Origin of the sequence: Goodfellowiella coeruleoviolacea, assembly GCF_024171785.1 — a bacterium.
Lineage (GTDB): Bacteria > Actinomycetota > Actinomycetes > Mycobacteriales > Pseudonocardiaceae > Goodfellowiella > Goodfellowiella coeruleoviolacea.
The window spans coordinates 55,999-105,578 of record NZ_JAMTCK010000021.1 but is presented as its reverse complement, the minus strand read 5'-3'; the positions used below and the strand labels follow the sequence as shown (position 1 = coordinate 105,578).

Annotated in this window: 52 protein-coding genes (1 of these 52 running past the window's edge); 33 read left to right on the top strand and 19 right to left on the bottom strand. The window is 72.0% G+C overall.

The window, feature by feature from the left end:
* Nucleotides 1–416 precede the first annotated feature (416 nt).
* Nucleotides 417–1,265: an NAD(P)H-binding protein gene (locus LX83_RS34420; protein ID WP_253779394.1), complete on the top strand. Its 849-nt coding sequence runs from the start codon at nucleotides 417–419 to the stop codon at nucleotides 1,263–1,265.
* A gap of 102 nt (nucleotides 1,266–1,367) precedes the next feature.
* Here LX83_RS34420 and pdxR read toward each other — a convergent pair whose 3' ends face one another.
* Nucleotides 1,368–2,861, bottom strand: a complete 1,494-nt coding sequence (gene pdxR, locus LX83_RS34415) for a MocR-like pyridoxine biosynthesis transcription factor PdxR (RefSeq protein WP_253779392.1) — start codon at nucleotides 2,859–2,861, stop codon at nucleotides 1,368–1,370.
* Between the two features lie 60 nt (nucleotides 2,862–2,921).
* On the opposite strand from pdxR, the gene LX83_RS34410 reads away from it, so the two are divergent.
* Nucleotides 2,922–3,533, top strand: coding sequence for a LysE family translocator (locus LX83_RS34410; protein ID WP_253779389.1), 612 nt, complete (start codon nucleotides 2,922–2,924; stop codon nucleotides 3,531–3,533).
* A 94-nt stretch (nucleotides 3,534–3,627) separates the two neighbouring features.
* Nucleotides 3,628–4,353 (top strand): tetratricopeptide repeat protein, encoded by a 726-nt coding sequence (locus LX83_RS34405; protein WP_253779387.1) that lies wholly within the window; start codon nucleotides 3,628–3,630, stop codon nucleotides 4,351–4,353.
* A 68-nt stretch (nucleotides 4,354–4,421) separates the two neighbouring features.
* Here LX83_RS34405 and LX83_RS34400 read toward each other — a convergent pair whose 3' ends face one another.
* Nucleotides 4,422–5,597: an FAD-binding oxidoreductase gene (locus LX83_RS34400; protein ID WP_253779385.1), complete on the bottom strand. Its 1,176-nt coding sequence runs from the start codon at nucleotides 5,595–5,597 to the stop codon at nucleotides 4,422–4,424.
* A 736-nt stretch (nucleotides 5,598–6,333) separates the two neighbouring features.
* On the opposite strand from LX83_RS34400, the gene LX83_RS34395 reads away from it, so the two are divergent.
* From LX83_RS34395 to LX83_RS34355, 9 genes are all read left to right on the top strand, one after another.
* Nucleotides 6,334–7,680 (top strand): pyridoxamine 5'-phosphate oxidase family protein, encoded by a 1,347-nt coding sequence (locus LX83_RS34395; RefSeq protein ID WP_253779383.1) that lies wholly within the window; start codon nucleotides 6,334–6,336, stop codon nucleotides 7,678–7,680.
* An 87-nt stretch (nucleotides 7,681–7,767) separates the two neighbouring features.
* Nucleotides 7,768–8,382 (top strand): MarR family winged helix-turn-helix transcriptional regulator, encoded by a 615-nt coding sequence (locus LX83_RS34390; protein ID WP_253779381.1) that lies wholly within the window; start codon nucleotides 7,768–7,770, stop codon nucleotides 8,380–8,382.
* Nucleotides 8,383–8,462: 80 nt separating this feature from the next.
* Nucleotides 8,463–8,963 (top strand): MarR family winged helix-turn-helix transcriptional regulator, encoded by a 501-nt coding sequence (locus tag LX83_RS34385; RefSeq protein WP_253779379.1) that lies wholly within the window; start codon nucleotides 8,463–8,465, stop codon nucleotides 8,961–8,963.
* Nucleotides 8,964–9,169: 206 nt separating this feature from the next.
* Entirely contained in the window at nucleotides 9,170–11,893 is a 2,724-nt protein-coding gene (locus tag LX83_RS34380) for an MGH1-like glycoside hydrolase domain-containing protein (protein WP_253779377.1), read from the top strand.
* Nucleotides 11,894–12,136: 243 nt separating this feature from the next.
* On the top strand, nucleotides 12,137–12,970 hold the full coding sequence (locus LX83_RS34375; protein ID WP_253779375.1) for a transporter substrate-binding domain-containing protein: 834 nt from the start codon (nucleotides 12,137–12,139) through the stop codon (nucleotides 12,968–12,970).
* A gap of 74 nt (nucleotides 12,971–13,044) precedes the next feature.
* Complete coding sequence (locus LX83_RS34370; RefSeq protein WP_253779372.1) at nucleotides 13,045–13,869, top strand: amino acid ABC transporter permease; 825 nt, start codon at nucleotides 13,045–13,047, stop codon at nucleotides 13,867–13,869.
* Nucleotides 13,866–14,657, top strand: coding sequence for an amino acid ABC transporter ATP-binding protein (locus LX83_RS34365; RefSeq protein ID WP_308204111.1), 792 nt, complete (start codon nucleotides 13,866–13,868; stop codon nucleotides 14,655–14,657). The genes LX83_RS34370 and LX83_RS34365 overlap by 4 nt, the downstream gene beginning before the upstream one ends.
* 654 nt (nucleotides 14,658–15,311) lie before the next feature.
* Complete coding sequence (locus tag LX83_RS34360) at nucleotides 15,312–15,782, top strand: carboxymuconolactone decarboxylase family protein (protein ID WP_253779371.1); 471 nt, start codon at nucleotides 15,312–15,314, stop codon at nucleotides 15,780–15,782.
* Between the two features lie 60 nt (nucleotides 15,783–15,842).
* A complete protein-coding gene (locus tag LX83_RS34355) occupies nucleotides 15,843–16,790 on the top strand; it encodes an RNA polymerase sigma-70 factor (RefSeq protein ID WP_253779369.1) in 948 nt (315 codons plus the stop codon).
* Nucleotides 16,791–16,838: 48 nt separating this feature from the next.
* Here the strand turns inward: LX83_RS34355 and LX83_RS34350 are convergent, their stop codons facing one another.
* Nucleotides 16,839–17,429 (bottom strand): TetR family transcriptional regulator, encoded by a 591-nt coding sequence (locus LX83_RS34350; protein ID WP_253779367.1) that lies wholly within the window; start codon nucleotides 17,427–17,429, stop codon nucleotides 16,839–16,841.
* Between the two features lie 288 nt (nucleotides 17,430–17,717).
* Between LX83_RS34350 and LX83_RS34345 the strand changes: the two genes are divergently transcribed.
* Genes LX83_RS34345 through LX83_RS34335 form a run of 3 tightly spaced genes read left to right on the top strand, consistent with a single transcriptional unit; the run spans nucleotide 17,718 to nucleotide 21,116 of the window.
* Nucleotides 17,718–18,638 (top strand): aldo/keto reductase, encoded by a 921-nt coding sequence (locus tag LX83_RS34345; RefSeq protein ID WP_407649732.1) that lies wholly within the window; start codon nucleotides 17,718–17,720, stop codon nucleotides 18,636–18,638.
* Between the two features lie 29 nt (nucleotides 18,639–18,667).
* On the top strand, nucleotides 18,668–19,687 hold the full coding sequence (locus LX83_RS34340; RefSeq protein WP_253779419.1) for an NADPH:quinone reductase: 1,020 nt from the start codon (nucleotides 18,668–18,670) through the stop codon (nucleotides 19,685–19,687).
* Nucleotides 19,688–19,739: 52 nt separating this feature from the next.
* Nucleotides 19,740–21,116 (top strand): serine hydrolase domain-containing protein, encoded by a 1,377-nt coding sequence (locus tag LX83_RS34335; RefSeq protein ID WP_253779363.1) that lies wholly within the window; start codon nucleotides 19,740–19,742, stop codon nucleotides 21,114–21,116.
* A 40-nt stretch (nucleotides 21,117–21,156) separates the two neighbouring features.
* On the opposite strand, the gene LX83_RS34330 is transcribed toward LX83_RS34335, so the two are convergent.
* A complete protein-coding gene (locus LX83_RS34330) occupies nucleotides 21,157–21,531 on the bottom strand; it encodes a hypothetical protein (RefSeq protein ID WP_253779361.1) in 375 nt (124 codons plus the stop codon).
* Complete coding sequence (locus LX83_RS34325; protein WP_253779359.1) at nucleotides 21,528–22,262, bottom strand: EndoU domain-containing protein; 735 nt, start codon at nucleotides 22,260–22,262, stop codon at nucleotides 21,528–21,530. The genes LX83_RS34330 and LX83_RS34325 overlap by 4 nt, the downstream gene beginning before the upstream one ends.
* A gap of 342 nt (nucleotides 22,263–22,604) precedes the next feature.
* Here LX83_RS34325 and LX83_RS34320 point away from each other — a divergent pair, with 342 nt between their 5' ends.
* Nucleotides 22,605–23,180 (top strand): Uma2 family endonuclease, encoded by a 576-nt coding sequence (locus LX83_RS34320; RefSeq protein WP_253779357.1) that lies wholly within the window; start codon nucleotides 22,605–22,607, stop codon nucleotides 23,178–23,180.
* A gap of 199 nt (nucleotides 23,181–23,379) precedes the next feature.
* Nucleotides 23,380–23,787: a RidA family protein gene (locus LX83_RS34315; protein WP_253779355.1), complete on the top strand. Its 408-nt coding sequence runs from the start codon at nucleotides 23,380–23,382 to the stop codon at nucleotides 23,785–23,787.
* A 49-nt stretch (nucleotides 23,788–23,836) separates the two neighbouring features.
* Here the strand turns inward: LX83_RS34315 and LX83_RS34310 are convergent, their stop codons facing one another.
* Nucleotides 23,837–25,171: an alpha/beta hydrolase gene (locus LX83_RS34310; RefSeq protein WP_253779352.1), complete on the bottom strand. Its 1,335-nt coding sequence runs from the start codon at nucleotides 25,169–25,171 to the stop codon at nucleotides 23,837–23,839.
* An 81-nt stretch (nucleotides 25,172–25,252) separates the two neighbouring features.
* Between LX83_RS34310 and LX83_RS34305 the strand changes: the two genes are divergently transcribed.
* Both LX83_RS34305 and LX83_RS34300 read left to right on the top strand, forming a co-directional pair.
* On the top strand, nucleotides 25,253–25,852 hold the full coding sequence (locus LX83_RS34305; protein WP_253779349.1) for a TetR-like C-terminal domain-containing protein: 600 nt from the start codon (nucleotides 25,253–25,255) through the stop codon (nucleotides 25,850–25,852).
* 132 nt (nucleotides 25,853–25,984) lie between these two features.
* On the top strand, nucleotides 25,985–26,572 hold the full coding sequence (locus LX83_RS34300) for a GrpB family protein (RefSeq protein WP_253779346.1): 588 nt from the start codon (nucleotides 25,985–25,987) through the stop codon (nucleotides 26,570–26,572).
* A gap of 400 nt (nucleotides 26,573–26,972) precedes the next feature.
* On the opposite strand, the gene LX83_RS34295 is transcribed toward LX83_RS34300, so the two are convergent.
* Complete coding sequence (locus tag LX83_RS34295; RefSeq protein ID WP_253779344.1) at nucleotides 26,973–28,340, bottom strand: MFS transporter; 1,368 nt, start codon at nucleotides 28,338–28,340, stop codon at nucleotides 26,973–26,975.
* Between the two features lie 55 nt (nucleotides 28,341–28,395).
* Between LX83_RS34295 and LX83_RS34290 the strand changes: the two genes are divergently transcribed.
* Nucleotides 28,396–29,085, top strand: coding sequence for an SDR family oxidoreductase (locus LX83_RS34290; RefSeq protein ID WP_253779340.1), 690 nt, complete (start codon nucleotides 28,396–28,398; stop codon nucleotides 29,083–29,085).
* Between the two features lie 7 nt (nucleotides 29,086–29,092).
* Here LX83_RS34290 and LX83_RS34285 read toward each other — a convergent pair whose 3' ends face one another.
* Complete coding sequence (locus LX83_RS34285; protein WP_253779337.1) at nucleotides 29,093–30,232, bottom strand: FAD-dependent monooxygenase; 1,140 nt, start codon at nucleotides 30,230–30,232, stop codon at nucleotides 29,093–29,095.
* Nucleotides 30,233–30,464: 232 nt separating this feature from the next.
* On the opposite strand from LX83_RS34285, the gene LX83_RS34280 reads away from it, so the two are divergent.
* The 3 genes from LX83_RS34280 to LX83_RS34270 all read left to right on the top strand — a co-directional run bounded on the left by LX83_RS34280 (nucleotide 30,465) and on the right by LX83_RS34270 (nucleotide 31,914).
* The gene (locus LX83_RS34280) at nucleotides 30,465–31,190 is read left to right on the top strand and encodes a TetR/AcrR family transcriptional regulator (RefSeq protein WP_253779335.1); all 726 of its coding nucleotides are present in this window, start codon (nucleotides 30,465–30,467) and stop codon (nucleotides 31,188–31,190) included.
* Between the two features lie 64 nt (nucleotides 31,191–31,254).
* Nucleotides 31,255–31,530, top strand: coding sequence for an AAA family ATPase (locus LX83_RS34275; RefSeq protein ID WP_253779334.1), 276 nt, complete (start codon nucleotides 31,255–31,257; stop codon nucleotides 31,528–31,530).
* Nucleotides 31,531–31,554: 24 nt separating this feature from the next.
* Nucleotides 31,555–31,914 carry an ATP-binding protein gene (locus tag LX83_RS34270; protein WP_253779332.1) on the top strand — a complete coding sequence of 120 codons (360 nt, stop codon included), beginning with the start codon at nucleotides 31,555–31,557 and terminating at the stop codon, nucleotides 31,912–31,914.
* A gap of 15 nt (nucleotides 31,915–31,929) precedes the next feature.
* Here LX83_RS34270 and LX83_RS34265 read toward each other — a convergent pair whose 3' ends face one another.
* Entirely contained in the window at nucleotides 31,930–32,487 is a 558-nt protein-coding gene (locus tag LX83_RS34265; protein WP_253779329.1) for a PadR family transcriptional regulator, read from the bottom strand.
* 84 nt (nucleotides 32,488–32,571) lie between these two features.
* On the opposite strand from LX83_RS34265, the gene LX83_RS34260 reads away from it, so the two are divergent.
* A complete protein-coding gene (locus tag LX83_RS34260; RefSeq protein WP_253779326.1) occupies nucleotides 32,572–33,390 on the top strand; it encodes an alpha/beta fold hydrolase in 819 nt (272 codons plus the stop codon).
* 248 nt (nucleotides 33,391–33,638) lie between these two features.
* On the opposite strand, the gene LX83_RS34255 is transcribed toward LX83_RS34260, so the two are convergent.
* Complete coding sequence (locus LX83_RS34255; protein WP_253779323.1) at nucleotides 33,639–34,517, bottom strand: TIGR03621 family F420-dependent LLM class oxidoreductase; 879 nt, start codon at nucleotides 34,515–34,517, stop codon at nucleotides 33,639–33,641.
* A 105-nt stretch (nucleotides 34,518–34,622) separates the two neighbouring features.
* Here LX83_RS34255 and LX83_RS34250 point away from each other — a divergent pair, with 105 nt between their 5' ends.
* The gene (locus tag LX83_RS34250) at nucleotides 34,623–35,207 is read left to right on the top strand and encodes a GNAT family N-acetyltransferase (RefSeq protein WP_253779320.1); all 585 of its coding nucleotides are present in this window, start codon (nucleotides 34,623–34,625) and stop codon (nucleotides 35,205–35,207) included.
* Between the two features lie 102 nt (nucleotides 35,208–35,309).
* Here the strand turns inward: LX83_RS34250 and LX83_RS34245 are convergent, their stop codons facing one another.
* The 3 genes from LX83_RS34245 to LX83_RS34235 form a co-directional block, all read right to left on the bottom strand.
* Complete coding sequence (locus tag LX83_RS34245; protein WP_253779318.1) at nucleotides 35,310–36,518, bottom strand: serine hydrolase domain-containing protein; 1,209 nt, start codon at nucleotides 36,516–36,518, stop codon at nucleotides 35,310–35,312.
* A 254-nt stretch (nucleotides 36,519–36,772) separates the two neighbouring features.
* On the bottom strand, nucleotides 36,773–37,444 hold the full coding sequence (locus tag LX83_RS34240) for a response regulator transcription factor (RefSeq protein WP_308204109.1): 672 nt from the start codon (nucleotides 37,442–37,444) through the stop codon (nucleotides 36,773–36,775).
* A 4-nt stretch (nucleotides 37,445–37,448) separates the two neighbouring features.
* A complete protein-coding gene (locus tag LX83_RS34235; protein WP_253779316.1) occupies nucleotides 37,449–38,660 on the bottom strand; it encodes a sensor histidine kinase in 1,212 nt (403 codons plus the stop codon).
* Between the two features lie 287 nt (nucleotides 38,661–38,947).
* On the opposite strand from LX83_RS34235, the gene LX83_RS34230 reads away from it, so the two are divergent.
* Entirely contained in the window at nucleotides 38,948–39,922 is a 975-nt protein-coding gene (locus LX83_RS34230) for an undecaprenyl-diphosphatase (RefSeq protein WP_253779314.1), read from the top strand.
* A gap of 67 nt (nucleotides 39,923–39,989) precedes the next feature.
* Here the strand turns inward: LX83_RS34230 and LX83_RS34225 are convergent, their stop codons facing one another.
* Nucleotides 39,990–40,241: a hypothetical protein gene (locus LX83_RS34225; protein WP_253779312.1), complete on the bottom strand. Its 252-nt coding sequence runs from the start codon at nucleotides 40,239–40,241 to the stop codon at nucleotides 39,990–39,992.
* A 276-nt stretch (nucleotides 40,242–40,517) separates the two neighbouring features.
* On the opposite strand from LX83_RS34225, the gene LX83_RS34220 reads away from it, so the two are divergent.
* The 3 genes from LX83_RS34220 to LX83_RS34210 all read left to right on the top strand — a co-directional run bounded on the left by LX83_RS34220 (nucleotide 40,518) and on the right by LX83_RS34210 (nucleotide 43,138).
* Nucleotides 40,518–40,892, top strand: coding sequence for a YciI family protein (locus tag LX83_RS34220; RefSeq protein WP_253779310.1), 375 nt, complete (start codon nucleotides 40,518–40,520; stop codon nucleotides 40,890–40,892).
* Nucleotides 40,893–40,902: 10 nt separating this feature from the next.
* On the top strand, nucleotides 40,903–42,201 hold the full coding sequence (locus tag LX83_RS34215; RefSeq protein ID WP_253779308.1) for an RNA polymerase sigma factor: 1,299 nt from the start codon (nucleotides 40,903–40,905) through the stop codon (nucleotides 42,199–42,201).
* 85 nt (nucleotides 42,202–42,286) lie between these two features.
* Nucleotides 42,287–43,138: a DUF1206 domain-containing protein gene (locus tag LX83_RS34210; RefSeq protein ID WP_253779306.1), complete on the top strand. Its 852-nt coding sequence runs from the start codon at nucleotides 42,287–42,289 to the stop codon at nucleotides 43,136–43,138.
* Here the strand turns inward: LX83_RS34210 and LX83_RS34205 are convergent.
* The 3 genes from LX83_RS34205 to LX83_RS34195 form a co-directional block, all read right to left on the bottom strand.
* Nucleotides 43,135–43,713, bottom strand: a complete 579-nt coding sequence (locus LX83_RS34205) for a TIGR03086 family metal-binding protein (RefSeq protein ID WP_253779304.1) — start codon at nucleotides 43,711–43,713, stop codon at nucleotides 43,135–43,137. The two genes, LX83_RS34210 and LX83_RS34205, sit on opposite strands and share 4 nt — an antisense overlap.
* On the bottom strand, nucleotides 43,713–44,309 hold the full coding sequence (locus LX83_RS34200; RefSeq protein ID WP_253779301.1) for a TetR/AcrR family transcriptional regulator: 597 nt from the start codon (nucleotides 44,307–44,309) through the stop codon (nucleotides 43,713–43,715). The genes LX83_RS34205 and LX83_RS34200 overlap by 1 nt, the downstream gene beginning before the upstream one ends.
* A gap of 104 nt (nucleotides 44,310–44,413) precedes the next feature.
* A complete protein-coding gene (locus LX83_RS34195; protein ID WP_253779300.1) occupies nucleotides 44,414–44,983 on the bottom strand; it encodes a CGNR zinc finger domain-containing protein in 570 nt (189 codons plus the stop codon).
* Between the two features lie 92 nt (nucleotides 44,984–45,075).
* On the opposite strand from LX83_RS34195, the gene LX83_RS34190 reads away from it, so the two are divergent.
* Entirely contained in the window at nucleotides 45,076–45,504 is a 429-nt protein-coding gene (locus LX83_RS34190; RefSeq protein WP_253779297.1) for a carboxymuconolactone decarboxylase family protein, read from the top strand.
* A complete protein-coding gene (locus LX83_RS34185; protein WP_253779295.1) occupies nucleotides 45,501–46,454 on the top strand; it encodes a phosphotriesterase family protein in 954 nt (317 codons plus the stop codon). The genes LX83_RS34190 and LX83_RS34185 overlap by 4 nt, the downstream gene beginning before the upstream one ends.
* A gap of 115 nt (nucleotides 46,455–46,569) precedes the next feature.
* On the opposite strand, the gene LX83_RS34180 is transcribed toward LX83_RS34185, so the two are convergent.
* Nucleotides 46,570–47,208, bottom strand: coding sequence for a DUF2306 domain-containing protein (locus LX83_RS34180; RefSeq protein WP_253779292.1), 639 nt, complete (start codon nucleotides 47,206–47,208; stop codon nucleotides 46,570–46,572).
* A 236-nt stretch (nucleotides 47,209–47,444) separates the two neighbouring features.
* On the opposite strand from LX83_RS34180, the gene LX83_RS34175 reads away from it, so the two are divergent.
* On the top strand, nucleotides 47,445–48,233 hold the full coding sequence (locus LX83_RS34175; protein WP_253779290.1) for a TetR/AcrR family transcriptional regulator: 789 nt from the start codon (nucleotides 47,445–47,447) through the stop codon (nucleotides 48,231–48,233).
* Nucleotides 48,234–48,318: 85 nt separating this feature from the next.
* Here the strand turns inward: LX83_RS34175 and LX83_RS34170 are convergent, their stop codons facing one another.
* Nucleotides 48,319–48,984, bottom strand: a complete 666-nt coding sequence (locus LX83_RS34170; RefSeq protein ID WP_253779287.1) for a DUF4097 family beta strand repeat-containing protein — start codon at nucleotides 48,982–48,984, stop codon at nucleotides 48,319–48,321.
* A gap of 224 nt (nucleotides 48,985–49,208) precedes the next feature.
* Here LX83_RS34170 and LX83_RS38825 point away from each other — a divergent pair, with 224 nt between their 5' ends.
* Nucleotides 49,209–49,580 carry the 5' end (the start) of a GbsR/MarR family transcriptional regulator gene (locus tag LX83_RS38825; protein WP_407649729.1) on the top strand. Its footprint extends 402 nt past the window's final position, so the window shows 372 of its 774 coding nt (coding positions 1–372); its start codon is at nucleotides 49,209–49,211; the stop codon falls past the right edge of the window.

The window sequence follows — 49,580 nt, the reverse complement described above, 5'->3', positions numbered from 1 at the left end:
ATCTCCTTGACCGTGACATTGCGGGCTGCCCGCCACTCGCTGGTCCTCGCCCGCACGGCAGGTGGGGGCGAGGGCTTGGCCGGTGCCGTACCCGCGGGGATCCGCCACGCGATGCTGAACCCGCGCGAACTCGGCCCGAAGCATCGCCGATCACGGATTCTGCCCCGGCGCGTCAAACGGCCAGTCTCGCCCTTTGCCTACAACAAGACCAGACACGACGAATCCTTGTCCCGGGTGAGGATCAGCTACAGCATCACCCCGCCAACACCCGACTTGACACCTGGCTCAACGACCTAACTTCACGGCATTGGTTTGCAAACCCCGCGAGTTGCAGTTTCAGGCAGGGCCGAACGGGTGACGAGTCGACCGTCACATGTAGTTGACCTCTAGTTAAGTGGAGGTTCTAGCCTCGCCGCGTGAACAGAGTTCTCGTCACGGGTGCGACCGGGAACGTCGGTCGCCAGGTTGTTGTCCAACTGCTCGACGCTGGCGTTGCCGTGCGCGCGCTCGTCAGGCAGTCCACCTCGGCGCGTCGGCTGCCGGCCGCGGTCGAGACCGCCTCGGGTGATCTCGCCGACCCGGCGAGCCTCAGCTCGGCCCTGACCGGGGTCGACGCGGTGTTCCTGATCTGGCCGTTCCTGACCACCGAGCACGCGCCCGCCGTGCTGGCGGCGATCGGCCGGCACGCCCGTCGGGTCGTCTACGTGTCATCGTCCGGAGTGGACGATGACGCCGCTCGGCAGACCGACCCGATCAACCAGTTGCACGCGGACATGGAGGCGCTGATCGAGCGGTCCGGTCTGGAGTGGACGGTCCTGCGGGCGAACACGATCGCCTCGAACACCCTGGGGTGGGCCGAGCAGATCCGCGCCACCGGTGTGGTGCGCGGTCCGGAGATCGCCGCCACCGCCGTGGTGCACGAGGGCGACATCGCGGCCGTGGCGGTGCGCGCGCTGACCGAGGACGGGCACGTGGCCGCCAAGCACGTGCTGACCGGCCCCGAGGTGCTCAGCCGCGCCGACCAGGTGGCCGCGATCGGCGCGGCGATCGGCCGCCCGCTGCGGTTCGAGCCGGTGCCGGTGGAGGCCGCGCGTGAGCGGATGCTCGCCGACGGCCGGCCGCCCGCGCTGGTGGAGGCGCTGTTGGCCAGTGCGGCGAACCGGTCCCGCTCGGACCTGGTCACCGCCACGGTCGCGGAGATCACCGGGACGCCGGCGCGGACGTTCCGCGACTGGGCGGTCGAGCACGCCGCTGACTTCCGCTAGCCGCGCGCGTTCACCCGTTCGGCCCTGCCTGAAACGGCAACTCGCGGGGTTTGCAAGCACGACTCGCGCACGCGGAACGGGCAACTCGCGGGGTTTGCACAGTCAACTCGCGGGGGTGGTGTGCAGGGCGGTGGCCAGGGTGGCGATGCCCTCGTCGAGGGTGCCTGGCGGGTTCGCGGCGTAGCCGAGGACCAGGCCGGGGCGGTACGGGCGCTGGCAGTGCCAGGACAGCGGCTGGGTCTTCACGCCAAGCTCCAGTGCGGTGGCGGCCAGCTGCACGTCGTCGACGTCGGTGGTGAAGGTGATCACCAGGTGCAGGCCGGCGGCGGCGCCGTGCACGGCCGCCTCGGGCAGCCGCGCGCTGATCGCGCTGATCATGGCGTCGCGGCGGCGGATGTGGCGGCGGCGGAGGAAACGCAGCTGCCGCTCCAGTTCGCCGGACTCCATCAGCTCGGCCAGCACCAGCTGGGGCAGGGCGGCGTTGCCCAGGTCGGCGTTGCGCTTGGCCGCCACCACCGCCTCCCGGTACCGGTCCGGCACCAGCAGCCAGCCCACCCGCAGGGCCGGCGCGAGCAGCTTGGACACGCTGCCGGCGTAGCAGACCTGCTCGGGCAGCACGGACCGCAGCGCCGGCACCGGGGGCCGGTCGTAGCGGTGTTCGGCGTCGTAGTCGTCCTCGATGAGCAGGCCGCCCTGGCCGGCCCACCGCATCAGCTGGCGGCGCCGCTCGCCGTCGAGCACCACCCCGGTCGGGAACTGGTGCGCCGGGGTGAGCATGGCCGCGGCCACGCCGCTGGCGCGCAGCTCGGCCACGCGCAGGCCGGCCGCGTCGACCGCGACCGGCGGGGTGGCCAGGCCCCAGTTCCGCAGGTGCTGCCTGGCGCCGAGGGAACCGGGGTCCTCCACGGCCACCGCGGCCACGCCGTCCGCGATGAGCACCTGGGCGAGCAGGCCGAGCGCCTGGGCCACCCCGGCGACGATCACCACCTCGCCCGGGTCGACCCGGATGCCCCGGGTGCGGGCCAGCCAGGTGGCCACGGCCCGGCGCAGCGCGGGTGTGCCGCGCGGGTCGCCGTAGCCGAAGTCGGTGGGGGCGAGGCGGTTGAGCACCGCGCGTTCCGCGCGCAGCCAGGCGGTGCGGGGGAACGCGGCCAGGTCGGGCACGCCGGGGGACAGGTCGATGCGCGCGGGCGCGGCGCGCAGCGCGTCGAAGACGTCCACGCCCGGGGTGGCGGTGAACAGCGGCGGGGCCGGTGCCGGGGCGGCCGGCGCGGGCTGGCTCGGGCCGGGGGTGGCCACGGGCACGGCGACCACCACGGTTCCGGCCCGGCCGCGGCCGACCACGTGACCGTCCTCGACCAGCCGCTGGTACGCCTCGGTGACCACGCCCCGGGACACCCGCAGTTCCCCGGCCAACACCCGGCTGGGCGGCAGCCGGCTGCCCACCGGCAGGCGGCCGTCGGCCATGGCCAGTCGGAGCTGGGTGGCCAGCCAGTCGGCGCGGGCACCGGTCGGAGCCTTGCTGATGTCCAGCTGCAGGAAGTCCGAGCCGGCCGTTGTGGACCGGTCGATTGGACTCGTTTTGGCCCTGCTCATCGGGCCATTGTGGCAGCAGAGTGGCAGCCGAAACCGGTTGATCCACTCTGGGGAGTCGTTGTGAGCCTCGCGTTCCTGGTGGCCACGCTCGTCGCGGTCGTCACGCCCGGCAGCGGCGTGGTCTACACCCTGTCCGCCGCCCTGACCCAGGGGCGGCGCGCCAGCGTGCTGGCCGCGTTCGGCTGCACGCTCGGCATCGTCCCGCACGTGGTGGCGACGATCAGCGGACTGGCCGCGCTGGTGCACGCGAGCGCGCTGGCGTTCCAGGTGCTCAAGTACCTGGGCGTCGCCTACCTGCTCTACCTGGCCTGGGCCACGCTGCGGGACCGGGGCGCGCTCGTCGTGGACGACACGCGGACCGCGCCCCGCTCGGCGGCGCGAGTGATCACGTCGGCGGTGCTGATCAACTTCCTCAACCCGAAGCTGACCATCTTCTTCGTCGCGTTCCTGCCGCAGTTCGTCACCGCGGGCGAGCCCGACCACCTGCTGCGGATGGTGGCGTTGAGCGGAGTCTTCATGCTGGTCACCTTCGTCGTCTTCGTCGCGTATGGACTGTGCGCCGCGGCCGTGCGCCAGCACGTGCTCGGCCGACCCCGGGTGATGGACTGGACGAGGCGCGTTTTCGCGGTCTCGTTCGCCGCGCTGGGCGTTGGACTCGCGGTTACCGACTAGTCAACCGAGTTGGCTGTCTCATTGAGACAGGACCTGAGCCGAAACGTGATCTCTGAGCCAGGTTCTTGTCAGACCCCCGCGCTACGGTCTGTGCATGGTGAACGTTCCGGTGGAGGACCGGGACGCACCAGCCGACTCCACGGCGGCCAGGCCGATGCCTGCGCCGGATCAGAAGCACCAGGGGGCGAACACCATGACGCTGACCACCAACGACTTGCTGCGCGACTACGTCAGGGACGCGCAGGAGCGGGAGACCGCGGAGATCGAGGACGTGTTCGTCGAGATCCGCGACAACTACGAAGCGTTGCTGCGCGACGATCCGGACGACGTGGCCTCGGCCGTGGGGTTGGCCGTGCTGACGGGGGCGAAGCTGCAGGCGTACGTGTTGGTGGACCTGGGGCTGGAATGGCACAGCGAGTGGGAGCCGGCACCCGCACTGTCCACTGAGGACACCGTGGGCCAGGCGCTGGCCGAGGACGCGGTCAGCGCCGCGCGCCGGGCGCTGTGCCTCGACCCCGAGGACAACCTGGCCATCCTGCTGCTCGGGCTCGCCCTGGAGCACCGCGGCGACCTGGACGCCGCCGTGGTGGCCTACGCCCGTGCCGCCGAACTGGACCCGGAGGACACCGACGCCACAACCCGGCTGGCCGCGCTGCGCGGATCGGCTCCGGCCGTGGCCGAGTTCGACGCGGCCAAGTCCGGTGTGGCCAAGTCCGGTGTGGCCGAGTCCGGTGTGGCCGAGTCCGGCGTGACCGAGTCCGGGGAGTCCGGCCAGGAGGAGGTCAGCCAGGACGCGGCCGCCGTGCTCTGCTCCGCCTGACGCCCTGCCGCCTGCCGCCTGATGCCCTCTGCTGCCGGGCGCCCGCGCCCGGCAGCGCCCGGTTCGGCTCAGTCGATGGTGAACGGGTCGTACTTGATGTGGTCCAGTGGGGTGCCGGCCACCAGCATCCGGGACACGGTCGCCCGGATCATCGCGGGTGAGCCGCACACCAGCACATCCCGGTCGGCCCAGGCGCCGTACCTGGTCACCGCCTCGGCCAGGGTGCCGTGCTCGACGCCCCTGGCCGTGGGGTCGTCCTGCAGCACCGGCACCACGGTCAGCCACGGGTTGCTGGTGGCGAGCTGCTGCAGGTTGGGCACGTCGTAGAGGTCGTCCCGGGTCCGCCCGCCGACGAACAGGTGCACCTGGGGGTTCTCGCCCCACTGGGCCATCTCGTCGACCATGGCGCGCATCGGCGCGACGCCGGTGCCGCCGGCGATCATCAGCACGTCGCGGCCGGACCGGCGGTCGACGCTGAGCCGGCCCATGGGCGGGCCGAGCCGCCAGGTGTCGCCGAGCTTGGTGTGGTTGACGATCGAGCGGCTGACCCAGCCGCCCTCCACGGACCGGATGTGGAACTCCAGCACGCCGTCCTCGCGGGGCGCGTTGGCCGGCGTGAAGTAGCGCCACAGCCGGGGGCGCTGGGGCACCTCGACGCTGACGTACTGGCCGGGCCGGTAGGGCACCGGGTGGTCGGGCTGGACCCGCACCACGGCCAGGTCCCAGCTCAGCCGGATGTGCTCGACGACGTTGGCGTGCCAGTAGGCCGGGCCCTCGTCGGCGGCTGCCGCGTCCTGCATGGACCTGGCCATGATCGTGTACGCCTCGGCCCAGGCCATTTCCACGTGCTGGTTCCAGGCCGAGCCGGCGTAGCGCTTGATGGCGGACAGCAGGGCGGTGCCCACGGCCTCGTAGTGGCTGGCGACCACACCGAACTTGCGGTGGTCGCGGCCGAGCTGGCGCAGGAACGGGATCAGGTCGTCGGGCCGGTCGACCATCTGGACCACGTGAACCAGGGCGCGCATCAGCCGGCTGCGCTGCACCTCCATGTTCACCGGGAACATCTCCCGGGTGGCCGGCGCCAGGCTGAACAGCATCCCGTAGAAGAAGCGGGCGACCTCGTCGGTTTGCGGCTCAACGGCCGCGTAACTCTCCCGGATCATCCGCACCATGGCGGTGACGGCGGGTGGTGGCTCCCGGCGCGATGGGCTGGGAATGGGGCTGAGCACGGCGTTGGCTGTCATGTCCGGGCGTAGTCTCCACGTGTTCCGAGGTGCCAACAAGGTGCGGCGACCCTGTCAAGCATCCAACCCTGAACGGGGTGGACACTAACCCGGCGCCTGCCATGTTGACCCCTTGATGCCACCTATGTGTGCAGTCTGATTACGTTGTGTCGATCTTGGTTCCGGCGAATGGGGGAACATCCTTTCCAAGATGTACCTTGTTGGCCGCTTGCATGACACGGTGAACCATGTGACCCCCGAAGTGCTACCCCCGACCGGCACCGCGCGTCCCGACTTGCTCCTCCTTGAGTTGTCCGACCCTCCGGAGCGGGTCCGGTCCACCGCGCCGACCGCCGGGTGGCGCCCACCGGCACCGGCCGCCCGGGCGATCACCGAACCGCGCCCTGATCAGTTTGGCCCCAGTTCCCGTCGAGTGGGTCCACCTTCGAGTGAACCGGGATGGACAACACAACCGGGCCGACCGCCGTTCGGCCAGGTCATCACCGCAACCGGGAAGCAAACCGGCAAACCAGCGGGTACGCCACCCGGAACACCGATCGGGTCAACGGCGGAAGGACTGGGCGGTCAACCGGGCAGAACGGGGGCGGGCACGCTCCCCGGCACCCCCGCCGGCCAGCCGGGAAGCGGGTCGGACGAGGGGGCCGAGCCGCACAACCTGCCTGGCTCGCGCGGCGAGCACCTGCTCCAGTGCGCGTACGGCAGCCGGGACCGGGCGCTGCGCTTCTACAACGACCAGGTGCTCGACCACCTGAACCCGGAGATGATCTCCTTCGTCGGGCGGATGGAGATGGCGTTCGTGGCCACGGCCGACGCGGTAGGCGAGTGCGACTCGTCGCTGCGCGCCGGCCCGCCCGGATTCATCCAGGTGCTCAACGACCGCCAGCTCGCCTACCCGGAGTACCGGGGCAACGGCGTCATGGCCAGCCTGGGCAACATCAGTGAGAATCCTCACATCGGCATCCTGATGGTCGACTTCGTCACCGACCTGATCGGGCTGCACGTCAACGGCAAGGCCCGGATCGTGACGGACGCCGACCTGCGCGCCGAACACCCCGCCCTGCCCGCGGACTTCGAGCGGGGGCGCACCCCGGAGCGCTGGGTCGTGGTGGACGTGGTGGAGGCCTACATCCACTGCCGCAAGCACATCCCGCGGATGGTGCCGGTGGCCCGGACCAGGTCGTGGGGCACTGACGACGCCAAGCGCAAGGGCGGCGACTACTTCGGCGCCAAGGGCATGCCCCGACCGTGGCACCAACCGGCGGCGGCGCCGACACCGGTGTCGGGCGCGGGCGCAACGCCGCGTTCGGCACCGACGTCCGCGCCGGGATCGGCGAGCACGGGCAACCCCGCGCCGGCCAGGCAGGTGCCCGCCCCGATGCCGGCGGCCACCCCGGTGCCCGTGTCGGGCGAGGTGTCCGCCTCCGGTGCGGTGCCGGGCCAGGTGATCGCGGCGGGCCAGGCGTCAGGCCAGCCCGTCGCGCACGGCCAGCCCGTGCCGCCCGCCCAGCACGTCCCGCAGGGACAGCCGGTTCCGCAGGGGCAGGTGGTCGCGCGGCGTGACCCGGTTGCGCAGGGGCAGGCGATCGCGCGGCGCGGGCCGGTTGCACAGGAGCAGCAGGTCGTGCAGGGCCAGCAGGTTGTCCAGGGGCAGTTGTTCCGGCCAGCGCCCGCGTCGGGAGTGCTGCCAGCACCAGCACCCGCACCGGTTCGGACCGGGGTCGCCGGCCAGCCCGCGGCCCGGGTGCCGGCGTCGGCGGTGCGGTCGGGGGCGTTCACCCCGCCGCAGCCGTCCGCGCGCCAGCCCCAGCCGTTCCCGTCGGGGGCGGCGGCAGCGCCGGTGAAGACGGTCTCGGTGGTGACCGAGGTGCGTCGGGTCGTGGTCACCGAGCGGAACGAGCTGGGCACGGTGGAGTCCCGCACCGAGGCGGTCACCGAGTCCCGGGTCACCACCACCGGCGAGTCCGGGGAGATGGCCGCTGCCGCGCTGGACGCGCACGCCGTGGTGGTGGATGCCGGGGTCCAGCCCGCGCCGTTGCCGGCCGGCGTCCCCGAGACCGTGAAACTGCGCACGTCCACCGACTGAGCCCGACTGGGTCCGACTGGTTCCAGCCCGCGCCCCGGCCGGCGATTGGCTACCGTTCGGCCACCGGGCGAACGGGGGAGGAACGTCGTGGACTTGACCGATCACGGGTCTCGGGCGGGTGCCCGGGAAGCGGGCGAGCGGCCCGGTGGGGTTGGCGCGGACGTGGAACCGGCGGCTTCGGCCAGCTCGGCCAGTTCGATCCGGTCGGCCAGCCCGACCGGGGCCGCCGACCCCACCGAGCCCGCCGACGACCCCACCGACCTGGCCGGCCAGGAGCACCGGGTCGCCGCCCAGGCGGTGGAGCGCGAGCTGTCCGTGCTGTTCGGCCGGGCCCGCAGCCTGTCACTGGCGCTGGCCGCCCAGGTGCACCCCGGGCTGGACGCCGCCTCCTACGCGCTGCTGGTGCACCTGAACGACACCGGCGCGGCCAGGGCGGTGGACGTGGTCGACCGGACCGGGCTGGACAAGTCCACGGTGAGCCGCCAGCTGGCCCGGCTGGTGGAGCTGGGGCTGGTGGAGCGGGTGGCGGATCCGTCGGACGGGCGGGCCAGGATCGTCCAGCTGACCGAGGACGGCCGGCGCCGGCTGGCCGAGGCGCGCACGGATCGCCGGCGCCGGCTGCGGTCCCGGCTGACCAGTTGGTCGGCCGAGGACATGCGCACGCTGTCCCGGCTGCTCGGGCGGCTCAACGACGACCTGTAGCGGCTGTAAGTTGTATTACGCAACTACTTATCATTGGGGGTAGGGCTACGCCGCGGTAGCCAGGACCGGAGGGGGGAGCCGTGAACCCCAGCACCGACAGTTGCGTTGACCTGATCCGTCTCCTGCGCGATCTGTTCCAGCTCAAGCACGCGATCACCATGCGGGTGCTGCCCGAGACCAGTGGCCTGCACCCGGCCGCGATCAGCCTGCTGTCCGAGCTGGCCAGCTGCGGTGAGTCGCGCATCTCCGACCTGGCCAGCCGCCGACTGGTGGACGGATCGGTGGTCAGCCGGCAGGCCGCGCAGCTGGAACGCGCCGGCCTGGTGCGGCGCCGGCCGGACCCGCACGACGGCCGGGTCGCCCTGCTGTCGGTGACCGAGGCCGGCCAGGAACTGCTCGGCACGTGGCGCCAGGACCAGATCGAGTTCATCCAGCAGGCGCTCGGCGGCTGGAGCGACGTGGACGTGCGGGACCTGGTCGCCCGGTTCGACGCGCTGTGCGGTGATCTCCGCAGCGCGCTCACCCGATCGGCGGGTGAACTCCATAAACCACCCGAATGGCGGCTGGTGAACAAACAGTAATCGCACCTCGGTAGTTCACTGTGGATAACGACCTGCGGATTGTGGATAACTTCGCTTGTCTTGTGGACAACCACCTGCGGCCATCTGGGTGACATGGGACAACGAGCTGTTTCACCGGCGTTTCTGACCCGCGTCTCCTCCGCGCGGGCTACGCCCCGCTGAGCGACTGACGTGGAATGCCGGCCGGAATCGGTCAGACTTGGCCCGTGAGTGAGCACGGGCACCAGACCACCGCCGAGCGGGCCAGGCTGGCCGACTCGCCCGACCTGGCCGCGCCCTGGCGGCGGTGGGGCCCCTACCTGTCCGGCCGGCAGTGGGGCACGGTTCGCGAGGACTACTCGGCCAGCGGTGACGCCTGGGCCTCCTTCCCGTTCGAACACGCGCGGTCCCGCGCCTACCGCTGGGGCGAGGACGGCATCGCCGGCATCTGCGACCAGCACGGTTTCCTGAACCTCGCGGTGGCCATGTGGAACGGCGCCGACCCGGTGCTCAAGGAGCGCCTCTTCGGGCTCACCAACGCCGAGGGCAACCACGGTGAGGACGTCAAGGAGTACTGGTGGGTGCTGGACGGCACGCCCACCCACTCCTGGATGCGGGTGCTCTACCGCTACCCGCAGGCCGAGTTCCCGTTCGCCGAACTGCGCGCCGCCGCGGCGGCGGCCACCCGGGACGACCCCGAACCCGAGCTGGCCGACACCGGGGTGCTGGCCGAGGACCGGTTCTTCGACGTGGTGGTCAGCTACGCCAAGGCCGGCCCGGACGACATCTGCGTGGAGATCACCGCCACCAACCACGGGCCGGAACCGGCGCCCCTGCACCTGCTGCCCCAGCTGTGGTTCCGCAACACCTGGTCGTGGGGGCGCGACCCGCGCCGGCCAGCGCTGATCGCGTCCACAGTGGACGGCTGGTGCCGGTTCGCGGCCGAGCACAACACCCTGGGCCGCTACACCCTGCACGCCGAGGGCACGCCCACCCTGCTGGTCACCGACAACGAGACCAACGAGGTCGAACTGCACGGCGCGGCCGACAACCCGACCCGCTACACCAAGGACGGCATCGACGCCATGGTGGTGCGCGGCGCCACCGACACCTGCCAGGCCGTCGCGGCCGGTGCCGCGTCCCTGCCCGGCACCAAGGGCGCGGCCTGGTACGCCTTCCACGGCGTGCCGCCCGGCGAGTCGGTGACCGTGCGGCTGCGCCTGGTGGCCGGCGACGGGCACCCGGACGCGTTCGGGCCGAGCTTCGCCGAGACCATGGCCGCCCGCGCGCGCGAGGCCGACGAGTTCTACGCGGACCTGGGCGCCCACCTCGACCAGGAGCGGCGCACGGTCCTGCGCCGGGCCCTGGCCGGGCTGCTGTGGACCAAGCAGCACTACCGGTTCCGGATCCGCGAGTGGCTGGCGGGCGATCCGGCCCAACCGGCCGCGCCCGAGGTGCGGTGCGCGCCGGACGCGCGCAACACGCGGTGGCGGCACCTGGACGTGGCCGACGTGATCTCCATGCCCGACGAGTGGGAGTACCCCTGGTTCGCCGCGTGGGACCTGGCCTTCCACACCGTGCCGCTGGCCCTGGTCGATCCGGTGTTCGCCAAGGGACAGCTGACCCTGCTGTGCCGGGAGTGGCTGATGCACCCCAACGGCCAGCTGCCCGCCTACGAGTGGGACTTCGGCGACGTCAACCCGCCCGTGCACGCGTGGGCGGCGCTGCGGGTGCACCAGGCCGAGGTGGCCGCCGGCGGCGAGCCGGACCGCGCGTTCCTGGCGCAGGTCTTCCACAAGCTGCTGCTCAACTTCTCCTGGTGGGTCAACCGCAACGACGCCGACGGCGACAACCTGTTCCAGGGCGGCTTCCTGGGCATGGACAACGTCGGCCCGGTCGACCGCTCCGCGCCGCTGCCCGGGGACTGGCGGCTGGAGCAGGCCGACGCCACCGCGTGGATGGCCGCGTACTGCCTGCACCTGCTGCGCATCGCCCTGGAGCTGGCCAGGCACGAGCGCGCCTACGAGGACGTGGCCAGCAAGTTCGTCGAGCACTTCCTGGACATCGCCGAGGCCGCCACCCGGCCCGGCCCGGCCGGTCAGGGCATCTGGGACGACACCGACGGGTTCTGCTACGACCTGGTGTCCCGACCGCTGCCGGACGGCACGGTGGAGTCGCAGCCGGTGCGGGTGCGCTCCATGGTCGGGTTGATCCCGCTGCTGGCGCAGGCCGTGCTGGAGCCGTGGGTGTGCGCGGAGCTGCCGGGGTTCGCCCAGCGGCTGGACCACCTGCTGGCCCGCCGGCCAGAGCTGGCCCGGTTCGTCACCTGGCAGCGGCTCGACGGAGGCGCGCGGCGCGCCTGGCTGTCCCTGTTGGACGAACCCAAGCTGCGCCGGGTGCTGACCAGGATGCTGGACGAGGCCGAGTTCCTGTCACCGCACGGCATCCGCTCGCTGTCCGCGGCGCACCGCGACGGCGTGGAGATCGAGGTCGCCGGCGAGACGCACCGGATGGGCTACGAGCCGCGCGAGTCGCGCACCTCGTTGTTCGGCGGCAACTCCAACTGGCGCGGCCCGGTGTGGTTCCCGGTGAACGCGCTGCTGGTGGAGGCGCTGCGCACGCTGGAGGGGTGGCAGGCCGGTGAGTTCCAGGTGGAGCTGCCCACCGGCTCCGGGCAGCGGGTCAGCGCGGGCGAGGCCGCCGACGAGCTGTCCCGCCGGCTGGTGTCGCTGTTCCTGGTCGGCGCGGACGGCCGGCGCCCGGCCGACGGCAAGCGGATCGAGGCCAGCGACTCGCCGCTGTGGCGGGCGAACATCACGTTCAGTGAGTACTTCGACGGCGACACCGGTGAGGGGCTGGGCGCCACCCACCAGACGGGGTGGACCGCCTGGGTGGCCTGCCTGCTCAGCCGGGCGTGGCCCGAAGATGGGATTCGCGGAACCGGGAGGTAGCCCGGTTGGGTGCACTCGGAGCCCGCTACTCGCGGGTTGGCAGCGCAGAGTGACGATCCGGGTGCGACTCGTGCACGAGTTGTGTGACGTGGCTCAACAGGGTCAAATTTTTCCATTACGCGGGAGTTAAGGCGCAAGATTGATGTGTCAGTAGCTCCCCGTAACACTGGCGTGCTGTGCATGTCCCTGTCCGGATGGCAGGATGCGAACACTCAGTCGGTAACAGTTACGAGGAGTGACACCGTGGCCCGTCGAACCAGGCATCAGGTGCTCGCCCTGCTTCCCGCCTTGACGCTCGCCGTCACCGCGGCGGCGGCGTGTGCCGAGCCCATCAACCAGGGTGGCGGCTCCGCCTCGGGCAGCAACGGGGCCAGCGTTCCGCTGATCCAGGCCGGATCGCTGACGACGTGCACGCACCTGCCGTACAAGCCGTTCCAGTTCGCCCAGGACGGCAAGACGGTCGGGTTCGACGTGGACCTGGTCGACCTGGTCGCCAAGGACCTCGGTGTCACGCAGCAGATCGTGGACACGCCGTTCGAGGGCATCGAGTCCGGCGAGGACCTGAACACCAACAAGTGCGACCTGGCCGCCGCCGCCATGACCATCACCGACGTGCGCAAGAAGTCGATGGACTTCTCCGAGGGCTACTTCGACGCCAACCAGGCGCTGCTGGTCAAGAAGGGCGCCGGCTACGACAGCCTGGACAAGCTGCGCGGCAAGAAGCTCGGCGTGCAGCTGGGCACCACCGGTGAGAAGTACGCGACCGAGAACAAGGACAAGTACGGCTACGAGATCGTCCAGTTCGAGGACCTCGGCCTGGAGCAGACCGCCGTGCTCACCGGCCAGATCGACGCCGGCATCAACGACAACAGCGTCAACCTCGACTTCGTCAAGTCCAACCCGGACGTCGAGGTGAGCGCCGAGTTCCCCACCGGCGAGCAGTACGGCATCGGCGTGCGCAAGGGCAACGAACAGCTGCGCGCCAAGATCAACGAGGTGTTGCAGAAGGCCAAGACCGACGGCACCTACGACACCATCTACGAGAAGTGGTTCGGCAAGAAGCCGGAGAGCAAGTAACCGCGACACGCGGGGTCGGCGGCTCCAGGCGTCGACCCCGCGTGCTGTTCCGACCACTTCTCTAGGAGCCGTTCATGGCACTGTCCAAGCGCAAGCGCTCCCAGGTGATCCGGGGCGTGCAGTACGCGGTGCTGGTCATCGTGGTGGTGCTGCTGGCCCTGGTCGCGAACTGGGGACAGATCCGCCGCGCCTTCTTCAACCTGTCCGCCGCCGGGGAGCAGTTCCCCGAGATCATCAGCACCGCACTGGTCAACACGATCATCTACACCGCACTGGGCTTCGCCTTCGGCCTGGTCGTCGGGCTGGTGCTGGCCCTGATGCGGCTGTCGTCGGTCGGCCCGTACCGGTGGATCGCCACCGTCTACATCGAGTTCTTCCGGGGCGTGCCCGCCCTGCTGGTGTTCATCGCGTTCGGCTACGGCGTGCCCCTGGCCTTCCAGGCCCGCTTCGACAACTACACCACGGTGATGCTCTCGCTCGGCCTGGTCGGGTCCGCCTACATGGCCGAGACGATCAGGGCCGGCATCCAGGCCGTGCCCAAGGGGCAGTTGGAGGCGGCCAGGTCGCTGGGCATGTCCCGGGGTCGGACGATGGTCACCATCGTCATCCCGCAGGCGTTCCGGATCATCCTGCCGCCGCTGACCAACGAGCTGATCCTGCTCACCAAGGACTCCTCGCTGATCTACCTGCTCGGCCTGGCGCGTGACGAGTACGAGCTGGCCAAGTTCGGCCGCGAGGGGCTGAACACCACGGGCTCGCTGACCCCGATCCTGCTGGCCGGCCTGTGCTACCTGATCATCACGATTCCGCTGTCGCTGCTGTCCCGCCGGCTGGAGCGGCGCACCGGCGGCCGCAAGGTCAGCTCGCCGGAGTCGACCGGACTGGAGGTGTCCGCGTGACCGCCCAGACCCAGGCCCAGGACCCCGACACGGGGCTCGCCGTGGAGATCACCGGGCTGACCAAGTCGTTCGGCTCGCTGCAGGTGCTGCGCGGCATCGACCTGGCCGTGCGGCCCGGCGAGGTGGTCTGCATCATCGGCCCGTCCGGTTCCGGCAAGTCCACGCTGCTGCGCTGCGTGAACCTGCTGGAGGAGCCCAACGGCGGCACCGTGCGGGTGCACGGCACCGAGCTGACCCACCCGGACGTGGACATCGACGCGGCGCGCCGGCAGATCGGCATGGTGTTCCAGTCGTTCAACCTGTTCGCGCACCTGAACGTGCTGAACAACCTGACCGTGGCCCAGCGCAAGGTGCTGCGCCGCGGCCAGGCCGAGGCCGAGCAGGTGGCCAGGGCCAACCTGGCCAAGGTGGGCCTGGCCGAGAAGGCCGGGGCCATGCCCGCGCAGCTGTCCGGTGGCCAGCAGCAGCGGGTGGCGATCGCCCGCGCGCTGTCCATGGACCCGAAGGTGATGCTGTTCGACGAGCCCACCTCGGCGCTGGACCCGGAGCTGGTCGGCGACGTGCTCGGCGTGATGCGCCAGCTGGCCGACGAGGGCATGACCATGCTCGTGGTCACGCACGAGATGCAGTTCGCCCGGGACGTGGCCGACCGGGTGCTGTTCATGGACGGCGGCGTGGTCGTGGAGGAGGGCCCGGCCGCCCAGGTGATCGGCGACCCGCAGCACGAGCGCACCAAGAGCTTCCTGTCCCGGGTGCTCTACCCGACCCACCAGGGCCCGAGCGACTGAGGGCGGTGCCGGCCGGAAGGCTGGCTGCCGGCCGGAGGGCTGGCGGCTGGCGGCTGGAGGGCTGGCGGCTGGTTGGCAGCTGGCGGCTGGAGGGCTGGCGGCTGGTTGGCGGACTGACGGCCTGAGGGCTGGCGGCGGTTGGCGGACTGACGGCCTGAGGGCTGGCGGCGGTTGGCCGGTGGCTGGCCGGCCGGTGATTGGTTCGTGGGGTGGGGCGGTGTGGGTTGGTTGTTTCCGGCCCTTGCCCCATCCCCCACCCACCACCGGGGGGCGTGCCCTTGGCCAGCCTAGTCGGGGTGGGGGTGCTGGGGCAGGGTGGCGAGGGCGGTTGTGGATAACCCGAGCTGGCGGCTCCTTTGGCGTTTGCCGGTTGTCCACAACCGGGGCGGATCGCTTGACTTCACGCCTCGGTTCGGAACCCCAAGCCTCGGGCGACACGTTGGTCCTGCACCTGGTCGCGGAGTTCGCGAGGTAGGTCCCCCATTCGTGGTGCGTCATCGTGCGTGTTCGCCCTTTCTTTCGACCGCGGCCAGAATCGCGTGATCACCGGACGCCGGCAGGCTGGAGACGCAGGTCACAGCTGACCATGTCACTGGGCGTCGGGCTGTCTCGTCTCGGGAGGTGTAGTGACCGACGAGCACAGCGGAGCACACCATGAACGCGCGACTGAACTACTTCACCAGCCCGATCGCCGGCAAGACCCTCAAGCACCTGATGCCGGCGGGCAAGGCGCTCAAGAACACCTCGCTGCCGCTCGCCACGCAGGAACTGGTGGCGCTGCGGGTCAGCCAGATCAACGGCTGCGCCGCCTGCCTGGACATGCACACCAAGGAGGCAGCCGCCGCCGGTGAAAGCGCAGTGCGGCTGAACCTGGTCGCGGCGTGGCGGGAGGCCACGGTGTTCACCGAGGCCGAGCGGGCCGCGCTGGAGCTGGCCGAGGAGGGGACCCGGGTCGCGGACGCGGGCCGTGGCGTCAGCGACGAGGTGTGGGCGCGGGCCGCCGAGCACTACGACGAGGAGCAGCTCACCGCGCTGGTGATCCTGGTTTCCTTCATGAACATGGTCAACCGGCTGAACATCATCACGCAGCAGCCGGCCGGCGACTACGAGCCCGGGCAGTTCTGAGCCTCGGCGAACCGGGTGATCGTCCGAGGATCACGCACGGCGCCGGCGAGTGGCGGTCGGGTGGCAGGACGGGAAGGGAACGGGGTCGGCGTGCGCAAGGTCGAGGAGTTCGAGGAGCTGCGAGGACTGCTGTTCTCGATCGCCTACCGGATTCTGGGCAGTGTGGGTGAGGCCGAGGACGCGGTGCAGGAGACGTGGCTGCGCTTTGCCAGCTCGACGACCCAGCCCACGTCGACCAAGGCGTACCTGTCCGCCACGGTGACGCGGATCGCCATCGACGTGCTGCGCTCCGCGCGCGTGCGGCGGGAGGAGTACGTGGGCCCGTGGCTGCCCGAGCCGCTGCTGGACGATCCGTACCAGGATCCGGCGCGGTCGGTGGAGCTGGCCGACTCGGTGTCGATGGCGTCGCTGCTGCTGTTGGAACGGCTCAGCCCGCTGGAGCGGGCGGTGTTCGTGCTGCGGGAGGTGTTCGGTTTCGGGTTCGACGAGGTCGCCCAGGCGGTGGGGCGGTCGGAGTCGGCGTGCCGGCAGCTGCTGGTGCGGGCGCGGCGGCACATGCGGGCCGGGCGGCCGCGCTTCGAAGCGATGCGCGAGGAACGGGAGGAACTGGCGGCGCGGTTCTTCGACGCCTTCCGCGAGGGCGATGTCGCCGGCCTGCAGGAGCTGTTCGCCGCTGACGTGTCGCTGGTCGGCGACGGCGGCGGCAAGGCTCCGCAGCTGGCCAGGGCCATCATGGGCGCCGGGAACGTGGCCCGGCTGCTCGCCTCGGTCTACCCCCTGCTGGCGCGGGTCGACGTGGCCTTCGAGCCGCACGAGGTCAACGGCGAGCCGGGCGCGATCTTCCGGGACCGGGACGGCAGGGTGCTGCACACCCTGGCGCTCGACGTGCTCGACGGGCGGATCCAGGCGATCCGCCTGGTGATCAACCCCGACAAGCTCGGTCACCTCGGGCCGGTGGCCGACGCCTGGGCCGTTGACCGCGAGGTGCGCCGGGCCCGCCGGGGCTGAGCCGCTGCCGGGGCCGCCACCCGGTGTGGCCGCCCCGGGGCAGCCAGGTCACCGTGCCCGGAGGCCGTTGAGGACGAGCGTGATCACCGCCTCGGACTCCGCTTCGATCTCGGCGGAGCGCCACTGCGCGGCGTGCACCGGACTGTGGAAGCGGCTGGTGGCGTCGAGGATGGCCCGCGCGGTCACGTCCGGGTCGACGTCGGCGGCGAAGTCGCCGCTGGCGATGCCGTCCACAACGATGGCGCGGATCCACCCGAGCAGCTCGGCGACGTGGGCGGTGGACACCGCGCTGTGCTCCGTGGCCAGCGCCCGGAAGGTGGCGAACAGTTCCGGGTCGTCCTTCGCCTTCGCCCGTTTCACGGCGAACATGGCGGTGAGCAGGCCGCGCAGCCGGTCGGGCGGGGTCAGCTCGGTGTTCTCGGCCGCCGCGAGGAGGTCCGCGCGCACCCGGTCGAGCCAGCGCTGGATCACGGCCTCGCGCAGCGCCATCTTGGACGGGAAGTGCCGGTACACGCTCCCGTGGCTCACCCCGAGTGCCCGTGCGACGTCGAGCACGGTGGCCTTGTCCGGCCCGTGGCGGCGCAGCACCTCCTCGGTGACCGACATGATCGTCTCCGCGTCGAGTGGTTCTCCGCGCACGTGGCCTCCCTGTCGAACCGGTGGGAGGCCGGCCCCTCGGCGCTGTGCGGCCCGTGTCGCCGGACTTCCCCGGCCAGGAACGTATGTCGACAGGGCGGCAGAAGCAAAAGTCACCAGTTCGTCAGCCACCCTCTGCCCAGTGACTGACAACTATTGAAATTTGTCACCATGAGGTTGTACGGTTCGGTCGTGCAGCGCTGGGCGGGCGCCCAACCCGGTCGCCCCCCACGCCCCGCAGCCCGTCTGCCGCGCGCCCCCGGCCGCGGCCACCGATCGAGGAGACCTCCCATCACCACCTCCACCGCTTCCTTCGCCGGCCGCTCCGTGTTCCGGGTCGGCTACGGCGCGCTCCAGCTCCCCCGACTGCACGACCGCCGCGACGAGGCCGTCGCACTGCTGCGCCGCGCGGTCCAGCTGGGCGTCAACCACGTGGACACCGCCGAGTTCTACGGCGACGGCTTCGCCAACGACGTGATCCGCGAGGCCCTGCGTCCCGAGGACGACGTGCTGGTCGTGACCAAGGTCGGCGCCGCCCCCAACCCGGGCGGCCCCCTGCCGCTGCGGCTCGCGCAGCGGCCCGAGCAGCTGCGGGCCAGCGTCGAGGACAACCTGCGCGGCCTCGGCGTCGACCAGCTCGCCGTGGTCAACCTCCGCCGCCTGGACACCGGCCCCGGGCTGCGTCCCGAGGGCGACCAGGTGGTCGACCTCGACGACCAGCTCGCGGTGCTCACCGACCTGCGCGACGAGGGCAAGATCGGCGCGATCGGCCTGAGCTGCGTCACCCTCGACGGCCTGCGTCGCGCCCTGCCGGCGGGCATCGCCTGCGTGCAGAACGCCTACAGCCTGGTCTCCCGCGACGACGAGGACATGCTGCGGCTGTGCGCGGCCGAGGGCATCGCCTGGGTGCCGTTCTTCCCGCTGGGCGGGACCTTCCCGGGCGTGCCCCAGGTCACCGACGAGCCGGCCGTGCACGCCGTGGCCGAATCCCTGGGCGTCACGCCCGCCCAGGTCGGCCTCGCCTGGCTGCTGCACCACGCCCCGAACGTGCTGCTCATCCCCGGCACCGCCAACACCGAGCACCTCGCGGCCAACGTCGCGGTCAGCGAGATCACCTTCGACGCCGCGGCGCTGGCCACCCTCGACGCGGTCGAGTCCCGCTCCAACAACGTCCCGCTCGGCAACGTCCCGCTCGACCAGGCGGACAGGTGACCCGTGCTGGCGAACACGAGGACGCGGCGATGAAGGCCATCGTCTATCGCGACAACGGCGGGCCGGACGTTCTCCAGCTGGTCGAGCGTGACCTGCCCGCACCCGGCCCCGGCGAGGTTCGCGTTCGGGTCGCCGTGTCCGGGGTCAACCCGACCGACTGGCAGGCCCGCTCCGGCGCCGCCGGACCCACGCGGTTTCCCGAGGTCACTCCGCACCTGGACGGCGCCGGCGTGATCGACGCCGTCGGCGCGGGGGTCGAGCGGAGCCGGATCGGTCAGCGGGTCTGGTTGTTCCTGGCCGCCGCCGGGCGGCCGACCGGCACCGCCGCCGAGTTCACCGTCGTGCCAGCCGAACAGGCCGTGCCCCTGCCCGACCAGGCCGGTTTCGACGTCGGTGCCGCGCTCGGCGTCCCCGCGCTCACCGCGCACCGCGCGCTCACCGTCGCCGAGGACGGGCCGCGTCGGCTGCGGCCCGGAGCGCTGGACGGCAGGGTGGTGCTCGCCGCGGGCGGGGCCGGCGCGGTCGGGCACGCCGTGATCCAGCTCGCCCGCTGGGCCGGTGCCACCGTGATCAGCACGGTCAGCGGTCCGGAGAAGGCCAGGCTGGCCACTGCCGCCGGCGCGCACCACGTGGTCAACTACCGCGCGGGCGACCCGGCCGCCGAGATCCGCGCGATCGCGCCGGACGGCGTGGACATCGTCGCCGAGGTGGCGCTCGGCGCGAACCTCGCGCTGGACCTGGCCGTGCTGCGCACGCGCGGCACGATCTCGACCTACGCCAACGACGGCGGCAGACCGGTCGAGCTGAACGTGGTCCAGCACATGGTGCTCAACGCCCGCCTGCAGTTCCTGGTGCTCTACACGGCGGGCCCGCGGGCGCGCGCCGCGGCCGCCGAGGACGTCGCCGCCGCGGTTCGCGACGGCGCCCTGCCGGTCGGCGAGGAGCACGGCCTGCCGCTGGTCCGCTTCCCGCTGGAGCGCACCGCCGACGCGCACCGGGCGGTGGAGCGCGGCGTGGTCGGCAAGGTCCTGGTGGACGTCACCGCGTGACGTCCTGCCCGCCCCCATCCCGCGGTGACCAGCCGCGTCGACGAGGAGAGCGATGAACGACCACGCGCACCACGGGGACGTGCGCCGCCTTCCCCGGAGCACCCCCGCCGAGCAGGGCGTTGACGTGACCGGAGTTGACGCGTTCGTCGCCGCCCTGGCCCCGCTGCCCGACGTCGAACTGCACAGCCTGCTGGTGCTGCGGCACGGCCACGTGGTGGCCGAGCGCTGGTGGCACCCGTACCGGCCGGACACGCCTCGGGTGCTGTACTCGCTGAGCAAGAGCGTTGTCGCGACCGCGCTCGGCTTCGCGGTGGCCGAGGGCCTGGTCGATCTCGACGCCACCGTGCTGTCCCACTTCCCCGAATGGGACGCCCGGGTGGTCGACCCGCGGTCGCGGTCCACCCGGGTCCGGCATGTGGCCGCGATGGCCAGCGGGCACGCCGGCGAGCGGGCGGAGCAGGCGTACCGGGCCGGGGACGGTGACCTGGCGCTCGGTCTGCTGCTGGTGCCGCCCGAGTTCGAACCCGGCACGTTCTTCGCCTACAACCAGCCGTGCACGACCACGCTCGCCGCGATCGTCCGGAAGGTGAGCGGCTGCTCGTTGACCGACTTCCTGCGGCCCCGGCTGTTCGAGCCGCTGGGCATCGGCACGCACGGGTGGTGGCGCGACGACGCCGGCGACGAAGCAGCCCACCTGGGGTTCCACGCGACCACCGAGACCATCGCCAAGCTGGGACAGCTCTACCTGGACAACGGCGTCTGGCAGGGCGAACAGCTGTTGCCGGCCGAGTGGGTCGCCGAGGCCACCCGGGCGCAGGTGGCCACCACCGATCCCGATCCGGACTGGCGGCAGGGGTACGGCTTCCAGTTCTGGGTCAGCCGGCATGGGTACCGCGCCGCCGGCGCGCACGGCCAGTTCGCGCTGGTCCTGCCCGAGGCGGACGCGGTGGTGGCGATGACCGCGCAGAGCCCGAACATGCAGGGCGTGCTCGACCAGGTGTGGACGCACCTGCTGCCGGCGCTCACCTCGGGGGAAGGGCCGGCGAGTCCACGGCCCGCTCACACACCGGACCTGCCCCTTCCGGAGGGAACGGCCGGCGCGATCACCCCGGCGACCTACCGCCCGGGCCCGGACAACCAGGTCGAACGCCTGCGCGCGGTCGGCCTGGGCCCCGACGAGCTGACCCTGGCCGACGACGGCCCGCTGGTCAGGGCAGCTCTCGGCCCGGCCGGCCGCTGGACCACGACCGATGTCTGGGCCACGGCCTCCGCCTGGTCCGAGGGCCGACTCCACGTCCACGTGATCTTCGTGGAGACGCCGCACCGCCTGCGCCTGACCCTGAACCCGGCCGACCACACGTTCGCGGCGGTCTGGCAGGCGCCACCGCTGGCGCAACTGCCCCTCGCCCACCTGCGCATGCCCCGCTGACCAGGTCGGAAGCCGCGGTGGCGGGACGCCGTGCGGGCCCTCACTCGGTCTGGCCGTTCGCTCCCCCCTTGCCCTCCTTCTCCTTCTTCCGCAGCGCCAACAGCCGCAGGTACGTCTCAACGAAGTCGATGAAGTCCCCATGGCTCAGGAAAACCTTGTTCTCGGTGTAGATGTTCTCCACGACAACCCCGTCAGGGATCACCTGGGCCAGGGTCATGTCGCCGTCGAAGAAGGGTTCGTTGTCCGCGGTGATCCGACCTGGGTTCCGCGCCTGCTCTGCCCCGTCGACAAGAAACTCGGGCTCGGGATGAACATCCCTGAGCAGGTCGTAAAGCACTTGCGCCCGGGGATCAGCTTTCGTGTCGATCTCAATGGTCAACCTACCGTCCGGTTGCCGCTCAATCCACGCCTTCACGGCCGCTCCTCCCTGGTTTCATACACTGGCCAAGCCGTTCCCACATCTTCGAAGGTGGCCGTCATGGCATCAATGCCAGGCAACACGAAACCCTGGATGCGCACTCCCCGATAGCAGCCCTCCCACTGGGTTTGCCCGGGGGTTTCATTCCTCCCCGCCTCTGGGCGGTGACGAGCGGTGAACGCAGAACGGATGGCATGCGCCACCTCTGCACGCGACCAGTGCGCCGGGAAAAATGTTGACCGGGTTTTCCTGACCACCTCTCCAGATGGTAGTTCCTGCCGTATTTTTGCCCGGAAGACGCCGTTTTTGTCATTTGGCGTCCGATCTTCCAGGCGCAGGCCGTCCGGCAACGTCTCATCCGGGAAGTGGTGGAGACCGGACAGACGTCTGCCGCGTCGGTGGCCGCTGAACAGGTGCGTGTCCAGCCACTCGCGCAGTGGGTACTTCGGGATGCTGAACGGTTCCGGGGTTGGCACGTCCTCAGGGAGTGGGTACACCGGCCGGCCGGTGAGGGTCATGCCCAGCGCCTTGGCCAACCAGGTGGCCACGTGTTGCCTGGCCTGCTCGCAGCAGGCCACCAGGTCCGGCATTCGGGTCTGAAGTTGACCGAACCTGGTGATCGCCAACTCAAAATCATTCCGCGAGGTGCCCTGGCCGACGACGACCAGGATCGCCGTGATCTCGTCGGTGCGATCGTTGACGTGCTGAATAAGCTGCTCGACCTGCACCGCAAGCTCAACCGCATATTCACATACGGCCGCTACTTGTTGAAAAGTGACTGGCTCCGCCGACAACCCGCAGCCCCCTAAAAGGAATTTGTTCGCAACAGGCGATCTTAGTGACAGGGCCACGGGCAACAATGACCCACAGAGGTGGTTTCGGAGTCCGAAAACGAACAGCAGCGAGTGGCCGACCACACGTTCGCGGCGGTCTGGCAGTCGCCACCGCTGGCGCAACTGCCCCTCGCCCACCTGCGCATGCCCCGCTGACCAGGTCGGAAGCCGCGCTGACCGCTCCTGTGGAGCGCCAGCTGTGCCAGACTGGGAGAGGTCAGGCGAAGGGAGGCGACCATGACCACCGCGCGGCGCCTGGACGGCTACACCCTGGATGACTGGGAAGCCGTTGACCCTGTGGAGGGACACCGTGTCGAGTTGGTTGGCGGGCAGTTCCGCGTGAGTGCCGCTCCTTCCGTGCCGCACCAGCGCATCGCTGACCGGTTGCAGAACCTGCTCGACGATGCCGTCGCGGACGATGGCATGGAGGCCGTGACGGCGGTGGGTGTCCGCGTCGCCCCAGGTATCGGTTACATCCCCGACGTGGTCGTCTGCACCGAACTGGTGGACACGACCACCGTTGATGTTGGTCTGGTCGCGCTCGTGGTGGAGGTGGTCAGCCCCTCCACCGCCAAGGCGGACCGGCTCGAAAAGCCGAGTGCGTTCGCTGCCGCCGGCGTACCGGCCTACTGGCGGGTGGAGACCGGTCGCGAAGGCGGCCCTGTTGTCTACTGCTACCGGCTCGACCGGGGCACCTACGTCGAAACGGCCACGCTGACCCCCGGGACCACGGCCACCGTCGATGTCGCCGGCACGGCGAGCATCACCCTTGATCCCGCCAGCCTGATCGGGCCGCGCCGCCGCAGGTCCTGATCGCCGACAGCCAGCCCCCAGACGCCCCCGCTCAGGCGTTGACGTGGCGGCCGAGCCCGTGAACTGCTTGGTCACCATCAGGTTCCCCGGTCACCAAAAAGTGCGTTCTTCCAGGTCAGCGAACACTTTCCTATGGTTTCCCGGTAACCACGAGAGAGCACGGGAGCCTGCGGGCTCCGCTGACGAGGAGGCACGCGAGATGGCCGTCGCACTGGTGAACCCCGGCGGACTGCCGGAGGTCGACGCGTACCGGCAGGTGTCGATCGCGACCGGATCGAGGCTGGTCTTCGTCGCCGGGCAGGTCGCCTGGGACGCCGACGGGGTCACGGTCGGCAGGGGAGACCTCGCCGCGCAGGTCGAGCGGTGCTACCTCAACGTGGCCACCGCCCTGGCCGAGGTCGGCGCCTCCTTCGCCGACGTGGCGAAGCTGACCGTCTACGTGGTCGACTGGACCCCCGACAAGATGCCGCTGTTCCTGGACGGGGTCGCGCGGGCGGCCGCGAAGCTCGGAGGCACCCCGGTCCCGCCGGGCACGCTGATCGGCGTCGCCGCCCTGGACGTGCCCGAGCACCTGGTCGAGGTCGAGGCCACCGCCGTGCTCGACTGAACAGCTCGTCCGCCGGCCCTGGTGGGCTGGGCAGCGCCGGGCCGCCTCCTCATCGCCGGTCCTGGAGGAACGCGGGGATGTCGGCGGGGGTCGGGTAGTTCGGCAGGGGGGCCGGCGCGTCGCGCAGGAACGCGTCGATGACGGCGTACGCCTGCTCGTTGTTGCGGTCCAGGCCGTTCCACATGTGGTGTCCCACGCCGGGCAGGTACTGGGTTCGCTCGATGGCGGGATCGTCGGCCAGGATCGTGGTCGCCCATTGCCGCACCTGCGAGGAACACTCGGCGACCATCAGCATGGCGGGGGTTTCGGAGCTCCCCAGTCGCGCGGCGATCGACGGCGACTCCCTGATCGTCTGTTGGACGCGCTGGCTCGCGGCTGCGCTGAAGGAGAAGTTCTCCACGGTGTCCTCCACGGGAATGCGGTGGGCGTCCTTGGCGCAGTAGGCGGACGCGGTGTCGCCGCCGAGGTCGGCGGCGGTGAACGCGTTGACGCCCTCGGCCTGCCCGATCAGCCCGGTGTCCGGGCCGAGCAGCCCGAGTCGCATGAGCCCGAACGCCACGGCGTACCTGGGGGTGTTCGTGGAACGCGGCCCGCTCGGGGGTGGGGCGAGAGCGCGGGCGTTCGGTCGCCCCTGTTGCCCGCTGATCCGCGCGGTGGGGCCGTCCGCCGGGCCGGGCTCGGCGATGATCGCCCGGTGCAGGCGGGTCGCCACGTCCGGTTCGGCCAGGGCCCTGGTGAGGATGGCCGCTCCGGCGGAGAACCCGAGGACGTCGACTCGACCCCGGCCCAGGCGGTCGACGAACGCCGCGAGGTCGCGGACCGACCTGGCGATGCCGTACTGCTCCATGGGGAGCAGGTCGCTCCGGCCACCGCCGGGCTGCTCGTAGGCGTAGACGTCGTAGCCCTGCTGGGCGAGGAGTTGCAGGAAGCGGTGGTCGAGCACGGCGATGCCGCGCACGGGGCCGCCGTGCAGGTACACCAACGGCGTTGGACGCTGGGTGCTGCCGGGGGCGGGTGGGTAGTGGTACACCGCGACCCGGCTGCCCGTGGCCAGGTCCCACTGTTGAGTCGCCACGAACGGTAGGGCGGTGGGGTACCGCCGGTCGGTGGGCACGCTCGGCACGCAGACCGCCGCCGCCAGTGCCACGGCGACGAGCACCGGCAGGAACGGCACGAGCTTGCCCGGCCCGGCCCGGCGTCGAGCGCGCCAGGTGGCGGCGACGATCCCGACGCCGAGGGTCGTCAGCCACGCCAGGAGTCCTGAGCCCGCGCCGGCTGTCAGCACGATCAGGGCCAGGAACAGGACGATCAGCCCCACGACGGCGGCAAGGGCCAGGACCAGGCGACCGACGCGGCGGACCAGGCGGATGGGGGGTGGTGGCACGACAGCTCCTCGCCGAGTTTCCGAACTAAGTTTCAGAACTTAGTTTCAAAACACGTTAGCACGGCGATCTAGACTGGTCGGGTGGGTAGGCCGAGGACGAACGACGACACCGTGAAGGAGCGTCTGGTCGAGACAGCCACCGAACTGTTCGCGACGCGTCCGCGCGAGTCGGTCACGGTTCGTGCCCTCGCCACCGCGGCGGGAACCGCGACGGCGGCGGTGTACACGCTGTTCGGCAGCAAGGACGCACTGGTCGGAGAAGTGCGCAACAGGGCGGTCGCCGGGCTGTTCCACGACCTGTCCGCGGTGCCGACCTCCGCCGACCCGCTCACCGACCTGCACGCCCTCGCCGGTGCCTACCGGCGGTGGGCACGCGAGCACACCCACCTCTACCTGGTGTTGTTCGGTGGAGTGCAGACCTTCGACCCCTCCGGCGCCGTCGGTACCGGCGATCCCATCCGACCGCTCCTCAACGCGATCGATCGCGCCCTGGCGGCGTCCCAGGTCACCGGTGACGCCACGGCGATCGCGCTCTCGTTCTGGGTGACCCTGCACGGGCTGGTGACCCTCGAACTGGCCGGGGCACTCGACGCCGCCACCGCCGACGCCACCTTCCGCTCGGCGATCCCCGCCGCGCTCCGCGGCTGGGCGGCGTCCCCCTCGGCGCGCGACCGCGACTGAACCGTCCCCGGTAGATAGTCCTCAGTGGACACTGGAGGCGGCGACCGGCCGCGCCGCCCCCACCGGGCGGGGAAGTGGCGCAGCGGCGAAAGGCGGTCGGTGATTCGGTCGGGCGCTGCTAGGTTGCGGCGGGTGCCGACCAACGAGGAGATCACCCGCCACCACGACGCCGACCCGCTGGGGAATCCCTGGGTCGTCGGGCCACCGCCGGGCGAGACGGTCACGATCGTCCCGCACAACCCGGAGTGGGCCCACCGCTACCAGGACCTGGCCGGGAAGATCCGCGCGGCGCTCGGTGCCGCCGTCCTCGACCTCGACCACGTCGGGTCCACCTCGGTCGAGGGCCTCGCCGCCAAGGACGTCATCGACATCGACCTCACCGTCGCCGACCCCCGCGACGAGGACGCGTACGTTCCCGCGCTCGAACGCATCGGCTACGTCCTGACGATCCGGGAGCCGTGGTGGCACGAGCACCGGATGCTGCGGTTCGCCGAACCCCGGGTCAACCTGCACGTGTTCGGCCCGGACTGCCCGGAGACCATCCGCCACCGCATGTTCCGCGACTGGCTGCGCGCCCACCCCGAGGACCGCGCGCGCTACGAGGAGGCCAAGCGCGCGGCGGTTCCCGGGGGCGGGACCGTCATGGACTACAACGGCCGCAAGGAGAAGACGATCCGGGAGATCTACGACCGGCTCTTCCGGGCGGCGGGCATGCTGTAGCCGTGCGCGGTAGCCGGTGTGCCGTGGTCGGCGTGCCGCTGGCGGGTGGCGCTCAGTTCGTTCTCCGCCGTGCTGTCCAGATCCACCCCTCGGATCAGCCGCCGCGCCGCGAGTCGGCCTTCGTCCGAGGACACGATGATCGGCAGCACCGCGGGGGCGAGCGCCGGGGGCGAGCTGGGGAAGACGAAACTCGGCCCGCCCTCGACGGAAACCGCGCGTTCGTCGAGGGACGCGGCCAGCCGCAGCAGGGCGTCGGGTGGTTGCCCGGGGCGGTACGGCTGGTTCGGGACGTCGATCCGGTCCAGGTGTGCGGGGTCGGCGCCGAGGGCCAGCAGCCGCGCTCCGGGCGACCACGCCCACCCGGCCGAGCCCGCCCCGCACCGGGAGCGCCCGCTCGCTCCTACTCCGCGCCGGCGTTCGCCTCGGTGTGGGCGCGTTCGGGGTTGCCGCGCCTGGGGCTCGCGCCCAGCACCAGCGCCACCAGGGCACCGGCCACCATGCACGCGCCCACCACCCACAGGCCGGTGCGCTGGCTGCCGGTGAGGTCGCGCAGCCAGCCGGTCACGTACGGGGCGGCGAACCCGCTGATGTTGCCCAGCGAGTTGATCAGCGCGATGCCGCCGGCCGCTGCCGCGCCGGCCAGGAACGTCGACGGCAGCGCCCAGAACGTGGGCAGCGCCGCGCACACGCCCACCGCGCAGACGGTCACCGCCACCATGGCCGCGAACGGGTTGCCCAGGTACAGGGCCACCGGGATGGCCACGCCACCGACGAGCATGGGCAGTGCCACGTGCCAGACCCGCTCGCGGGTGCGGTCGCCGTGCCGGCCCCACCACACCATCACCAGCGCGCCGATCACGTACGGCACGGCGTTGACCAGGCCGCGCTCCACCACGGACAGCTTGGTGCCGAACTGCTGCTCGAAGCCGGCGATGATGGTCGGCAGGAAGAACCCGAGCGCGTACAGGCCGTAGGCGATGCTGAAGTACACGAACGCCAGGCCGAGCACGCGGGGGTGGGTCAGCGCCTTGCGCAGCGGCCAGTGGTGCTCGCGCTCGGTGCGGGCCTGCTCGGCGGCCAGCTGGGTGCCCAGCCAGTCGCGTTCGGCGGCGGTCAGCCACGTCGCCTGCTCGGGCCGGTCGGTGAGGAAGAACCAGGTGACCACGGCCAGCAGCACCGAGGGCAGGCCCTCGACCAGCATCATCACCCGCCAGCCGGACAGGCCGAACAGGCCGTGGCCGGCCTCGATGAGCAGGCTGGACACGGTCGCCCCGATCGCCGAGGAGATCGGCACCGCGGCCATGAACAGCGCCACCACCCTGGCCCGCTCCGAGGCCGGGAACCAGTAGGTCAGGTAGAGGATGATGCCGGGGAAGAACCCGGCCTCGGCCACACCGAGCAGGAACCGCAGCACGATCAGCACGGTCCCGTTGGGCACGAACGCCATGGCCGCGGCGATCACACCCCAGGTGAGCAGGATCCTGGCGATCCAGCGGCGCGCGCCGAAGCGGTGCAGCAGCAGGTTGCTCGGCACTTCGAGGATCAGGTAGCCCACGAAGAAGATGCCCGAGGCGAAGCCGAACGCCGTGGCGGTGAGCTGGAGTTCGCTGCTCATGCCGTTGGGGCCGGCGAACCCGATGTTGACCCGGTCCAGGTAGTTCACGAAGTAGAGCAGGCCGAGGAACGGCACCAGGCGCAGGGCCACCTTGCGGATCACCCGCGCCCGCAGTGCGCCGTCCGCGCTCACTTCGACAGCGTCGCTGTTCACCCGCGCATCCCATGTCGGAAACCGGGCCGCGTCAAGACCGCGTTACGGTCAGGTTATGAACTCTCGTGCATCCGCGCTGGTCACAGGCGCTTCCCGGGGTATTGGCGCGGCCGTGGCCGCTGCCCTGGCCCCCACCCACGACGTGCTGCTCGGCGGCCGGGACGAGCAGGCGCTGCGCGCCGTGGCCGCCGACCTCCCCGGCGCCAGGGCGTGGCCGGTGGAGCTGACCGACCTGGCCGCGGTGGCCGCCGCCGCGGCCGAGATCGAGCGGCTGGACGTGCTCGTGCACAGCGCCGGCGTGGCCGACATCGCCCCGCTGGCGGACACCTCGGCCGAGGTGTGGCGGCGCACCCTGGAGGTCAACGTGGTGGCCGTGGCCGAGCTGACCCGACTGCTGCTGCCGGCGCTGCGCGCGGCGCGCGGCCACGTGGTGCTGATCAACTCGGGTGCCGGGCTGCGCGCCAACGCGGGCTGGGGCGCCTACGCGGCGAGCAAGTTCGCCCTGCGCGCGTTCGGTGACGTGCTGCGCGCCGAGGAGGCCGGCAACGGCGTGCGGGTGACCTCGGTGCACCCCGGCCGCACCGCCACCGACATGCAGCGCGGCGTGCGCGCCGACGAGGGCGGTGCCTACGAGCCGGAGAAGTACCTGCGCCCCGAGTCGGTGTCGGCCGCCGTGCTCACCGCCATCACCGCACCCGCCGACGCCGACATCACCGAGATCGTCATCCGCCCCAGCGCCGGCTGACGGGCGCTCAGGCGGTCCAGCTGAGCACGGAACCGAGTGACCGCGTGTAGACGCTCGGCGGCGTCATGCGCAGGGCGGTGTTCCGGGCGGTGCCCAGCACGGCGGACTCCTGGTGGGCCAGGACACCGAGCTGGTGCGAGCGGCGGACCACCCGCTGTGTCCTCGGCCGGCGGGAGCGGTCGTAGGCGGCCAGCGCGGCGGTCACGTCCGCGCTGGCCACCGCCTTGCCCAGCACGACCGCGTCTTCCAGTGCCTGGCCGGCGCCCTGTCCGAGGTTGGGTGTCATGGCGTGGGCGGCATCGCCGAGCAGCGCCACCCGGCCGGACACGTAGCTGTCCAGGTCGGGCAGTTCGTGGGTGTCGTGCCGCAGCACGGCGTGCTCGTCCGGGTGTTGGCCGGGTCCGGCGTGTTCGGCCGCCACCGCGTCGAGCAGGGCCGGGATCGGGTTGTGCCAGCCGGCGAAGCGCCGCCGCAACTCGGCCAGCCCGCCGCCGGCCCCCCGCGGAGCGTTGGCCATGACGTAGCAGTACACCCGTCCGTCCGGCAGGGGCGCGTAACCGAACCGCTCGCCGCGGCCCCAGCTCTCCACACTCCCCTCGACCGGGCGCGGCGGGGCGATGAACCGCCAGGTGACGTAGCCGGCGTAGCGGGGCCCGGGTGCCTGTGGCCAGAGCGAGCGCCGGGTGACGCTGTGCAGGCCGTCCGCGGCCACCACCAGGTCAGCGGTTGCCGTGCCCTGGGTGTGCACCACCGTCCCGTCCGCCCCGACCTGGCGGACCTCGACGCCGGGGCGCAGCGCCTCGGCGGGCAGCGCGGCGAGCAGGAGATCGAGCAGGTCGGCGCGGTGGATCAGGGCCCACTGGCCGTACCGGCGGCGCAGCCCGGCCAGGTCGTTGCGGATCAACCAGCGTCCGGTCTGGTCCCGGATGCCCAGGGGCGGGTCGGTGAGCGCGCGCTCCCGCACGGCCGCACCCAGCCCGAGCGCGTCCAGCGCCCGCAACGCATTGGGCTGGAGCGCCAACCCCGCCCCCACCTCGGTGAACGCCGGAGCGCGTTCCAGCACCTCGATCCGCCAGCCCTGCCGGTGCAGCGCCACGGCCGCGGCCAGGCCGCCGACTCCTCCGCCAACCACGATCGCCTTGCGCACGACTCCTCCTGTCCGCATCGGTGGTCAGATCCGCTGCTGCCGGCCGCGCCGCAGGTGGGCACGCCTGGACAGGCCCCACCACACACCGGTCACGACCAGCACCGACAGCGCACTCATCGACCAGATCACGGCAACTCCTTAGCCTCTCTAGGTTTGCTTAATGCCTCTAAACAAACATAGATGATCTAGGCTGTCAACAGCGTCGCGGAGGCCACCGAGGAGGAAACGCACCATGACCGCACAGACCAGCCGGCGGGACCGGCTCCGGCGGGCCACGCTGGCGGAGATCCGCGAGGCGGCCCGGCGCCTGCTGACCACGCAGGGGTCCGCGGCGGTCACCATCAACGCGGTGGCCAGGGAGGTGGGGATCAGCGGCCCAGCCCTGTACCACTACTTCGCCAGCCACGAGGAGCTGGTCGCGGCGGTGACCGCCGACTTCTTCCAGGAACTGACCACCGCGATGCGGACCGCGCGCGACGCGCACGCCCCGGACTCACCAGCCGCGCGGCTGCTCGCCACCTGCCGGGCCATGCGGAACTGGGCGGTCACCCACCGCGCCGAGTTCGGCTGGATCTTCGCCAGCCCGGTTCCCGGCCCGCCCCCCGCCGACCAGCGGTCCGACTCACCCCGGAGCCTGGCCGGCCGCGACTTCGAACTGGTCTTCCTGGACCAGGTCGAGGCGCTGTGGGCGACCAACCCGTTCCCCGTTCCCGAACCCGAGGACCTGGCCGCCTCGGTGCGCGCGCAGTTGACCCCCTACGCGGCCGAACTGGGCCGCGAGCTGCCGATCGCGGCACTGCACGTCGCCCTGTCCTGCTGGATCAGGCTGTACGGGCTGCTGTGCATGGAGGTGCTGAACCAGCTCAGCTTCGCGTACTCGGACCTGGAACCGCTGTTCGAGGAGTGCCTGCGGGACATCTGCCACACCCTCGCCCTGGACTACCAGCCGCCGAACTGACCGCGGCCCCGGGCTCGCCCCGCTTTCCGGTGGTGAACCGGATGGGGCGTCGTAAGGTGACGGCATGCTCACCAGGCTGGAGGTCCAGGGGTTCAAGAACCTGCTGGACGTGCGCGTGGAATTCGGCCCGTTCACGTGCATCGCCGGTGCGAACGGCATCGGGAAATCCAATGTCTTCGATGCCATCGAATTCCTGTCCTGGCTGGCCAGCGAGACCCTGTGGAGGCGTCCCAACGCGTTCGCGGTGCCACCGGCCTGCGCGGCGGCGACCCCCGTGACCTCTTCTGGGACGGCTACAGCGACCACCACGAACGGCAGATCAGGCTCGCCGCCGAAATGATCGCGCCGGCCTGCTGGTCGAACCGTGCTCAGCACGGTCACCACGAACGACTACCCCACGATCCTGGCGGCCGGCGTGCACGACGCCACGCCCGACCCCGAGGCCGTGTACGCCCAAGTCGCCGGCAGGCTCTCGGATCTCACCGGTGTCCGGGTCGAGGACATCACCGTCGAGCCGGATCAGGTGCGTGAGGTCTTCACCCTCTTCCTGCACGAACTGGATGGACTGAGGCTGCCGGCCAGGGCGCTGTCCGAGGGGACACTGCGCTTTCTCGCGCTGTGCGTGCTGCTCGAAGACCCCACGTTCACTGCCCGTCATCCCCGTTCGCATGACCGAGGCGTGGCTGCTGTTGGACAGCGCCGCTCTCCCGACGCCGGCCGGTGACGTCCGCGGCCCTGATCACTCGGCCGGGGTGTCCGGGTCGAGGGTGGCCAGGGTGGTGCGCAGCCAGCGCTGTTCGGCGCGGGTGATGTCGCGGGCCATGGTGAGCATGCCGGCGCGGAAGGGGGTGTCGGCCTCGGCGGCGCGGACGCGGTGCTCGCCGGACTCGCCGGAGCGGAAGAAGCTGGCCGGGGTGGTGATGAAGGCCAGGCGACGGCGCAGCACCGCGGCCTGGTCGGCCGGGTCGGGCAGCAGGTGCAGGAACGCCAGCAGGGTGAAGAAGCGGTTGCGGTCGGTGATGTCGGTGGGTTCGGGCTCGCGCAGCCGGCGGAGCAGTTCGGCGTGGCCGGCCTCGGTCAGGGAGAGGACCTGGCGGGGCGCGGCGGCCCGGCCCTGTTCCTGGGAGCGGCTGAGCAGGCCGGCCTTTTCCAGGCGCTTGATGGCCGGGTAGAGGCTGCCGTCGCTGACCGGGCGCACGTGCCCGGTGAGGTGGGCGATCCGGGTGCGCAGCTCGTAGCCGTGCAGGGGTTCGCCGCTGAGGAAGCCCAGGATCGCCAGTTCCAGCACGGCTCGCATTGTCGTCTCCCCTTGCCCCGGCCGAACGACCACTCGTAGGGTGCGTACATCGATTCGATGTACAACGTTACGAGGTATGGCGCGATGGTGGAACGGTTCGTGGTGACCGGGGCCGGTGGGGTGCGGCTGACCGGGCTGGAGTTCGGCGGCACCGGGCCGGGCATCCTGCTGCTGCACGGGCTGATGTGCCGGGCGAGCATGTGGTCGCGCACGGCCCGGTGGCTGACCCGGTACGGCCGGGTGGTGGCGGTCGACTTCCGGGGCCACGGCCACAGTGACAAGCCGGATAGCGAAAACCCGGACGGCCCCTACGACCGGGACGCCTACCTGGCGGACACGGCCGCCGTGATCGAGCAGTGCGGCCTCGGTCCGGCCGTGGTGATCGGCCACTCGCTCGGCGGGCTCACCGCGTGGCAGCTGGCCGGCCGGCGGCCCGAACTGGTGCGGGCCGTGGTGATCGGGGACATGCGGGCCCGCTGCGGGGACCTCGAAACCGGCTTCCGCACCTGGTTCGACTCGTGGCCGCTGCCGTTCACCAGCCACAGCGACGTGCGGGACTTCTTCGGCGCTGTGCACGCCGGCCAGGGCGAGTCGTTCACCGACGTCATGGTGGAGGGGCCGGACGGCTACCGGCCGATGTTCTCCTTCGACCACGCGCTGGCCACCGTGCGCGCGTTCGCCAACCGGGACCACTTCGCCGAACTGGACCTGGTGACCGCGCCGACCCTGGTGGTCAAGGGCGAACTGTCCGACGTGCCGCGCGCGGAGCAGCGGGAGATGGCCGAGCGGCTGCCCGCCGGGCGCTACGCCGAGGTGGCCGGCGCCGGGCACGTGCTGCACTTCGACAACCCGGCCGGCTGGCGCGCGGCGGTCGAGCCGTTCGTGGCCGAGGTGCTGGCGTGAGCCGCACCGGGCGAACTGGCCGTGCTGCGCAAGGGGTTCCCCGGTTTGACCGGCGAGCGGATCAGCACGCGGCCGCGCGCCCAGCAACCGAATTAGATGTGATGTGAGTCACATGCAGCCGGGGGTGTAACAGACCACGATCACCTGCCGATGTTTCAGATGACCCCGCGATGCTGTCGGACCCCCGACCTGGCAGCACCGCGGGGTTTCCCACGTTCCGGAGCCGGTGCGGCTCAGCTCAGCGCGGTTCAGCGCAGCAGCGCGGCCACCTCGGCCAGCGCGGGCGCGAACGGTTCGTGCGTGGTCAGCTCGGTGATCCCGTAGGCCTTGCCTCGGCGCACCACCTCCTCGGCCGCCTCCTCGGCGGTCCTGGCCAGCAGCACGTGCGGCGAGTCGAGCACCTGCTCCGCGCTGACGTGCGGCAGCGCCGCGACGATCTCGGCCGCGACCTCGGCCGGGTCCCGGCCCAGCTCCACCCGCTGCAGGAACAGGTCCACCCGGAGCTCCCGGTCGCCGGCCTGCTCGCGCACCCCGCGGACCAACCGCTCGGTCTCCTCCGCGCCGACCAGCGTGAGGATGCCCGGCTGCGCGGCCTGCGCCGGGCGCACCCCGGCCAGTCCGACGATGTCCGCGTGCTGGGCGGCCACCGTGAGGCCGGCGGTGGAGGCGGCGCCCACCAGCACCGGCACCCGGTCCTGGACCGGACGCGGCTGGTGCTCCGGGTCGGCCAGCCGCCGCCGCAGTTCGGTGACCAGGGTGGTGAGGTGGTCGATCCGCTCGGCAAAGGGCAGCCAGGGCAGGCCGGCGTCCTCGTGCTCGGCCCGCATGTACCCGGCACCCACCCCGACCTCCAGCCGGCCACCGGTCAGCACGTCGGTGGTGGCCACCGAGCGGGCGAGCAGCGCCGGGTTCCAGAAGCCCGCGTTGAGCACGTAGGTGCGGAACCGCAGCCGCGAACTGGCGGTCGCCGCGGCCACCAGGGTCTCGAACGGCCCGGCCCAGCCGAGGTGATCACCCACGTTGACCACGTCGAGGCCCAGTTCGTCCAGGGCGCGGATCCGGTTGGCCAACTCCTCAGTCGAACGTGGCTGCTCAGTGAGCGCCACACCGAATCGCCAATCTGACATGTGGATCATCATGCGACGCGGGTCGGGCCGACCAGGGGTGATTCACTCCTGAGCGAACACAGGTTCACCCACGGCATACCTCGCGGCCAGGCGTACGGTCGTACCGTGACCGGTGCCACCCAGGACGTTGTGATCAGGCCGTCCCGGCCGGCGGACCGCCAGCGGCTGCTCGACCTGCTCGCCGCCAACTCGCGGGACGCGCTCTCCGAGGCGGAGCAGGAGAGCTACGGGTTCGTCCAACCCGGACTGGGCGAGGACACGCTGGCCGCGATGGAGTCCGACACCGGCATCGTGGTCGCCGAGGTCGCCGGCCAGGTGGTCGGGTTCGTGGGCACCGCCCGCCACGCCGCCGCCACCACCGGCCCGCTGGCCGCACTGCTGGCGGAACTCGACTACCTGCGGTTCAACGGCCGGCCGGTGACCGAGCAGCGCTACGCGTTCTACGGGCCGATCGTGGTCGACCGGGCCTTCCGCGGCAAGGGCCTGGCCCGGCTGCTGTTCGGCGGCGCCAGGCAGGTGCTGGCCGGCCACGCCGACGTGGGGCTGCTGTTCGTGGAGGACAGCAACCGGCACTCGCTGGCCGTGCACATCGCCGGCCTGGGCATGGACTGCGTCGGCGGGTTCACCCACGCCGGCCGCCGGTTCTCCATCCTCGCCTTTGCCGTGCCAGCCCCGCCGGACGCCGACTGACACCACCTGACACCACCTGACACCACCCGACACCGATCTGACACGGCGACCGGTCCGCCCGCGGGGCTACCACGGGCGGACCGGTGCTGGTGACACTGGTGGTCAGCCGGCGAACGCGGCCGTGATCACCTTCAGGCCGAGCTGGTTCTGGCCCTCGGCCTTGGCATTGGTGGAGTTGAGCGAGTACACCAGGATCCGGCTCAGGTCCTCGGTCGCGCCGATCGCCGCCGAGTAGCCCAGCCGCGCGCCGGACTTGCCCCACGCGACCAGCCCCGGCGCCAGCTCCATCTTGCTCATGCCCATGCTGTGGACGGCCGCCTTGCCGGTGGTCGGGTCGTCGTCGCCGTCGTAGGCGTGCAGCGGCTGGTGCGTCACCGGGTGCACCGGCACGGTGAACATGTTCTTCAGCAGCGGCCGAGGCACGACCTTGCCGCTGAACAGCGCGGTGGTGAACTTCTCCAGGTCGGCGGTGGTGGAGATGATCTCGCCGGCCGCCCAGGTGTCGGACTGGTTGAACACGGTCACGTCCACCAGACGGGTGCCGGACTCGTCGGTCACGGTCTGGTACCCGTGGTTGTGCACGCCCCAGATGAACGGGTCGTTGCCCGGAGCCGAGGTCTGCCGCAGGCCCAGCGGCTGGAAGATCCGCCGGCTGACCTCCTGCTCGTAGGAGTGGCCGGTCACCTTCTCGATGAGCATGCCGGCCAGGAAGTAGCCCGAGTTCGAGTAGTGCTGCTGGGTGCCCGGGGTGAACAGCATGTCCTTGCGCGAGAGCAGTTCGACGTACCGCTGCGGCGTGAGCACCGAGAACCGGTGCGCCAACTGGTCGGGCAGGCCGGTGTACAGGTCGGGCGAGGGCAGGCCGCTGGTGTGGTTGAGCAGCTGCCCCACGGTGATGTCCGGGTAGCGGGCCGGCAACACCCCGGGCAGGTAGCGCTGCACGGGCTGGTCCAGCTCGACCTTGTGCTCGGCGGCCAGTTGCAGCACCACCGCGGCGGTGAACACCTTGGTGATGCTGCCGACGCGGAACCGGGCGTTGGCCGACACCGGTCGGTTGGTGCCCAGCTCGGCGGTGCCGGACTCGCCGGTCCAGCTGCCACTCGTGCCGCCCACCCGGACGATGGCGGCGGTCGCCTCGGCCGAGGGCAGACCGGCGATGGCCGCGCGCAGCGCCGTCGGGTTGACCGGCGGCAGCGCCGGGGTGTCGGCCGCGTTGGCCGGGGCGAGCGCGCCGGCGCCCAGTGCCGTCACCACGGCGAGCGTCAGGCCGCTCACGACTCTGACGAGCCGCCGGCCAGTGCGTGTGATCATGGAGAACTCCAGGTGGGAGGCTGTTCTTTTCAACTCCTGATCCTGGTTTTCGGCGACCCGGCGCACATCGCCGAGACGACCGGTTCTGGACATCGCCGACGCGGGGGAGCCGCCGGCCACCGCCTCCGTCGCACGGGGGAGCCGGGCCCCGCAGCGGTGGTCCCAGCGGTGTCGGCCCAACGGTGCCGGCCTCAGCGGTCCGGCCCAGCCGTGGCGGCCCAGCCGTGGCGGGCCCGGCAGTGGCGGCGGCTCGGCTAGAACGCGCCCGGCACCACCAGGCCGGTCTCGTAGGCGCAGATGATCGCCTGGGTGCGGTCGCGCAGGCCGAGCTTGCTCAACACGTTGCTGACGTGGGTCTTCACCGTGTGCTCGCTGACCACCAGGGTCGTGGCGATCTCCGCGTTGGACAGGCCCCTGGCCAGCAGCACCAGCGTTTCCCGCTCCCGCGCGGTCAACCCGGCCAGCCGGCTGTCCACCTGTCCGGTCGGGACTGGGGCCGACCGGACAGGGCGGGTGAACTCGGCGATCAGCCGCCGGGTCACCGAGGGGGCGAGCAGCGAGTCACCGGCGGCCACCACGCGCACCGCGTGCACCAGGTCGTCCCGGCGCACGTCCTTGAGCAGGAAGCCGCTCGCGCCGGCGTGCAGTGCCTGGTAGACGTAGTCGTCCTGGTCGAACGTGGTGAGCATGACGACCTTGCAGGCGGTGTCCGCGCAGATCCGGCGGGCCGCCTCGATGCCGTCGGTGCCGGGCATGCGGATGTCCAGCAGCGCCACGTCGGGTTGGTGGCGGCGCACCGCGGCGACGGCCTCGTCGCCGGTGCCGGCCTCGGCCACCACGTCGATGTCCGGCTGCGCGTCCAGGATCATGGCGAACCCGCTGCGCACCAGCTCCTGGTCGTCGGCGACCACCACCCGGATGCTCACCCGGTCACCTCCCCGCCCGCGGCGCGTCGGGCATCGGCAGTTTCACGTGAATCATCACACCGCGGCCGTCCGGCCCCGGGCCCACGCGCACCTGACCCCCGTGCGCGGCGACCCGCTCGTGGATGCCGACCAGCCCGTGCCCGCCGGACCGCCCCTCGGACGGCGTGGGCGGCAGCCCCCGGCCGTTGTCCAGCACGCGCACGTCCAGCGCGTCCGGCGCCCAGTCCAGGCGCACCTCGACCTGGGACGCGTGCGCGTGCTTGAGCACGTTGGTCAACGCCTCCTGGATCACCCGGTAGACGCTGGCCTGGGTGTCCGCCGGCAGTGGTCGGGGCGTCCCGGTCGTGGTCAGCTCGACCGGCAGGCCGGCCCGGCGCACCTGCTCGACCAGGGCCGGCACGGCCGCCACCGTGGGCTGCGGCGCGCGGCCGGCGTCGTCGGGCTCGTCCCCGGGCGCGGTCTCCCGCAGCACGCCGAGCATCCGGCGCAGCTGGGCCATGGCGTCCCGGCCAGCGCTGGCGATCGCGTCGAACGCGGCCTCGGCGCGCTCGGGCGCGTTGCGCACGGCCACCGGACCGGCCTCGGCCTGCACGATCATCAGGCTGACCGCGTGGGACAGGATGTCGTGCATCTCCCTGGCCAGCCGGGCCCGCTCCCGCGCCGCCGCCCGCTCGGCCTCGATCTCGCGGTCGCGCTCCAACCGCCGGGCCCGGTCCTCGATGGCCGCGGTGTACGCCTGGCGGGTGCGGGTCAGCGCGCCCAGCACGTACGCGCTGATCGCGGTGATGCTGGTGAACAGCAGTTCGCGCACGGTGTTGGTGTTCAGCCAGACACCGATGGCGATCGCGGGCACGGCCACCACCAGCGTCGCCGCCCGCTGCCACGGCGTGGCCAGCACCGCCACGGTGTAGAGCGCGATCAGCCCGGCGTAGGGCAGCGGCTGGCCGGGACCGTCGACGAACGAGTAGCCGAGGGCCAGCGCGACCGTCGCCAGCAGCACGGTCATGGGCGCGCGCCGCCGCCAGACCAGCGGGACCACCGCCAGGGTGGTCATCAGGTAGGCGGACCAGGTGGCCGGGGGCGCCCCGACCGGGCGCTCCACCACGAACGGCACGGTGACGGCCAACTGCACGAGCACGGCGATCCCGATGTCCACCACCCGGGGGCTGACCGTGCGCAGCCGGTGCGCCAGGCTGCTGCCTCCGATGCCTGCCACGCGACTCCTCAGTTGCTCGGTCCGCTCGCCCGCCGGGTGCGGGTGGGTGTGTTCCGGTGCGCGCGAACACATGACGAAAGACAGATGCGCCTGGTGACGTTCGGCAGTGGCTGCTCGCGGCCCCCGAAACCTAACGTGAACACCGCCGCTGATGGCGGTGTCGGCCCTGACCAGGGGCGGGAGCGCGGTCCGGGAGGCGGTCGCACCAAGATCAGTTCGCGCCTGGCACACAACCACGCCATTACGCTTTTGTGCGGAACTGTTCATCGATCCGGGGTGGTAGTTCAGTGAACGACCTGTTGTTCGACGCGGTGAACGGCCTGGCCGGGAAGTCCTCCCTGCTGGACGCCGTGATGCTGTTCGCCGCCGGGCCACTGATCTACCTGCTGTTCCTGGCCGGTGGCGGCGTCCTGCTGTGGAACATGCGCGGGCGCGGCCGCACCGACAACATCTGGATGGTCGGCCAGGTCGGCGCCGCGCTGGCCATCGGCTTCCTGGTCAACCGGGTGTTGCGGATGATGGGGCTGGCCAACCGCCCGTTCGAGAGCCGCGAGGTGCACCAGCTCGTCGAGCACGAGCCGGGCGTCTCCTTTCCCAGCAACCACTCCACCGCCGCGATCACCGTGGCCGTGGTGATCTGGCTGTTCGTGTCTGCGCGCGTCGGTGCGGTGCTGACCGCGGTCGCCGCGCTGGTGGCGCTCTCCCGGGTGTTCGTGGGCGTGCACTGGCCCGGTGACGTGCTCGGCGGTGCCCTGGTCGGGGTGCTGTCCAGCCTGCTCGTCTGGTGGGCCGCCCGCCGGCTGCGGGAACGGTTCGCCGCACCGGTCGAGGTCGCCCCGGCCCTGGCCACCGCCGGCCCAGCCACCGCCGGCCCAGCCACCGCGGGTTCGGCCACCACGGTCCAGGCCACCCCGGTCGCCCCGGTTTCGGCCACGCCGGCTCCGGCTGGCCGCCAGGCAGCCGCGCGCCGATCGACCGAGCAGGAGCCAACGGCCCGGTTCACCCCGTTCGGCGGGTCCGCTCCGGCCGACCAGCAGACCGTGCGGTTCAGCCCGCGCGACCAGGACCAGACCGTGCAGCTGTCCCCGGAGCAGACCGCCCAGCTGCGCCAGCCGCACGCCCCCGGGCACCGGCCCGCTCCGCGTGACCCGCGCGGCCCGGTGGCACCACAGGGCCCAGTCGCCCCGCACGGCGTGGCCGGTCCGCGTGCCGTCCGCCCGGTGCCACCCCGGACCGGCGGGCCCGAGCAGGGCCGGCGCTGACCAGATCGTGGTCACGCGCTGTTCGCCGGTGACGCCCTGACGCCCTGGTGCTCTGGTAACGGGCGGCCTACGGCGTCCACAGCGTTGGCGCGGCGCCGAGCACGAGCCTCGGCGCCCAGCGCTGGTCGGGTGCGGGCAGGACCAGCAGCGCGCCGACGATCTCGGTCAGATCGCCCGCGCGCTCCCACAACAGCCCGGGCGGGTCACCCGGCGACCTGCGCCCGGTGCGGATGCCCAACGCGTCCGTGTCCGCCCGCACCCGCAGGCCGTCCACCACGCCACCGCCCCACTGCCGGAACCCGTCGATGTAGATGGGCACCCCGTCGAGCCTGGGCCCGTGGAGGAACCGCCACCCGGCATTCCCCAGGTCGACCAACCGCTGAAGCGTCGGAAACAGCCGGATCGCCTCAGCCACCGCCGCTGACATAGCAGTCATGACACCCAGTCCCTACACATCGTTGCCGCCAGGAACACAGAGTGACGATAACGCGGCAAACGCTGCAAGTACAGCAAATCCCAGTAAACGCATGCTTTCGCGCAACCGCTGCGTCCGGCACCAGGTACGTCTGCCCCTGGGAGAGAAGAGGACACCGAGATGAAGTACCTGATGCTGGTCTACGGCAACCAGGAGAAGTGGGACTCGTTCCCGGCCGAGGCGTGGCCCAAGGTCATCGCCGAGCAGGACGCGTTCAACGCGAAGTACCGCGAGACCGGCGAACTGATCGGCGCCTACGGCCTGGCCGACGCGGTGAACGCCCGGCTGGTGCGGCGCGGCCAGGACGGCGCCCCGGTCGTCACCGACGGCCCCTACCTGGAGACCAAGGAGTACGTCGGCAGCTTCTACCTGCTCGACGTGGCCAGCGAGGAGCGCGCCCGGCAAATCGCCGCGGACATGCCGTTCGCGGCCGAGGAGCCGGTGGAACTGTGGCCGATCCTGCACGAGGCACCGACCGAGCCGACCGAGCAGTGAGCGTGCGGCGGTGAGCGTTGACCGGGGCGTCGAGGACCTGCTGCGGGAACTGGCCCCGCAGGTCCTCGGCGCGTTGGTCCGCCGGCACGGCCAGTTCGACGCCGGCGAGGACGCCGTGCAGGAGGCGCTGCTGGCCGCGGCCACGCAGTGGCCGGTCGAGGGCGTGCCGGACAACCCCCGGGGCTGGCTGCGCACGGTCGCCGAGCGCCGGCTGCTCGACCAGGTGCGCAGTGAGGTGTCCCGGCGTCGGCGCGAGGACGCGGTCGCGGCCGCCACCCCGCAGTCGGCGGTGCTCGGCCGGCCCGCGGACGCCGACCCGGCGGCGGACCGGGACGACTCGCTGGCGCTGCTGTTCCTGTGCTGCCACCCGGCGCTGTCCGAGCCGAGCCAGATCGCGTTGACGCTGCGCGCGGTCGGCGGCCTGACCACCGCGCAGATCGCCGCGGCCTTCCTGGTGCCGGAGGCGACCATGGCCCAGCGGATCAGCCGGGCCAAGCAGAGCATCCGGGCCAGCGGGGCCAGGTTCGGCCCACTGTCCACTGTGGAGCAGGCGGCCCGGCTGCCGGCCGTGCTGCACGTGCTGTACCTGATCTTCAACGAGGGCTACGCCACCAGCGACGGGCCGGACCTGGCCACGCCCGCCCTGTCCGACGAGGCGATCCGGCTGACCCGCTGGCTGGCGACGCTGCTGCCGCAGGACAGCGAGGTGGCCGGGCTGCTGGCGTTGATGCTGCTCACCGACGCGCGCCGGCCCGCCCGCAGCGCGCCGGACGGCAGCCTGGTGCCCCTGGCCGAGCAGGACCGCGGCCGGTGGGACCAGCGGCGCATCGCCGAGGGCGTCGCCCTGATCACCTCGGCCCTGCCGCGCGGGCCGGTCGGCCCCTACCAGTTGCAGGCCGCGATCGCCGCCGTGCACGACGAGGCGCCGAGCCTGGCCGACACCGACTGGCCGCAGATCCTCGCCCTGTACGAGCTGCTCGAACACGTGGCGCCGAACCCGATGGTGACGGTGAACCGGGCGGTGGCCGTGGGCATGGTGCACGGCCCGGCCGCCGGACTGGAGCTGCTGGCCACGCTGGAGTCGGACAAGCGGATGGCGCGCCACCACCGGCTGCACGCGGTCCGCGCGCACCTGCTGGAGCTGGCCGGCGACCACGCCGCCGCGCTGGCCAGCTACCGGGAGGCCGCCCGCCGCGCCACCAGCGTGCCGGAGCGCCGGCACCTCACCGCCCGCGCGGCCCGCCTGTCGGCCCCTGCTGACCGATGTTCCCCGTCAGCTCCTGCCGCCACCTCGGCTTCTGCTGACTGAACCGCCCGCCGGCGGGGTATCACCCGGGCGAGCGACAACTGGAGTTCGCCCCGGTGGGATTCGTCCCTGAGCGGGAGGAGCCGTCATGAGCGCGGGACAGGCCGTGCACCACGCGGCCGACGAGGTCAGACACAACAGCGCGGTGCAGGCACTCGGGCGGGCCGGCATGGTCTGCTACGGCATCGTGCACATCCTGGTCGCCTGGCTGTGCGTGCAGGTGATCTTCGGTGATCCGGGGCAGCGCACCGACCAGACCGGCGCGATCGCCGAGGTGGCCGCGCAGCCGTTCGGCGTGGTGCTGCTCTGGGTGCTGGGCATCGGGCTGTTCGCCTACGGGCTGTGGCAGTTCCTGCTGGCTGCACTGGGCTACGGCTGGGTGCTCAAGCGGCGCAGCCGGCTGGGCCGCAAGGTCGGCGCGGTGGCCCGGGGCGTGGTGGGCATCGCCCTGGGCGTGGTCGCCGTCCGGATCGCGGTCGGCTCCGGCGGCGGCAGCTCAGGGGGTTCGGGTGGCTCGGGTGGTTCCGGTGAGCAGCAGGAGTTGACCGCCCGGCTGCTGGCCCTGCCGGCCGGCCGGATGCTGGTCGGGGTGGCGGCGCTGGTGGTGCTGGGCGTGGCCGCCAACACCGTGCGCAAGGGCGTGACCAAGCGGTTCGAGCAGGACCTGGACATGACCGCGCTGCCCACCGGCACCCGCCGCTGGGTGCGGCGGCTGGGCCTGGTCGGCTGGACCAGCAAGGGTGCGGCCTACGCGGTGATCGGCGTGTTGGTCGGGCTGGCCGCGCTGCGCGCCAACGCGGCCGAGTCGGGCGGCCTGGACAAGGCACTGCACACCCTGGCCGCCCAGCCGTTCGGCGTGCTGCTGCTCGCGCTGATGGCACTCGGCTTCGCCGCGTTCGGGGTCTACTGCTTCGCCGCCGCCCGCGCGCACCGCAGCTAGTGCGCTGGTGACCGCGCGACCTCGCGGCCCAGCAGCGCGAGCAGCCGCTGCTGGGGGCTGGCGTCCGCCGCCGCGGGCCGAGGCGGTGCGTACATGCCGGTCGCCGCGAACCGCTCGGCAACCGGGGTGATCGCGGTCAGGCACGCCTGCACGGCTTCCGCGTCGAGCGTCACCTCGATGCCGGCGGCCTGCGCGAGGTCCCAGCCGTGCACCAGCGGTTCGATGACGGCGGTCGCGAGGAGCTGTTCCACGGTTGCCTCGCCGTGGTGCGCGGGTACCTCGACCGCCGGGTCGATGCTCGCCAGCAGGTCCAGCAGGTGGCGCGCGGTGGCGTCCCAGGCGGGGACGGGGGCGCCGGTGACGGCTTCGGCGGGGTCCTGGCGCGGGGCGCGCGGCCCCTGCCCGGTGATGAGCGAGGCGACCTGGTGCTGGCCGTCGATGAGATGCCCCAGGACGTGCAGCGCCGTCCAGCCCGGGCAGGGCGATGGCGCCCGCCAGCGATCGGCTGGAACCTGGTGGACGATGTCGGTGACACCGGCGAGCGCTCGCCGGTAGCGCGCGACGATCTCGTTCATCACGTGTCCTCCGGGGTCGGTGTGCTGGCCAGGACGGGTTCGAGCGCGTTCCAGGCCGCGCGGGCGAGTGCCGGTGCCGCGCTGGTGGGTGGCTCGATCTCGCCGAGCAGCCAGCGGCGGGTGTACTCCTGGGCCGGCCCGATCCACACGGCGACGACGACGCCGAGGGTGGGCGTCCCGCTCCAGCCACGTGCTCGCAGCCAGTCGGCGACGGCCTGGAAGAAGGCCCGGCTGCACGCGGCGATCCGCGGTGAGTCCGTGGGGGCGGCCCAGTCGGGTGGCCCGAGCAGGAACGCGGCGAGGCGCGGATGGGCCTCCACCCATTCCAGGTGGCGGCGCACCGCGCTGGTGATGCCCGCCTCCAGGCTGAGCCGAGGGGTCAGGGTGGCGAGCAGTTCTGCCTGGTGTTGCTCCAGTCCGTGCAGGTAGACCGCTTCGGCCAGGTCCTGCTTGCTGCGGAAGTGGTGGAAGAAGCTGCCGTTGCTGACCGCCGCCCGCTTGCGGACCAGGTCCACGGTGGTGCGGTGCACGCCGTTCTCCAGGAAGCAGTCCAGGGCGGCCGCGAGGATGCGCTGACGAGTAGCCGAATCCACCACCCGAACAGAGTAACGCTCTAGAGCAACGCTCTGCCAGTCTCCACCGTCGGTTGGCAGGGCCGACCGACCCGCGGCTGATCAGGCTTCCCCATCAGGCTTCCCCATCAGGCTTCCTCAGCCCTGCGCCTGGCCCGCAGCGCGCGGACGCGGCCCCGGCTGGCGCAGGCCGGGGACGGGCACCAGCGGCGCCGGTCGGCGGGGTCGGCGAACACGCCACGGCAGTCGTGTTCCGGGCAGGCCTTCAGGTGGTGACGCTCCGGGCCGGTCAGCTGGTCAACGGCCTGCCGGGCGATCCGGGCCAGCGCCGCCGTGGTGGTGGCGGGTGGCTCGCGGACCAGTCGGCCGTCCACCACCCGCAGGCGCACGGGATCGTCCTGAGCAGTGCCGGCCAGAAACGCGGTCACGGCCGTGACCGCGTCCGCCGGTGGCGCGTGGCCGGACACGGCCGCGAGCGCGAGTGGCCGCAGGACTTCCCGCAGGTGCCTGGCCTGGTCGAGGTCGTCCTGGGTGGGTGGGTGCGCGGGGCTCAGCTCGCCGCGCTCCAGCCACTCGCCCAGTCGAGCCGGCGTGGTCAGCCGCTCGACCGGGTGCGCGGAGAAGCTGCGGCCCCGGGTGGCCAGCAGGTTCAACCAGGTCGCCCCGCAGTCGAACCGGAAGGCCAGCTGCTCATTCATGCCGACAAGCGTAACGGCCTGCCCGTTACATCTGCTACGGTCCCCAGCTGTAACGGGCAAGCCGTTACACGGGAGTGAGAGGGGACCGGGTGATGGAGTCGAACCAGCCACTCGCGGATCAGCTGCGGCCGGCCCGCCTGGACCGGGCCGAGGCGTACCGGCTGCTGGACGTCCTCCAGGACGAGGCAACGCAGCAGGCCACCCTGCCCGGCCTGGAGCAGGCCGCGCCCGGGTTCGCCGACTGGGTGGTGACCAGCCTGTTCGGCGGCACCTACCAGCGTCCGGGGTTGTCCCTGCGGGACCGGCAGCTGGTCAACCTGGCCGCGCTCGCCGCGCTCGGCGGGGTGGACCCGCAGCTGACCGGGCACGTCCGGACCGGTCTGCGGGTCGGCCTGTCCCGCACCGAGATCATCGAGGTGTTCGTGCACCTCGCCCCGTACATCGGCGTGCCACGGGCACTGGCCGGGCTACGGGTGGCCACCGCGGCACTCGGGGCTGACCAGCAAGGTGGTGCCGCATGACCGCCGGTACCCCCACCGCCCGGACCGTGCTCGGTGACCTCGCACCCGACCAGCTGGGTGTCACCAATGCCCACGACCACCTGTTCTTCGCCTCGCGCCGGCTGCCCGGGCAGGAGCTGGACGACACCGACGCGGCGGTCCGGGAGCTGCGGGCGTTCGCCCGGCTCGGCGGGCGAACCGTGGTGCAGTGGTCGCCGTTCGGCCTCGGCCGCCACCCCGAGGCGCTGGCCGAGGTGTCCCGGTCGGCCGACGTGCACGTCATCGCCGCCACCGGCCTGCACCAGGCCGCCCACTACCCGCCGGAGCTGCTGGCCCGGGTCCGCGACCGGCTGGCCGAGCTGTTCGTCGCCGAACTGACCACCGGCATGCACCGCGCCGACGACCCCGACGGCCCGACCGTGCCCGCGCGCGCCGGCCTGGTCAAGGTCGCCGGCGGCTTCCACGGCCTGGACGCGCACGCCAGGCACGCGCTCACCGCCGCGGCCGAGGCCCACCACGCCACCGGCACGCCCATCGCCGTGCACCTGGAGGGCGGCACGGCCGCACTCGACGTGCTCGACCTGCTGTGCGACCGGCTCGACGTGCCACCGCACCGGGTGATCCTCGGCCACCTGACCCGGTTCCCGGACCCGCGCGTGCCCCGAGCCGCCGCCGAGGCAGGGGCGTTCCTCGCCCTGGACGGCCCGTCGCGCGCCCACCACGCCACCGACTGGCGGCTGTTCGACGTGCTCACCGCCCTGGTCGAGGCCGGTCACGCCACACAGGTGCTGCTCGGCGGCGACACCACCACGGCGGCGGCCCGTTCGGTGACCGGCGAGGGGCCGGGCATGCCGTTCCTGTTGACCGCGCTGCGCCCGAGGATCGAGCGGGAACTCGGCCCGGAGATCGCCACCGCGATCTTCGAAGCCAGCCCGGCCCGCGCCTTCGCCACCGCCTGGACGGCGACCTGATCGGCATCGGCCAGCCGGAACCCGCCCAGCACCACCGCGACCACCGCCACCGCAACCACCGCCACCGCGGCCACCACCGCGACCAGCGCGCCGGACCCGTTCACGCTGGACCCGTTCACGCCGGGCGAGCGGCCCCGGGCTTGCGGCGTTCCAGCAGCCAGTCCGCGAGCAGCAGCAGGAGCAGGGGGCTTAACCACGGCCCGATGCTCGCGGCGCTGTACCGCATCAGCTCCGCGCTGCCGAGGAAGGTGGTGTCCACCTGGGGCATGAGCACGATCATGGCCACCGTGTTGACGACCCGGCTCAGCACGATCGACATGGTCAGCGCGAAGCTGCGTGTCATCCACCTGCGGTGATCACCGTAGCGGCGCTGCCGGGCGGCCCGCAGCCCGATGGCCGTGACCACGAGCCACAGTGCCGAGCCCACCAGGTTGGCCACCCGCACCGAGGGACCGGCCGCGGTGTGCCAGCCGATGTACAGCCCGAGCAGCCCGGCGGGCAGCACCCCGGCGAAGACGTAGATCCGGCCGGTGAGGCGGTGGCCCCGCCGGTGGTTGTTGCGGAACGCGGGCCAGATCTGGAAGCACGCGGTCACCATCGCGACGGTGCCGAACAGGACGTGCGCGACGAGCAGCGGGTAGTAGACGTGGTTGCCCGGCGGCGGGGGCAGGCGGGACAGGGACGGGTCGAAGGTCAGGTAGGGCGGCACGGAGAAGCCCAGGAACACCACGACCACCAGCAGCAACGGCCCCATCCAGGGGCGGCGCCACCACGCTGGCGGGCGGCGGGCCGGAGCTGAGGGGGCCGACGCCGAGGGAACCGGAGCCGAGGGAGCCGGCGCCGAGGGGGCCGGCGCCGCGCTGGGCGTGTTCGTCGTTGAGGTCATGTCTGCTGAGGTCATGTCTTCGGTCCGTTCGGGGGAGGCACGATGGAGAAACTACGTACACCATACACCTCAACGTATGGCATACACAGTTTTAGACTGACCTGGTGACACGCGACAGCAAGGGGCCGGATCCCCAGCGCAGCCTCACCCTGCTGTGGGCTGGGCGCGCCCGGGGCCGGCGCGGTCCTCGGCCGCAGCTCTCGGTGGAGCGGATCGCGCAGGCCGCGATCCGGATCGCGGACACCGACGGCCTGGACGCGCTGTCGATGCAGCGCATCGCCACCGAACTCGGCTACTCCACGATGTCCATCTACAACCACATCCCCAGCAAGGACCTGCTGCTGGAGGTGGTGGCCGACGTCGGGGCAGGCAAGCCACCCGAACTCGACAGCACCGGCGACTTCCGGCACGCGGTCCGGCAGTGGGTCGCCGCGCTGTGGGCCGGCTTCCAGACCCGTCCCTGGCTGCTGCGCGTCCCGCTCGGCCACTCATCGATGGGGCCCCACCAGCTCGCCTGGCTCGACCGCCTGCTGCAACCCCTGCTCAGGGCCGGCCTGGTGGGTGGCGAGGCACGGGCGGCGGCCCTGCACCTGACCGCGGTCGTGCGCGGTCAGGCCCAGATCAGCATCGCCCTGACCAGCGCACCCCCGGCCGACGAGGGGCTTTCCCGCGGCGAGGCCGAACTGGCCCAACTGCTCGCCACGTTCATCAACCCGAGGGACTACCCCGCGCTGGCCGCCGTCCAGGCCGCCGAGACCGCGGCCGACCTCGCCGAGCACGAGCGGGCGGACCGGGAAGCGTTCCCCGGCGCGCTCAGCTTCGGGGTGGACCGGTTCCTGGACGGCGTCGAGGCCTGGGTGGCGGCCAAGTCGCACCGGCGCGACAACGGCTGAGCGGCCGGCTTCCTCCGGCCGCGGGGCGGGCGCCCGGGCGAACGGCCCGCCGAGCGGCTCGGCGTCGAGGTCACCGCGTGCCCGGTCAGCGGCTGCGGGCGGTGATGTCGCCGTAGTCGGTGGTCGCGTGGATGGCCAGGTCGGCGACGCCTCCGGTGTTCCTGAGCGCGTTGTGCACCCGGCCGTAGCTGGTGCCGGCGTCCAGGGTGGCGGACACCCCGGCGGCGGCGCCGACCGTCACGTTGCCGGCCTGGGTGCGCAGCACGACCGTGCCGCGCACGGCCTCGGTGATCTGGATGTCGCCCTTTCCGGTGCTGATCTCGGCGGGGCCGGTGAGGCGGCCGATCGAGACGTCACCGGCGTGGGTGGTGAGGTGGACGCTCGCGGCCTCGTCGAGTTCGACCGCACCGTGCGAGCCCTCGACGACCACGTCGCCGAGCCGTCCGACGCCGCGGAACTCGGCGCTGGCCGCCGTCGCGCTGACCCGGGAACCGGCGGGCAGCTGCACCGTCACCTCGATGGACCCGGAGGGGCCGAGGATCTGGTTCTTCGCCGTGGCCTCGATCCGCAGGACGCCGTCGCCGTACTCGACCACGGTCTGCTCGGCCACCTTCACGTCGCGGCTCCTGGCGGCGTCGGCGGGCCGGATCTCCACCACGGTGTCGGCCCGGTCGGTGGCGATGAACTGGACGCGCCCGGCGGGGATGTCGAGGGTGGCGGCGATCGGGGCGGGGGTGTCGAACTTCTGCATCGTGGTCTCCGCTGGCTCGTTGTTTCTGACACCGGAAACGCTACGTTGCGTTTCAGTAGTCGGCAACACTCTCGTTGCGCTCGCTTTGCATTTCCGCAGCTAGAAGCTCGAATATTGTTGCAATGGAGCTAAGAGCAACGCAACGGCAGGCAGCTCGATCGTTGCAATGGAACGAGAATGAACGCTATGCTGGCGGGGTATTGGGCAACACGGAGGAGGTCGCCATGCCGGGAGGCAGGCTCACCCAACAGGAACGCCAGCAGATCGCACTGGGGCTGGCCGACAGCCTCCCCTACGCGGAGATCGCCCGCCGCCTCGACCGGCCGACCTCGACGATCACCCGCGAGGTGATGCGCAACGGCGGCCCCACCGCCTACCGCGCCGACCTGGCCCACCGCGCCACCGAACGCCGCGCGCACCGGCGCAGGCAGGCCGCGCCCCGGGGTCAGCAGGCACCCCCGCAGGCGCACGGACGCGACGCCGAGGCCGTGCGCGAGTACGAGGAGGCGTTCACCACCCTGCTCATGCAGTCGGGCCTGCCCAAGATGACCGCCCGGGTGCTGACCTGCCTCTACACCACCGACGCCGGCAGTCTC

Bases quoted from the DNA above. Each gene is read 5' to 3' on its own strand.
- pdxR (WP_253779392.1), bottom strand. From the start codon at position 2,861: ATGAGCAGGGCCAAAACGAGTCCAATCGACCGGTCCACAACGGCCGGC.
- LX83_RS34405 (WP_253779387.1), top strand. From the start codon at position 3,628: ATGGTGAACGTTCCGGTGGAGGACCGGGACGCACCAGCCGACTCCACG.
- LX83_RS34400 (WP_253779385.1), bottom strand. From the start codon at position 5,597: ATGACAGCCAACGCCGTGCTCAGCCCCATTCCCAGCCCATCGCGCCGG.
- LX83_RS34370 (WP_253779372.1), top strand. From the start codon at position 13,045: ATGGCACTGTCCAAGCGCAAGCGCTCCCAGGTGATCCGGGGCGTGCAG.
- LX83_RS34360 (WP_253779371.1), top strand. From the start codon at position 15,312: ATGAACGCGCGACTGAACTACTTCACCAGCCCGATCGCCGGCAAGACC.
- LX83_RS34340 (WP_253779419.1), top strand. From the start codon at position 18,668: ATGAAGGCCATCGTCTATCGCGACAACGGCGGGCCGGACGTTCTCCAG.
- LX83_RS34335 (WP_253779363.1), top strand. From the start codon at position 19,740: ATGAACGACCACGCGCACCACGGGGACGTGCGCCGCCTTCCCCGGAGC.
- LX83_RS34320 (WP_253779357.1), top strand. From the start codon at position 22,605: ATGACCACCGCGCGGCGCCTGGACGGCTACACCCTGGATGACTGGGAA.
- LX83_RS34315 (WP_253779355.1), top strand. From the start codon at position 23,380: ATGGCCGTCGCACTGGTGAACCCCGGCGGACTGCCGGAGGTCGACGCG.
- LX83_RS34290 (WP_253779340.1), top strand. From the start codon at position 28,396: ATGAACTCTCGTGCATCCGCGCTGGTCACAGGCGCTTCCCGGGGTATT.
- LX83_RS34280 (WP_253779335.1), top strand. From the start codon at position 30,465: ATGACCGCACAGACCAGCCGGCGGGACCGGCTCCGGCGGGCCACGCTG.
- LX83_RS34275 (WP_253779334.1), top strand. From the start codon at position 31,255: ATGCTCACCAGGCTGGAGGTCCAGGGGTTCAAGAACCTGCTGGACGTG.
- LX83_RS34265 (WP_253779329.1), bottom strand. From the start codon at position 32,487: ATGCGAGCCGTGCTGGAACTGGCGATCCTGGGCTTCCTCAGCGGCGAA.
- LX83_RS34260 (WP_253779326.1), top strand. From the start codon at position 32,572: ATGGTGGAACGGTTCGTGGTGACCGGGGCCGGTGGGGTGCGGCTGACC.
- LX83_RS34255 (WP_253779323.1), bottom strand. From the start codon at position 34,517: ATGTCAGATTGGCGATTCGGTGTGGCGCTCACTGAGCAGCCACGTTCG.
- LX83_RS34245 (WP_253779318.1), bottom strand. From the start codon at position 36,518: ATGATCACACGCACTGGCCGGCGGCTCGTCAGAGTCGTGAGCGGCCTG.
- LX83_RS34220 (WP_253779310.1), top strand. From the start codon at position 40,518: ATGAAGTACCTGATGCTGGTCTACGGCAACCAGGAGAAGTGGGACTCG.
- LX83_RS34210 (WP_253779306.1), top strand. From the start codon at position 42,287: ATGAGCGCGGGACAGGCCGTGCACCACGCGGCCGACGAGGTCAGACAC.
- LX83_RS34205 (WP_253779304.1), bottom strand. From the start codon at position 43,713: ATGAACGAGATCGTCGCGCGCTACCGGCGAGCGCTCGCCGGTGTCACC.
- LX83_RS34195 (WP_253779300.1), bottom strand. From the start codon at position 44,983: ATGAATGAGCAGCTGGCCTTCCGGTTCGACTGCGGGGCGACCTGGTTG.
- LX83_RS34190 (WP_253779297.1), top strand. From the start codon at position 45,076: ATGGAGTCGAACCAGCCACTCGCGGATCAGCTGCGGCCGGCCCGCCTG.
- LX83_RS34185 (WP_253779295.1), top strand. From the start codon at position 45,501: ATGACCGCCGGTACCCCCACCGCCCGGACCGTGCTCGGTGACCTCGCA.
- LX83_RS34180 (WP_253779292.1), bottom strand. From the start codon at position 47,208: ATGGGGCCGTTGCTGCTGGTGGTCGTGGTGTTCCTGGGCTTCTCCGTG.
- LX83_RS34170 (WP_253779287.1), bottom strand. From the start codon at position 48,984: ATGCAGAAGTTCGACACCCCCGCCCCGATCGCCGCCACCCTCGACATC.